This window comes from Algibacter amylolyticus (assembly GCF_014202225.1).
Taxonomy (GTDB): domain Bacteria; phylum Bacteroidota; class Bacteroidia; order Flavobacteriales; family Flavobacteriaceae; genus Algibacter_B; species Algibacter_B amylolyticus.
The window spans coordinates 335,121-392,791 of sequence record NZ_JACHGE010000003.1; the positions used below are offsets into that span (position 1 = coordinate 335,121).

48 protein-coding genes (1 of these 48 only partly in view) are annotated in these 57,671 nt (G+C 33.3%); 13 read left to right on the top strand and 35 right to left on the bottom strand.

Annotated elements, in window-relative coordinates; genetic code table 11:
- The 7 genes from HNQ90_RS09130 to HNQ90_RS09160 form a co-directional block, all read left to right on the top strand.
- A partial coding sequence (locus HNQ90_RS09130; protein ID WP_183822320.1) for a T9SS type B sorting domain-containing protein occupies positions 1 to 2,074 on the top strand: 2,074 nt, incomplete at its 5' end.
- Positions 2,075 to 2,261: 187 nt separating this feature from the next.
- Positions 2,262 to 2,846 (top strand): TetR/AcrR family transcriptional regulator, encoded by a 585-nt coding sequence (locus tag HNQ90_RS09135; RefSeq protein ID WP_144117956.1) that lies wholly within the window; start codon positions 2,262 to 2,264, stop codon positions 2,844 to 2,846.
- Between the two features lies 1 nt (position 2,847).
- Entirely contained in the window at positions 2,848 to 3,510 is a 663-nt protein-coding gene (locus HNQ90_RS09140; protein ID WP_144117957.1) for an NAD(P)H-binding protein, read from the top strand.
- Between the two features lie 19 nt (positions 3,511 to 3,529).
- Positions 3,530 to 4,162: an NAD(P)H-dependent oxidoreductase gene (locus HNQ90_RS09145; RefSeq protein ID WP_144117958.1), complete on the top strand. Its 633-nt coding sequence runs from the start codon at positions 3,530 to 3,532 to the stop codon at positions 4,160 to 4,162.
- A gap of 11 nt (positions 4,163 to 4,173) precedes the next feature.
- Positions 4,174 to 5,172, top strand: coding sequence for an NADP-dependent oxidoreductase (locus HNQ90_RS09150; protein ID WP_144117959.1), 999 nt, complete (start codon positions 4,174 to 4,176; stop codon positions 5,170 to 5,172).
- Between the two features lie 27 nt (positions 5,173 to 5,199).
- Positions 5,200 to 6,360 (top strand): iron-containing alcohol dehydrogenase, encoded by a 1,161-nt coding sequence (locus HNQ90_RS09155; protein ID WP_144117960.1) that lies wholly within the window; start codon positions 5,200 to 5,202, stop codon positions 6,358 to 6,360.
- Between the two features lie 8 nt (positions 6,361 to 6,368).
- Complete coding sequence (locus HNQ90_RS09160) at positions 6,369 to 7,175, top strand: type 1 glutamine amidotransferase domain-containing protein (RefSeq protein ID WP_172625924.1); 807 nt, start codon at positions 6,369 to 6,371, stop codon at positions 7,173 to 7,175.
- Between the two features lie 88 nt (positions 7,176 to 7,263).
- Here the strand turns inward: HNQ90_RS09160 and HNQ90_RS09165 are convergent, their stop codons facing one another.
- The 9 genes from HNQ90_RS09165 to HNQ90_RS09205 all read right to left on the bottom strand — a co-directional run bounded on the left by HNQ90_RS09165 (position 7,264) and on the right by HNQ90_RS09205 (position 19,278).
- Positions 7,264 to 8,607 (bottom strand): sensor histidine kinase, encoded by a 1,344-nt coding sequence (locus HNQ90_RS09165; protein WP_144117961.1) that lies wholly within the window; start codon positions 8,605 to 8,607, stop codon positions 7,264 to 7,266.
- A 238-nt stretch (positions 8,608 to 8,845) separates the two neighbouring features.
- Positions 8,846 to 9,520, bottom strand: coding sequence for an NAD(P)H-dependent oxidoreductase (locus HNQ90_RS09170; protein WP_144117962.1), 675 nt, complete (start codon positions 9,518 to 9,520; stop codon positions 8,846 to 8,848).
- Between the two features lie 324 nt (positions 9,521 to 9,844).
- A complete protein-coding gene (locus HNQ90_RS09175; protein WP_144117963.1) occupies positions 9,845 to 11,140 on the bottom strand; it encodes a hypothetical protein in 1,296 nt (431 codons plus the stop codon).
- Between the two features lie 248 nt (positions 11,141 to 11,388).
- Positions 11,389 to 13,764 carry a hypothetical protein gene (locus tag HNQ90_RS09180; protein WP_144117964.1) on the bottom strand — a complete coding sequence of 792 codons (2,376 nt, stop codon included), beginning with the start codon at positions 13,762 to 13,764 and terminating at the stop codon, positions 11,389 to 11,391.
- Positions 13,765 to 13,768: 4 nt separating this feature from the next.
- On the bottom strand, positions 13,769 to 15,784 hold the full coding sequence (locus HNQ90_RS09185) for a hypothetical protein (RefSeq protein ID WP_144117965.1): 2,016 nt from the start codon (positions 15,782 to 15,784) through the stop codon (positions 13,769 to 13,771).
- Between the two features lie 213 nt (positions 15,785 to 15,997).
- Complete coding sequence (locus HNQ90_RS09190; protein WP_144117966.1) at positions 15,998 to 17,524, bottom strand: phage tail sheath family protein; 1,527 nt, start codon at positions 17,522 to 17,524, stop codon at positions 15,998 to 16,000.
- A gap of 38 nt (positions 17,525 to 17,562) precedes the next feature.
- On the bottom strand, positions 17,563 to 18,051 hold the full coding sequence (locus HNQ90_RS09195) for a phage tail protein (RefSeq protein WP_144117967.1): 489 nt from the start codon (positions 18,049 to 18,051) through the stop codon (positions 17,563 to 17,565).
- 2 nt (positions 18,052 to 18,053) lie between these two features.
- Positions 18,054 to 18,488, bottom strand: a complete 435-nt coding sequence (locus HNQ90_RS09200; protein ID WP_144117968.1) for a phage tail protein — start codon at positions 18,486 to 18,488, stop codon at positions 18,054 to 18,056.
- 169 nt (positions 18,489 to 18,657) lie between these two features.
- The gene (locus HNQ90_RS09205; protein ID WP_144117969.1) at positions 18,658 to 19,278 is read right to left on the bottom strand and encodes a MarC family protein; all 621 of its coding nucleotides are present in this window, start codon (positions 19,276 to 19,278) and stop codon (positions 18,658 to 18,660) included.
- 320 nt (positions 19,279 to 19,598) lie between these two features.
- On the opposite strand from HNQ90_RS09205, the gene HNQ90_RS09210 reads away from it, so the two are divergent.
- Positions 19,599 to 20,294: a hypothetical protein gene (locus HNQ90_RS09210; protein WP_144117970.1), complete on the top strand. Its 696-nt coding sequence runs from the start codon at positions 19,599 to 19,601 to the stop codon at positions 20,292 to 20,294.
- Positions 20,295 to 20,384: 90 nt separating this feature from the next.
- Here the strand turns inward: HNQ90_RS09210 and HNQ90_RS09215 are convergent, their stop codons facing one another.
- From HNQ90_RS09215 to HNQ90_RS09255, 9 genes are all read right to left on the bottom strand, one after another.
- On the bottom strand, positions 20,385 to 21,008 hold the full coding sequence (locus tag HNQ90_RS09215) for a DUF6515 family protein (RefSeq protein ID WP_144117971.1): 624 nt from the start codon (positions 21,006 to 21,008) through the stop codon (positions 20,385 to 20,387).
- A gap of 201 nt (positions 21,009 to 21,209) precedes the next feature.
- Positions 21,210 to 21,953: a hypothetical protein gene (locus tag HNQ90_RS09220; protein ID WP_144117972.1), complete on the bottom strand. Its 744-nt coding sequence runs from the start codon at positions 21,951 to 21,953 to the stop codon at positions 21,210 to 21,212.
- 54 nt (positions 21,954 to 22,007) lie between these two features.
- A complete protein-coding gene (locus tag HNQ90_RS09225) occupies positions 22,008 to 22,742 on the bottom strand; it encodes a LytR/AlgR family response regulator transcription factor (RefSeq protein ID WP_144118046.1) in 735 nt (244 codons plus the stop codon).
- A gap of 3 nt (positions 22,743 to 22,745) precedes the next feature.
- The gene (locus tag HNQ90_RS09230; RefSeq protein ID WP_144117973.1) at positions 22,746 to 23,783 is read right to left on the bottom strand and encodes a sensor histidine kinase; all 1,038 of its coding nucleotides are present in this window, start codon (positions 23,781 to 23,783) and stop codon (positions 22,746 to 22,748) included.
- Positions 23,784 to 23,789: 6 nt separating this feature from the next.
- Positions 23,790 to 25,010, bottom strand: coding sequence for an ABC transporter permease (locus HNQ90_RS09235; protein ID WP_144117974.1), 1,221 nt, complete (start codon positions 25,008 to 25,010; stop codon positions 23,790 to 23,792).
- A 2-nt stretch (positions 25,011 to 25,012) separates the two neighbouring features.
- Positions 25,013 to 25,756: an ABC transporter ATP-binding protein gene (locus tag HNQ90_RS09240; RefSeq protein WP_144117975.1), complete on the bottom strand. Its 744-nt coding sequence runs from the start codon at positions 25,754 to 25,756 to the stop codon at positions 25,013 to 25,015.
- A gap of 6 nt (positions 25,757 to 25,762) precedes the next feature.
- The gene (locus HNQ90_RS09245; RefSeq protein ID WP_144117976.1) at positions 25,763 to 26,968 is read right to left on the bottom strand and encodes an efflux RND transporter periplasmic adaptor subunit; all 1,206 of its coding nucleotides are present in this window, start codon (positions 26,966 to 26,968) and stop codon (positions 25,763 to 25,765) included.
- Between the two features lie 11 nt (positions 26,969 to 26,979).
- Positions 26,980 to 28,299 carry a TolC family protein gene (locus tag HNQ90_RS09250; RefSeq protein WP_144117977.1) on the bottom strand — a complete coding sequence of 440 codons (1,320 nt, stop codon included), beginning with the start codon at positions 28,297 to 28,299 and terminating at the stop codon, positions 26,980 to 26,982.
- A 241-nt stretch (positions 28,300 to 28,540) separates the two neighbouring features.
- Positions 28,541 to 29,095, bottom strand: a complete 555-nt coding sequence (locus HNQ90_RS09255; protein ID WP_144117978.1) for a porin family protein — start codon at positions 29,093 to 29,095, stop codon at positions 28,541 to 28,543.
- A 331-nt stretch (positions 29,096 to 29,426) separates the two neighbouring features.
- Here HNQ90_RS09255 and HNQ90_RS09260 point away from each other — a divergent pair, with 331 nt between their 5' ends.
- Complete coding sequence (locus tag HNQ90_RS09260; protein WP_144117979.1) at positions 29,427 to 30,326, top strand: DMT family transporter; 900 nt, start codon at positions 29,427 to 29,429, stop codon at positions 30,324 to 30,326.
- Positions 30,327 to 30,469: 143 nt separating this feature from the next.
- Here the strand turns inward: HNQ90_RS09260 and HNQ90_RS09265 are convergent, their stop codons facing one another.
- The 6 genes from HNQ90_RS09265 to HNQ90_RS09290 all read right to left on the bottom strand — a co-directional run bounded on the left by HNQ90_RS09265 (position 30,470) and on the right by HNQ90_RS09290 (position 36,788).
- The gene (locus tag HNQ90_RS09265) at positions 30,470 to 32,005 is read right to left on the bottom strand and encodes an SDR family NAD(P)-dependent oxidoreductase (RefSeq protein ID WP_144117980.1); all 1,536 of its coding nucleotides are present in this window, start codon (positions 32,003 to 32,005) and stop codon (positions 30,470 to 30,472) included.
- A 3-nt stretch (positions 32,006 to 32,008) separates the two neighbouring features.
- On the bottom strand, positions 32,009 to 33,322 hold the full coding sequence (locus HNQ90_RS09270; RefSeq protein ID WP_144117981.1) for a DEAD/DEAH box helicase: 1,314 nt from the start codon (positions 33,320 to 33,322) through the stop codon (positions 32,009 to 32,011).
- A gap of 194 nt (positions 33,323 to 33,516) precedes the next feature.
- Positions 33,517 to 34,857 carry a DEAD/DEAH box helicase gene (locus HNQ90_RS09275; protein ID WP_144117982.1) on the bottom strand — a complete coding sequence of 447 codons (1,341 nt, stop codon included), beginning with the start codon at positions 34,855 to 34,857 and terminating at the stop codon, positions 33,517 to 33,519.
- 371 nt (positions 34,858 to 35,228) lie between these two features.
- Complete coding sequence (locus tag HNQ90_RS09280) at positions 35,229 to 35,489, bottom strand: YodC family protein (RefSeq protein WP_144117983.1); 261 nt, start codon at positions 35,487 to 35,489, stop codon at positions 35,229 to 35,231.
- Between the two features lie 102 nt (positions 35,490 to 35,591).
- Positions 35,592 to 36,068 (bottom strand): Hsp20/alpha crystallin family protein, encoded by a 477-nt coding sequence (locus HNQ90_RS09285; RefSeq protein ID WP_144117984.1) that lies wholly within the window; start codon positions 36,066 to 36,068, stop codon positions 35,592 to 35,594.
- A 474-nt stretch (positions 36,069 to 36,542) separates the two neighbouring features.
- Complete coding sequence (locus HNQ90_RS09290) at positions 36,543 to 36,788, bottom strand: cold-shock protein (RefSeq protein WP_144117985.1); 246 nt, start codon at positions 36,786 to 36,788, stop codon at positions 36,543 to 36,545.
- Between the two features lie 181 nt (positions 36,789 to 36,969).
- On the opposite strand from HNQ90_RS09290, the gene HNQ90_RS09295 reads away from it, so the two are divergent.
- Positions 36,970 to 37,539, top strand: coding sequence for a Crp/Fnr family transcriptional regulator (locus HNQ90_RS09295; RefSeq protein ID WP_144117986.1), 570 nt, complete (start codon positions 36,970 to 36,972; stop codon positions 37,537 to 37,539).
- 67 nt (positions 37,540 to 37,606) lie between these two features.
- Complete coding sequence (locus tag HNQ90_RS09300) at positions 37,607 to 38,347, top strand: acyl-CoA desaturase (protein WP_144117987.1); 741 nt, start codon at positions 37,607 to 37,609, stop codon at positions 38,345 to 38,347.
- 99 nt (positions 38,348 to 38,446) lie between these two features.
- Here the strand turns inward: HNQ90_RS09300 and HNQ90_RS09305 are convergent, their stop codons facing one another.
- The 8 genes from HNQ90_RS09305 to HNQ90_RS09340 all read right to left on the bottom strand — a co-directional run bounded on the left by HNQ90_RS09305 (position 38,447) and on the right by HNQ90_RS09340 (position 52,857).
- Complete coding sequence (locus HNQ90_RS09305; protein WP_144117988.1) at positions 38,447 to 39,001, bottom strand: DUF4251 domain-containing protein; 555 nt, start codon at positions 38,999 to 39,001, stop codon at positions 38,447 to 38,449.
- Positions 39,002 to 39,061: 60 nt separating this feature from the next.
- Positions 39,062 to 40,066, bottom strand: a complete 1,005-nt coding sequence (locus HNQ90_RS09310; RefSeq protein WP_241678402.1) for a glycosyltransferase family 9 protein — start codon at positions 40,064 to 40,066, stop codon at positions 39,062 to 39,064.
- Positions 40,067 to 40,167: 101 nt separating this feature from the next.
- Complete coding sequence (locus HNQ90_RS09315; RefSeq protein ID WP_144118047.1) at positions 40,168 to 40,992, bottom strand: DMT family transporter; 825 nt, start codon at positions 40,990 to 40,992, stop codon at positions 40,168 to 40,170.
- Between the two features lie 16 nt (positions 40,993 to 41,008).
- Positions 41,009 to 41,923 (bottom strand): EamA family transporter, encoded by a 915-nt coding sequence (locus tag HNQ90_RS09320; RefSeq protein ID WP_144117990.1) that lies wholly within the window; start codon positions 41,921 to 41,923, stop codon positions 41,009 to 41,011.
- Positions 41,924 to 41,977: 54 nt separating this feature from the next.
- Complete coding sequence (locus HNQ90_RS09325) at positions 41,978 to 42,430, bottom strand: cold-shock protein (protein WP_144117991.1); 453 nt, start codon at positions 42,428 to 42,430, stop codon at positions 41,978 to 41,980.
- 295 nt (positions 42,431 to 42,725) lie between these two features.
- Positions 42,726 to 49,637, bottom strand: a complete 6,912-nt coding sequence (locus tag HNQ90_RS09330; protein WP_172625925.1) for a T9SS type B sorting domain-containing protein — start codon at positions 49,635 to 49,637, stop codon at positions 42,726 to 42,728.
- A gap of 265 nt (positions 49,638 to 49,902) precedes the next feature.
- A complete protein-coding gene (locus HNQ90_RS09335; RefSeq protein ID WP_144117993.1) occupies positions 49,903 to 51,183 on the bottom strand; it encodes a sensor histidine kinase in 1,281 nt (426 codons plus the stop codon).
- 114 nt (positions 51,184 to 51,297) lie between these two features.
- Complete coding sequence (locus tag HNQ90_RS09340) at positions 51,298 to 52,857, bottom strand: DEAD/DEAH box helicase (RefSeq protein ID WP_144117994.1); 1,560 nt, start codon at positions 52,855 to 52,857, stop codon at positions 51,298 to 51,300.
- Positions 52,858 to 53,115: 258 nt separating this feature from the next.
- Between HNQ90_RS09340 and mgrA the strand changes: the two genes are divergently transcribed.
- Entirely contained in the window at positions 53,116 to 54,129 is a 1,014-nt protein-coding gene (mgrA, locus tag HNQ90_RS09345) for an L-glyceraldehyde 3-phosphate reductase (protein ID WP_144117995.1), read from the top strand.
- 8 nt (positions 54,130 to 54,137) lie between these two features.
- On the opposite strand, the gene HNQ90_RS09350 is transcribed toward mgrA, so the two are convergent.
- Entirely contained in the window at positions 54,138 to 54,809 is a 672-nt protein-coding gene (locus tag HNQ90_RS09350; RefSeq protein WP_172625926.1) for a hypothetical protein, read from the bottom strand.
- 253 nt (positions 54,810 to 55,062) lie between these two features.
- Here HNQ90_RS09350 and HNQ90_RS09355 point away from each other — a divergent pair, with 253 nt between their 5' ends.
- Positions 55,063 to 55,617, top strand: a complete 555-nt coding sequence (locus HNQ90_RS09355; RefSeq protein ID WP_144117997.1) for an ExbD/TolR family protein — start codon at positions 55,063 to 55,065, stop codon at positions 55,615 to 55,617.
- A 61-nt stretch (positions 55,618 to 55,678) separates the two neighbouring features.
- On the opposite strand, the gene HNQ90_RS09360 is transcribed toward HNQ90_RS09355, so the two are convergent.
- Positions 55,679 to 56,098 (bottom strand): 3D domain-containing protein, encoded by a 420-nt coding sequence (locus HNQ90_RS09360; protein ID WP_221279814.1) that lies wholly within the window; start codon positions 56,096 to 56,098, stop codon positions 55,679 to 55,681.
- A 14-nt stretch (positions 56,099 to 56,112) separates the two neighbouring features.
- Positions 56,113 to 57,671: the 3' portion of an alpha-ketoacid dehydrogenase subunit alpha/beta gene (locus HNQ90_RS09365; protein WP_144117998.1), read on the bottom strand. The gene runs 445 nt beyond the window's last position; 1,559 of the gene's 2,004 nt are visible here — the last part of the coding sequence; its start codon lies beyond the right edge, outside the window; its stop codon occupies positions 56,113 to 56,115.

The window sequence follows — 57,671 nt, forward strand, 5'->3', positions numbered from 1 at the left end:
TCAACCTGCTCAACCCACAACGGCATGTTGGCAAACTGCAATTTTCAATAATACTACCTGTACTTGGGATGTAACAGGAACGCAACCTACTCAACCCTCAACTGCGTGTGGGGAAACTGCAACCTTTAACAACACAACCTGTACTTGGGATGTAACAGGAACACAACCTGCTCAACCCACAACGGCATGTTGGCAAACTGCAATTTTCAATAATACTACCTGTACTTGGGATGTAACAGGAACGCAACCTACTCAACCCACAAAGGCATGTTGGGAAACTGCAACTTTCAATAACACTACCTGTAATTGGGACATATCAGGAACGCAGCCTACTGAACCAACAACACAATGTTGGGAAACCGCAACTTTCAATAGCACCACATGTACTTGGGATGTAACAGGAACGCAACCTACTAAACCCTCAACTGCGTGTGGGGAAACGGCAACTTTTAACAATACAACCTGTGCTTGGGACACAGTTGGAACGCAACCTACTGAACCAACAACACAATGTTGGGAAACCGCAACCTTCAATAACACAACCTGTACTTGGGATGTAACAGGAACACAACCTACTAAACCAACAACTGCGTGTTGGGAAACCGCAACTTTCAATAGCACATCATGTACTTGGGATGTCACAGGAACACAACCTTCTCAACCCACAACAGAATGCTGGGAAACAGTAACTTTCAATAATACAACCTGTACTTGGGATGTAACAGGAACGCAACCGACTCAACCCTCAACGGCATGTTGGGAAATAGCAATTTTTAATAACACAACCTGTACTTGGGATATAACAGGAACACAACCTTCTCAACCCACAACAGAATGCTGGGAAACAGTAACTTTCAATAATACAACCTGTACTTGGGATGTAACAGGAACGCAACCGACTCAACCCTCAACGGCATGTTGGGAAATAGCAATTTTTAATAACACAACCTGTACTTGGGATATAACAGGAACCCAACCTACTCAACCCACAACGGCATGTTGGGAAACAGCAACTTTCAATAACTCTACCTGTATTTGGGATATAATAGGAATACAACCTACTCAACCAATAACAGCATGTTGGGAAACCGCAACTTTTAACAACACAACCTGTATTTGGGAAGTATTAGGAATACAAGATCCAATGCCAACTGATTTAGAGTGTTGGGAGACAGCAACCTTCAATAATACAACCTGTTCTTGGGATATAACAGGAACGCAACCTACTCAACCAACAACACAATGTTGGGAAACCGCAACTTTCAACAACACAACTTGTACTTGGGATATAACGGGAACGCAACCTACTCAGCCATCAACAGCATGCTGGGAAACCGCAACTTTCAATAACACTACCTGTAATTGGAACATAACAGGAATACAACCTGCTCCTGTAGATATACTAGAAAGTGCAACAGTTTGCGATGGTTATATACTACCAACACTAACCATTGGTAATTACTTTTCTTCAACTCAAGGAACAGGTAAAAAGCTTAACGCAGGCGATAGCATTACGACGTCTCAAACTATTTTTATTTACACGGAAAACGGAACCTGTTTTGATGAATCTTCATTTAAAATAACTATTAATGAAACTGTAGACTTTTCTCTATCGGAAAATAATTTAGAAATTGAAAAACAAGATCTCACGGTTAATATGGTTAATCAATCGATAGTTTACGAATATTCAATTGATGGTTATAATTATCAAACCAGTAACCACTTTTCAGATATACCTGAAGGATTTTATAGCCTTTATGTTCATGATGTTAATGGTTGTCTAGAAAAAACTCTTCCGTTTCAAATCAAATTAATTCAATTTAGTATACCTAAATATTTCACACCTAATAACGATGGTTACCATGATACTTGGAAGGTTACCGATACTTCAAAGCGTATAAAATATATTCAAATTTTTGATAGATACGGTAAACTAATCAATCAATCTAACACAAATTCTCGGGGTTGGGACGGTTTATTTAAAGGCCACGAAATGCCTGTTAATGATTATTGGTTTGTAATAGTATTGCAATCTGGAAAGCAAATTCGTGGGCACTTTTCATTAAAGCGTTAATTAATAGGGTCCACTGCTCTATTCGATTCTAGTTGTTTTTAGTAAGGTATGTAAAGTACTAAAATCATTTCTATTTATGGAATGAGATAATTATATCTATCACCAAATTTATGCTTTTTATAAATCTTTGTTAAAAAAAAGAATGAACGTTCACTTTTTTATATCTTTGTATGAGATTTAGAACGAAATGGCAAAACTTCAAAAAAGTATAGATAAACGTAATGCATTGGTTAAAGCAACCATAGAGCTAGTAAACAACAATGGTTTCCATGCTACGCCTATGAGTAAAATTGCTAAAATGGCCAATGTATCGCCAGCAACTATATACTTATATTTTGAGAACAAACAAGATTTGGTAAATCAAACTTATATTGATGTAAAAGCAGAATACACCAAATATGCTTTTAACGATTTTGATACCACATTATCTGTTGAAGCTGGTTTTGAACACATCTGGAAACGTATTGCAGATTTTAAACTAAAAGAATCTGAGCACGCTATGTTTTTAGCCCAATGTGATAATACACCAATGATTGATGAACCTAGTAGACAAGAAGGCATAAAACACTTACAACCTCTACTCGAACTTTGGGAACGTGGAAAAAAAGAGGGTATTATTAAACCTTTGTCTAATTATCTATTATACGCCTATTCCATAAACCCGTTATCATTTTTAATGATTAATCAAAAACGTGGTGCTTTTCAATTAGACGAAACCCATTTAGAAGAGGCCTTTCAATCTGCTTGGAGCAGTATAAAAGTTTGTAAATAACATGAATAAAACAGCAATTATTTTAGGCGCAACTGGATTAACGGGAGGCATTTTATTGGAAAAATTAATAGCGGATAATAAGTACCAAAGTATCAAATTATTTTCTCGATCTAAAATAGAGGGTTTACCAAATAAAGTGACACAGTTTATAGGTAATCTATTAAATCTAGAGCAATTTAGAGCCGTTTTTACTGCAGATGAAGTATACTGCTGCATTGGAACAACTAAAGCAAAAACACCCGATAAAGACCATTATAAAGAAATAGATTATGGCATTCCTGTTACAGCTGCTAAGCTTTCAAAGGAAAATAATATTCAATCGTTTTTAGTGGTTTCTGCCTTAGGAGCAAACCCAAATAGCTCCGTGTTTTATAATAAAATAAAAGGCGAAATGGAACGAGATGTTCAAAAACAAAATATTAGAAACACGTTTATTTTAAGACCATCATTAATTGGTGGAGAGCGCAATGAAAGGCGAACACTAGAGAAAATAGGATTAACCATTTTTAAAGTGATTCAGCCTTTATTTAAAGGTAAATTAGAGCAATATAAAATCACAGAACCAAACGATATTGCTCAAGCCATGATAAATTTGGCTAACAGTACAAGTCATGCCGAAGTCATTATTACTTCAACCGATATTAAAAGAATTACAAAAAACTAAAATAGAAAAATTGAAAACTATGAATTTATTAGATCAGTTAAATTGGAGATACGCTACAAAAGCAATGAATGGTGAAAAAGTAGCCGAAGATAAAGTACAACGTATTTTGGAAGCGGCGCGTTTAGCGCCAACTTCAAGTGGTTTACAACCTTTCGAAATTATTGTTATTAAAAATCAAGATATTAAAGAAAAAATTAAACCGGTAGCTTGGAACCAATCTGTAATTACAGACTGCTCTCACCTACTCGTTTTTGCTGCTTGGGATACTTATACGGCAGATAGAATTAATTATATGTTCGATTTAACTAACAAAATTCGTGGATTTGAAAACGAAGGTTGGGAAAACTACAGACAACAACTACTTAATTCGTATCCGCAAAAGGACGCCGAAGAAAACTTTAACCATGCTGCAAAACAGGCTTACATAGCATTAGGAACAGCAATGGTTGCTGCAGCAGAATTAAAAGTAGATAGTACGCCTATGGAAGGCTTTAGTGCAGATGCTGTAGACGAAATTTTAGGATTACGCGAAAAAGGATTACGTAGCACCATGTTTCTAACATTAGGTTATAGAAATGAAGATGAAGATTGGTTATCAAGTCTTGTAAAGGTTAGAAAACCTATGGAAGATTTTATAACTGTAATAGAGTAAAAATAACAACTATGAGAAAGACCATTTTATTAAATAATAGACCACAAGGAAAACCTACAGTATCAAATTTTGAATTTGTTACTGAAGATTCTGAGCTTACAATTTCTGAAGGCGAAATACTTTTAGAGGCCGCTTACGTTTCTGTCGATCCTTATTTAAGAGGTCGAATGAGCGATGCTAAATCATACATACCTCCTTTCGAGCTTAATAAACCAGTACATTCTGGTGTTGTAGCAAAAGTAATCGCTTCAAAAAACAAAAATTTTAAGGAAGGCGATTATGTTTCTGGTATGCTAAATTGGAGCACGCAACAAATCTCGAATGGTGAAGGTTTAAATAAAGTAGACGGTTCTAAAGCGCCTTTAAGCACATACTTAGGTGTTTTAGGAATGACAGGATTAACCGCTTATTTAGGCTTAAACGAAATAGGAAAGCCACAAGCAGGAGAAACTATTGTAGTTTCCGGAGCTGCTGGAGCAGTTGGTAGTGTTGTTGGGCAAATAGCAAAAATATTAGGGCTTAACGTTATTGGAATTGCTGGAACAGATGAGAAAATTGACATGCTAAAAGACAAATTTGGGTTTGATGCAGGTATCAATTATAACACTAGTAAAGACATTAATGCTGACCTTGAAAAATTAGCACCAAATGGCGTTGATATTTATTTCGATAATGTTGGCGGACCTATTTCTGATGCTGTACTATTTAATATTAACCGTTTTGCGCGTATTATAATTTGCGGTGCTATTTCGGTTTATAATGAAACCGAATTACCTACCAGCTTAAGTGTACAGCCGTTTTTAGTTAAAAACAGCGCCTTAATGCAAGGGTTTATAGTCTCTAATTATGCTGAAAAATTTCCAGAAGCTATTCAGAAATTAGCGGGTTGGTTATCAGAAGGAAAACTAAAATACACCGAAACTATTGTTGAAGGTTTTGATAATATTCCAAGTGCTTTTATCGATTTATTTGAAGGTAAAAACAAAGGAAAAATGATAGTTAAAATTTAGATTTTAATAATTAAAAAGAAAAAGAAGATGAACAATTTTGAATTAAAAAACCCTACCAAAATTATTTTTGGAAAGGATACTATAGAAAAAGTAAAAGAAGAAATCCCTCAAGATGCTAAAGTATTACTGCTTTATGGTGGCGGAAGTATTAAGAAAAACGGTATCTACGAGCAAGTTAAAACAGCTTTAGCAAAGGTAGATGTTACCGAGTTTGGAGGTATTCCTGCAAACCCAGAATATGCGACTTTAATGGAAGCGTTACAGGTTATAAAAGATAAAAACATTACGTATTTATTAGCTGTTGGTGGTGGTTCTGTAATTGATGGAACTAAATTTTTATCTGCAGCAGCAGTTTACGACGGCGACACACCATGGGACATTTTAACTAAAAATATTAGAACAGAAAAAGGTATGCCTTTTGGTACGGTTTTAACTTTACCAGCAACAGGATCTGAAATGAATTCTGGAGCCGTTATTACAAGGGCAGAAACTAAAGAAAAGTTGGCTATGGGTGGACCTGGTTTATTTCCTGAGTTTTCTATTTTAGATCCTCAAGTAATTACCTCTATACCACAACGCCAATTGGCAAATGGCATAACAGATGCTTTTACACATGTTTTAGAGCAATACATGACGTATCCAATTGGTGCATTGTTACAAGATCGTTTTGCAGAAAGTATTTTACAAACTTTAGTGGAAATAGCGCCAACGGTTATTAAGGATCCAACGGACTACAAAGCGGCATCAAACTTTATGTGGAGTTGTACTATGGCTTTAAACGGATTAATCCAAAAAGGAGTTCCTGGAGATTGGGCGGTTCATGCTATGGGTCACGAATTAACAGCTTTATTTGGTATCGATCATGCACGTACGTTAGCTGTAATTGCTCCTAGCCATTACAAGTTTAATTTTGAAGCTAAAAAAGAAAAATTAGCACAATATGGTGAACGTGTTTGGAATATTACCGAAGGTAGCACAGACGATAAAGCCTATGCTGCTATTGAAAAAACAGTAGATTTTTTCCATGAATTAGGAATCGATACAAAACTATCGGATTACACTAAAGACTATGAAGGAACTGCTGAAGAAATTTCAAAACGATTTACAGATCGCGGGTGGACAGGTTTAGGAGAACACCAATCTTTATCGCCAGACAAAGTTGAAAAAATAGTAAAAATGGCATACTAGTTAAAAAAATGAACATTTTAAAAACAATAGCTTTAACGCTTACAATCATTACAGCTTCTAGTTGTAAAGACACAAAAAGCACAACACCTTCTGAAAACGTTTCAGAAGAAAAAACAGAATTAAAAAAAGAAAAAGATATGAAAGTATTATTTGTATTAACATCTCACGATAAACTAGGAGATACAGGAAAAAAAACAGGTTTTTGGGTTGAAGAATTTGCAAACCCGTATTACACATTATTAGATAAAGGTGTGGATATTACAATTGCTACACCTAACGGAGGTGCTGCTCCAATAGATCCAAGTAGTGACTCGCCAGATGCTGCAACGGAAGCTACAGAACGTTTTGATAAAGACGATGCTGCTAAAGCTAAAATTGCTAACACAAACAAATTATCTGATATGAATGTTGATGATTTTGATGCTGTATTTTATCCTGGAGGTCATGGACCGCTATGGGATTTAGCTAACGATGTAACTTCAATTGCTTTAATTGAAAAATTTAACGCTCAAGAAAAGCCAGTAGCATTTGTATGTCACGCACCCGCAGCTTTAAAAGGCGTAAAAAATAGCGATGGAACACCTTTAGTAAAAGGTAAAAAAGTAACAGGATTTACAAACAGCGAAGAGGCTGCCGTAGGTTTAACAGATGTAGTTCCATTTTTAGTAGAAGATATGCTTCAAGAAAATGGAGGTATTTACTCTAAAAAGGAAGATTGGTCGGCTTACGCTATTCAAGACGGTAATTTAATTACTGGACAAAATCCAGCATCATCAGAGTTAGTTGCAGAAAAATTACTTGAAGCTCTAAAATAAGCTAAGTATATGATGTAATTAAAAAGGTTATCCAATTTGGATAACCTTTTTAATTTTCTGCGCCTTAATCTTATTTAAAAAAGTATAATTAATCGTTTTTAAAAATGGTAAAGTAAAACGTAGAACCCACACCCTCTTTACTTTCAACCCAAATAGTACCCTTGTAATAACTTACTATCTTTTTAACAATGGATAGTCCAATTCCGGAAGAAGACCCTGTACTTTCCAATTTCGTAAAGACTTTAAAAATTTTATCAAAATAATCGGTATTAATTCCCATACCATTGTCTTTCACAAAAAACTCGTAGTTTTCATCCTTTTCAACGAAACCTAATTCTACCAAGCCACTATCTTTATCGCAATATTTTACAGCATTCTGAATTAAGTTTTGAAATACTTGCTTAAATCTCCAAGTATTTCCAAATACACTTGGTAAATCCTCTTGAATACTAATTTTAATATGTTCTGGTATTAACATGGTTTGTAATACCTCATTTATAATTAAGTTAAAATCTACTAGTTTATCCTCCTGTTCTAGTTTATCAATGGTAGAATAGTCTAAAATGCCTTTTATTAAAAAATCCATTTTTTCCACATTAAACAACACTTGTTCCAAAGGTTTAAAGGCCGTTTTATCTAAAACGTCTTTATTATCACTCATAAACCAACTCACTAATGTGTGAATATTAATTAATGGCGCTTTTAAATCATGCGATACAACATGTGCATATTCATTAAGTTCTTCGTTTTGAATAGACAAGCTATTTAATAATTCTTCCTTTTTCTTTTCTTGTGCTTTTATACGAGCTTCATATTCCTTCTTCTGAATAACATTAACAAGCATATTCGCGTAAACAAAAAGGATGTCCTGCTCGTTTTCAGAATAACTATTTAGTTTTTTAACCGAATCGAAACCAATAAAACCAATTAATTCGTTGTTTTTAATTTTAGGAATGGTAATTAAGCTTTTTATGCCTTGAGGTTCTAAAATAGCTCGTAAACCAAACTCGCCATCTTCCTCTAAAAGGCTTACATCTTCTACGTAAAAGGCTTCCCCTTTTTTATGAGACTCTAGCCAATGTGTTATATAATCTAGAGGTATATTCTGTAAGTTATCTATTTCAGGTTCTATATCACTAGCACACCATTCGTAAGTATTAGAACATGTATTGTTTACAAAATCATAAGAAAAGATATAACTTCTATCAGATTGGACAAACTCCCCTATTTGTTGTAATGATTCGCTAATTAATTTATCAATATCTGATAAATCTGAATTAATATACTTTGTAGAAATACTAATTAATAAGTCTTGAAAACGTAAATGCCTTTCTATAATTTTATCTTTCTCTAATTGCTTTGAATCTAAATTAATAGCGTTTTGGGTTGGTTCTGAACTTTTACTGTCTGTGTTTAGATTATCTTTTTGCATTCGACTATTTACATTTTAATAAAAGGAGCTTATTTGCTGCTAACGAATATAATATTTACATTTTTAATAGGAAAATGAAATGGTTTTATTTCATCGTAATATATTAGCCAAATAGCTTATTCTAATATTTTAGTTTTTATTAAAGTTAAAGCTGTGCTGGTTTGATTATATGTTTAATGAAAAAAGCCACTTAGTAGTGGCTTCTTAATTTTATAAATGCATGTTAATAGGTTAATCCTTATTTCCATGTTACAATATCTTCAAAATTTCTTCTAGATTTTCCGTGTGGTGGATCTTCTTTTCGGTAACCAAAAGCCACCATAAAAGATAATCCATATTTATCGGTATCCACACCAAATTTTTCTTTTAATAACGCTTCTGCTTTTTCTTGATGAAACCCTTCAATAGGACAACTATCAATACCTACTAATGCGGCCGACGTCATCATATTACCCAAAGCAATATAAGTTTGCTTTGAAGACCAATCGAATAATTTTTTATCGGTATCTAAATCGAAATCATTCTCTTGAAATTCTCTATAAAATTTTGAATACATTTCAATAACATCTTCCTGTAATTGTTTTACATCTTTCATCATGTGCATAATGTATTCAGAATCATGCTTTACCATAGGTGCCTTCATACTTAAGCCTAATACAAAATGACTTGCCGTATCCAACTTTAAAGGTGCTCCCCAAGCTACAGGTTTTAATAATTCGCGTAATTCTTGATCTTGAACTACTATAAAATGCCAAGGCTCGAAACCAAAACTACTTGGCGATAAATTAGCTGTTTTTAATATGAAATTAATGTCTTTGTCTGAAACCTTTTTAGTAGGATCAAATTCTTTTGTTGCATGTCTAAATTCAAATGCATTTAAAATGTCTTCTGTTTGGATATTTGGTGTACTCATTATTCTATTACTTTTTAATTGAGTTTTTTTTATACTATAACTTTTATAGTGACAAAAGTATATATAGTATTTAAATCTTGCAATAACGGTCAAAAATGATAGTATAAAATGATTTATAAAAACACTGATTCTCAATTAATTAAAAATAAAAAAATAAACTATAAAAAGTATAGCTTTATACATTTAGGATACATTACTAATTTAACAAATAGTAGATTGGGGGCTTTTATAAGTGATTATAAAAGGAATTTTAAATAAATGCTTTAAAAAATGACATACCTATTTATAAAATAGATATGCCATTTTGTTATTTAATTGATGATTCTAGTCTTCATCATCTAATTCCTCATCAACAGGGCAACAACGGTATTCCTGAGATTTTTCTAGTAGTTCTACTTGTTTCTCCAACAATTTATTTCGAAGTTTTTTATGTTCAAGATCTAACTTTATTTCTTCCATTAAGCCCTCTTCACAAACATTACAACTATCCAAACAGCCTTTTACTACAACACCTGCCGTAGGAATAGAAGTTTTATACTCAAAGGAAAATTCGGCAATGGTTTGTTCTGTAGTTCCACCGTCTTTGGTTAATATATTTGCTGCTATCAAATTATTTTTAACGTTTTCTAATGCTTTTACACGAACGTTTTCTGATAGCGGTTGAATAACACTATATCTTGAGTTAGATGCTACATATGCAGCCGAATAGCGTAAGTTATTATCGTTATTAATGGCTTTTATTTCTTTAATTTTTTCAGGTAGTTTACTTGAAGTCGCTAAAACTGCTGTTGGCACTACAGAGAGTTTTGCATTTGTTAAAATTGGCTTATTTACCACGCTACTAGGTGTTGCCTGATCAATAACACGAGTTTTAATAGTTTTGATACTTACTTTTGTAGTTTGCTGTTTATCTACTTGATAAAACAAGTAACTTACCGAATGGCATCTATTTTCATTATGGAAGGTTCTACTACTGCTTTCTACATGACTTTCACTTTCTCCTTCGGCATGGGTTTTAGTAGATACTTCTCCTACCTGAATAGCGCTCGATTCTCGAGTCATTTGTATGGATTTATTATGGCTCGCCTCGGCATGAATGCTTAATTCGCGCATAAAATCTTTAGTTGAAGAGGCATCAAAACTACCAGAAATTGTTGCAGATGGACCATTTACTATAGTTCCTAGAAGTCCGCTTGTAGAGGCATCAGTACTAGCGCTTCCACTATTGGATGTACTGGAATTAATATCTTCTCGACTATCCAAATCGGACATAAATTTCTCGTATGAGTCTAAATAATACTGTTCTTCTGCAGATTGCTCATGTCTGTAGGATAATTGAGTTTCGCTATCAAAAGAAAATCTGGAGCGACGATCTTGTGTGTATAAGCGCACTTTTTCTCCTGGTAATAAAGTGGTACTGTACACTAAATTACCTAACTGTAAAGGGCCCGAACATCTTTCAACCCTTACATGTAGTGCTACTTCAACAGGTACTCTTTGCGATTGGTTGTCCAACTTTACATCGGTGTAATGGGTTAAGCGGTACACAAAATCTAAGTAATCACATGTTTTGCCGTCTGGTAATTCCGGACAACACCCATTCTTGTTTTCAACTTTCATAATAAATGATTTAAAAATTAGGCTGCATTAACTGGTTGGTTAATGATTCATAGTTCGCGGCAGCTTTTTAGCGCGATATGTTTTTAGCTAATAATCATGTGAGGAAACAAATGTAGTGGCTAGGACACGCACTATCAAGAGGAAATTCATCCTTTTAATAAGGGAAATACCTTTTGATTTTTCAGGGTTTTTCCTGATAATATAAAAGTGTAGATAATAGCCTTTTTTGGAAAACAAGAAATGTGTTATTACTCAAATTTTAAAAGGTTATCTAGTTTTTTTACAACCTCTGAAGGATCTTTTAGGCGTTCTTCAAGCGATCTTACTGCATCGATGCTTAAATATCTACCTAACGGTATTAAAGGTTTGAATAATGTATCACTTCCAGGATTTGGTAAGGATGTTCGTTTGGATTCTATACGATAACAGTCTGGATGAGAATTAATAAACTCATCGGCGTGAGCAAATATAGCATTAACAGCCATTTGAGCTGGTGAAGTAAGCTGGCTGTAATAATCTATCGCTTCGTTTTTGCTTTCTGCTTCGCTATTATTAGTAATTATAAGATGTTTAATTTTGTATTTCCCTTGTAAAAGCGAATCCTTAGTTAAACCTTTTATTAGTGCCGCTTCAAGGTAATTGGTAACGGTTCCTCCAATATTGTCGTAATAACCGCCATCGCCAAATTGTCCAATGCCAGAAACCCGACCATTTGGGCTTAAATAAGGAAATCTAGCGGTTAACAACATGGCAGCCGATCGTTTTATCATTTTTGAGCTTTCATTCTTTTTTGCATATTCTGAGAGCAGATCGTTAAATCCCGACTCGCGAGGTTTAGTGGTATTAAACTTAACCGGACTCATTAGATATAACTGCCCTGTTTGCACATGGGTGGTTGTAGTTACCATTATAGGTGGAGTAAATGTACCCCCTTTTTTAGGCATAATGTCTAAATACGGTCTTTTTAGTAAACCCACATTAAACAAGGAATCGAAAGTGGCTTCCCATTCGGTTTCTGTTATTTTTCCTCGGTCTAGATAAAAGTTTAAATGAAGAATACTTGCCACAATATCTCTACCTAAAAGTCCTGCAACAGACGAAGAAATATAGTCTTTTTGATAAAATACGCTAGCCTTATAATAAAAATCGTTTTCGTTTAAAATACTATCGCTTTCTTGTGCTAAAAATAGATTGTTCTGGTAGTTGTCTTTATTAGCATACGCCTGAATATAAAACATATTACTACCCACGCTACCTCCCGAAGCTCCTGTTATAGAAAAAAGGTGTTTCTTAAAATAATTTTCATTTTTGCCATATAAATAACTGTGTACTAAAAAAGTCCAAAGACCTGCTCTTGAACCTCCGCCTTCTGCCGAAACTAAAACAATAGGAAATGGCGCTTTATTAGTAGCATTTAAAATGTCTTGTCTTCGCTCTAAAATGTATTGATCTACGTAAGTTTCAAGGTTTAAACGACTGTCTGGATGAATGTTTTCTGAATCTACAGTACTAACTTCATAATGTGTAAAACAATTACTTTTTGCCACAAAAACGGTCATTAAAATAGAACCAAAAAATACGATTGTTAAAATGGGCCATTTCTTTCTTTTGCCATATAAATTTAGTCCTAAAAAAATGGTGTACTGCCCAATAATACACACCATAATTATAACCATTGGTGTTAAGTATTTTAAATAATGTAATTCCGGATCAATAAGCATTACAATATACATAAGCACCATACTAAATGTAAAAAGATAGGCCAATGGAATGCCATAGTTTTCCTTAAACCAGAGAATTTTTTCGTTATACGAAATACTAAAAACAAAAAACAATACACTTAAACAGGCCATAGACCAGAACAAATTTTTAATATCTTGTTCGGTGCCTCCAATGTTTACAAAACCTAGTATTAAAATTATAGCCAAGGAAATGGCCACTATAATTATGGGTAACCACTTTCTGTTCGATTTCCATTTTAAAACCCCCTTTAGGAACATGCCGAGTCTTGGGTTTGTTATTGCTACTAAAAAAAGGGTTAACAATAAAAAGAAATACTTAAAGGTTATATACTCGCCAAACAAGTGGTAGTAGGTGTTTTCTACTGAAAAGGTAATACTTAAAATCATAAAAATACCTAGTATTTTGGTATACATCCTTTCCACATAAATTTTAGGATCTTCGGTCAACTCATCAATGATTTTATTGTGAATTTGACTATTGGGATTTGGTGAAACATTACTTTTTTCAATGCTTATTTCTTTAGAATCCTTAGGGTTAATGGCTTTAACAACTTTTCTGCGTAGCCTAATGTCTTTAGATGCTATGCTGCCATCAGCTTCAGCTTTAAAACTCTTTTTAACTGATTCAATTTTAATTAAATTACCGTAACTAATAAGTAAGCCCATTACTAAAATGGACGTATAAAAAATAGGCATTACTATAAAATCGTTATGGTCTTGTAGCTGTATGATTACAACTGTAAGATCACTTAGGTGAGGCATTCTGAAAATAACAAATAGAACAAAAACAAATACTAAAGGAAATGCATGTTTTATAATGGCGTGTATTAAGTATTTAAGCCATTGAGAAAAACTTGTTTTATTTTTATGGTTAGTTTCCATATATCTATTTCTTTTTGGTTTCCTCCTCCTCTGCAGGTATGGGCTTTTTTGATTGAAACTTATCTACAAATGAAGTTAAATTAGTGGCGTATCCTACCATGAATTGAGGGTATATACTATTTGTATCGGTATGGAAATAAGAACCTAATTTTGCATATACACCACCAACAGAAGTTTTTGGATTAGTAAGCCAATAGAAGTTAGCTTCTAGGTTAATTATATTATATGGCATAGATAAAAAATGGTCTTTACCTGTATTTGATAGTAAAGTTTTTGAAAAAGAAAGTTCATTAATGGTATCATCTCCAGCATAATTTAAATCTTCTAGACTAAATGTAATATCTGCACCAAAATTAGATTGTGGTCTTATTTCAAAATTTAAATAAGGGCCGTGAGCAACAGAAAATAGTTGTTTGGTAAAGATTTTATCTTCTTCATTATCTACAATATTAGTTAATTTAAAACCAGTTCTATAAAAGCCAGCGCTATAACCAAGTCCTATGTTTGTAAAAAAACCTTTGGCTTCATGCGTTAGTACTTCTAAAGATAGTTTACCATATAAATTGTTTTTTCGCAATAAATCGAAATTATTAAATTGCTCTTCATCTTTAATATTTATAAACCGGTTTTCGTCATCGAAGCTATTTTGCATTGAAAAATTTGTAACCGCTGTAAACTGCCTTATGGGAGTAAGTTTCGATATATTTCTTAAATTTAATGGCATTAATATTCTCGCTTGAGCATTAACTAAAGAATTTGGAGATTCGGTATTAAACCCCATAAGATCTGAATAAATTATAGCCGTAAAAAAATCGAAAAAGCGTCTTTCTTCTATTTTGACTTTATGTGTACTTTTGCCTTCTGTTTTAAATAAAACCTTTTTATCGTTGGCGACTGAGTAACTATATGAATCTTTATAATTTAGAAAATCGAAAATATCATTGTAATCTATCTCTATTTTTGTTCTTTGACCAAAAACATCTTTTTCTGGCATAAATGTAGAAACTCTACTTCCGTAAATATTAAAATATCTAATAGGTACAGAAAACTCTGAATTAATAAAAATTAAATCTATGCTTTCATTTAGCTCTGCTCTAATTTTTATTGTTGCAGCCTTGTTATTAAAAAATTGGACCGTTGCAGACGTTACTTTTAAATTTCCCGTTCCGTTCGATGTTTCACTTTTGAAATCCTTACAGCAATACTTGCTGCTTTCGGTACGTTGCGATAGTACTTGATAATACACCAAAGTGGTATTTTTAAATATTTCCTTTATAGTTTCATCTTCAATAAAAGCTTTTTTTCCTTCTTCAGCTTTAATGATTAAATATTGGTACATGGTCGATTCCCTATCTAAAGCCATAAAAGCGGCTTCATCTTTTGTGCTTAAATTTTGAATGTTATTATTTATTAAAGATTCCTCATTTAGCTGTTCTTTTAACTTCTTTAACTTTAGTTTATAATGCGTTATTTGATAAGGTATATTCTTATCGATATTCAGAATTAATTGGCCCGAGTAATTATCTTCAGCTGTATCAATACTTCTTAAAATATTTTTAGCTTCTGAAAGTTCTTTACGAATTTCCTTTTCATCATGAGTCTTTACTTTTTCAAGAATTTTTTGAATAGAATCATTGTATTGTGTTCCTACAGGTGAAGATTCTGATATTAAATCTATTCCAAATTCGTTTTTTAAATTCAATTTTACCGCAAAAACAAAAGTTTCGGGATCCATATCTTTTAGATATTCAACAGACTTTTTACAATCATCCGATTTACAAATTTGCATGTCGAATGTAGCGTCTTTAGAGTCTATTCTAAATTCAAATATGGAATCTTCAATTTTAAGTGTCTTTATTAACGTTAACTTGGTTTGAGCCTTAGGCTTTTCTGCTTCGGCAATTGGTTCCTTTTGTGACTCTGATTTTTGCTCTTCTGCAACTGTTGTATCATTGCTGCCTTGACTAAAAAGAATATTACATAAAGAAAAAAGGATAAAAGTGAATAGCTTGGTTTTCATAATAAGTTGGTTTGGTTATACAATAGTTTATATATTGACATTGTTTTAAATCAAAATACCCCATACAGGGAAAAACATAAACTGTGCTATTGTAATTGCTATTAGGAAAACTAACCACTAAAATGGTTGTAATAAATATAGGGAAAATAATTTAATGGCGTGTTTTAAAACTCGTTTCTAGGCTATTGCTTGTCAAAATATAAAGATTTCATATTAAGATTCTTCCATATCTTGTTCTATCCTAAAAATTATAAACTCTGCTGGCCTGATAATTGAAACGCCTACCAAAATTATCATTTTACCTTCTAAAATATCTCGAGCAGTCATTGTTTGTCCTAAACCTACTTGAACAAAATATGCTTTCTCTGGCTGAGAACCAACAAAAGCACCATCACGCCATAGCGCTTTTAAATAATTCGAAATCATGTTTTTAACAGCACCCCATGTAGTAGTATCATTCGGTTCAAAAACAAACGGCTTTAAACCTGTTTTAATAGATTTTTTTACATGAAGAATGGTACGATGGACGCTTACATAACGATATTCATTACTATTACCAGCTAAAGTTCGCGCACCCCAAACAAGAGTGCCTCTACCTGTATAATAATTTATCGCATTTATAGATTTTCCTGAAACAGCATCGACATTTAAAAGCTCTTGTTCTACCCTAGATAATTGTACCGTTGGTTTTATAACAGAATTTACAGATACGCCGGCAGGAGCTTTCCAAATACCTTTGTTATTATCTGTGGCAACATAAATTCCTGCTATGGCGCCACATGGAGGAATACGGTTTTTTAAAACCTTAACAGCTTTAATAATGGATTTATATGTTAAGCAAACGGATAACAACGCTATATGCAGGTTATGCTTAATATCTGCTGTAATATCATTTATTTTAAGATGTTCATCAATTATATCGTTGGCTCTATTTTCTGGTAATAATTGTTTTAACTCATCTAATTGAAGATTAATATCTAGGAAAGTGGGGTCACTCCTATCAATATTCGCTTCTAACCATGGATAATATACAGCGCCGAATTTTAAATTTTGAGTCCCAATTTGCCCTCTAAAATGTGTAATAACATCAGTAGTTGCTTGTCCTACTATTTGTTTTTGAAAACCATTATGAATATCCAAAACAGCAAAACGGTTACCCATTTCGAAACAGTGGCTTAGCATCTCTTGATAAACTTGATAGCATTGCACCGAAGGCAGATTTACAGCATCTGGAATAACTATAATGGTAGGCTCAATATAGTTTTTGAGTGCATTTAAGCCACCTTCTAAAATATTGCCATTTACGATTTTGGTACCTAATAAATCATCAGCATCAGCAGTAACAGATGAGGTATCACCATAAGTTCCTACCGAAACAATATAGCAGTCCTTACCTCCATTATCGTAAAAAAGCTTTATACTTGGAAACATATACGCTTTGTGATTAGGCACATAATCCACTACTTTTTTACCACTTTTAACTTTAATAGGTATACCAGAACCATTTGGTAGCGGATCTAAAATATCAAATTTAGAATTAAAACCTACTCCAAATACGCTAACATACTCAGCAAAAGATCTGATTTTTGTAGGTATATTTAATACGGATTCCTCGTTTATTGAAGCCTTTTCAGTGTAGCCAATAAAAGCCGGAACAGCAGTTGGTAAATCTGAAATTGAGTGAAGCAAAGAGTTTTGCTCCTGAATGTATACTCCTGGGTATCGTAAAATTGCAGCCATTATTTACATATTTACTTTAATTTAAATAGTATTTTGTGCTATAATTTAGGCTTCTTTAAAATAGGGATAAATGGTAATTTTATTGGCGATAATTTAAAAGGTGCAATAACTTCTCCTTTATTATTTAGAACCTTAAAACGTTGATATTCTAGCTCTACGGTTTCTATTAATATTTTAGTGTCTTGGGCATGAAGTTCTTCAACACCCCAAGCTACAGGTAAGGCTTTTTCTATTTGCCAGCCACTTATAATCTCATGGTCGGCATTAAGCAAATTAACGGTTAAGTTTGTGGCTTGTTTGATATTGTTATTAATAGCATCCATACACCAAGCCACTAAATTAGAATCCGGTTGATAAGCACGTTTTAAAACAAGATTATCATATTTAACCTGCTTTTTGCCTTCGTTTTCAATAATTCGAGCTTGAAGTCCTTGAACCGATTGAAAACTAACATCGTTACTAAGTGTCTTACTGTGAAAATGAACAGCAAAGTGCATATTTAATGGAGGATAGTTAATTTTTGCCATAACTAATTACCTAAACGTTCCATTATAAAACCTTCATGCGCCAACTCCAAAGTTTCAATAAGAATCTCGCTTTTTAGCGCATTGAGTTCGGAGAAATTAATTTCTATAGGCCATGCATTTTTAACTTTCCAAACAATACTTGGTTCGTGTTGATGATTTAATAGCTTTATTGTTATATCGCGTTTCTCAACAATTAATCCAATATTATTAAACCAACTAAAACTTGTGTTATCGTCTTTTAATGCACCTCGTTTTAATACAATGTTCGAATACTTTTTTAGTCCTGGTATTTTAATTGGACTATAAGTCGGATCTGCACCACTTCTATATTCTAAAATTTCATGTTTGGCTTTAAGACCACTTATTTCAGAAAAACCACCAATCATATCACTAAAATCAACACTAAAATGAAAATTTACTACGGGTTCATTACTCATAACAATCGAATTTAAAATTTATAACCTCCTGTTTATAAAGGTAATAAAAATTAACACGAGTATTAGAATACTATCTAACAAATAATTAAATCGGTAATAAATTAAGTGAAGTACAAAAAGATCATTCCAATTAAAGATGTGGCATTTTTTTTAAAAAATCTGCTTGATACTAAGCCATTAAATTAAATGAAATTTTAATACCTTGAATAATCATACCTGTTCCGATAATGGCAATAATAAGTCCCATAATTTTTCCTATTACAGAAATGACATTGTTACCAACCATTTTAACAATCCAGTCGCTTAAACGAAAGGTGAAATAGGTTAACAAGCTCATAGAACCAAAAATAGCAATCACTAAAAAAATATGAATAGTTTCAACATTAGCCACGAAGTTCATAGCTGTTACAATAGTGCCAGGACCTGCTAAAATTGGAATTGCTAATGGCGACACAGCAATATTCTCGTCTATATTTACATTATCAATGGTTTTAACATTGGATGTTTTAGACTGTAACATATCAAACCCAATAAAAAATATTAAGATACCACCTGTAATTTTAAAGGCAGGAATACTAATATTAAATAACTCGAAAATATATTTACCTAAAAGCACAAAAACTGCAACAATAATAAAGGCTATTAAATTTGACCTCTTATTTATATCATGCTTTGTTTTCGCATCGGCACCTTGAGTTAACGAAACAAAAACCGTCATATTAGAAATCGGGTTCGTAATAGCAAAAAAAGCTGTAAATACGGTTATTGAGAATGTAACTAAGTTATCCATGTTATGCAAAAATTTATTGTAAAGTAATAATACGTTTTAAAGTTTCTTTCATATACGTTATAATAAAATGTTTTTTAAGTCTTTAAAACTAATTTATTTCAAATTAAAAAATAAGAGCGCAAAAGTAGATGTATTTTATGTATTGATAGTATTAAAGTTTTGATAAAATTTTAATACTATCTCTGTTTACTTATAATTATCGTTTATCTGTAATATTTTGCTAAACAACTTCAATTTTAAATATAAAAAGAACTTAACTAGTAACTATAACAAGTAAATTAATTATATTTGAATAAGTAGGAATTTTAAACTAAATTAGATTGAAAATAAAACCTAATATTTATGATTTGTTGTTTTACATAGCTTTTGCAGTATGCCTTATAATTAGCATAACCTTGGATCGTAAAGCTTTGTTATATGCATCTCCATTAGTTGTGGTTACCATACTTTTAAAATACATTAATGCCACCAAAAAAAACGCAGACCCTCTATTTATACTTGCGCTTATAGCCATAATTGGTGTTAATTTCTTTTCATTTTATGGTTTTAATAATTACTTTAAAATACTAACATTACTCACGTCTTCTTATTTAATATTTTACTGCTTAATCCTTAAAAAGTACATTATAAAAGCCAAATATTCAATTTCAATATCTGTATCCATTGGCGCTTTATTGGTTGTTTATACCATCTATTCGGTGGTTGCTTTACTTATTGATTATATGCCAAAAAGCAACCTGTTTTATATGATTTTATGCGCCTGCTGTTTACTTATTTATGCTGCAGTAGTTGCCAAAATTTATTTGAAAAATAACTACCAACATGGTACTGTGTTATTAGGCTCCGGAATTTCATCCATTTTTCATATTGGCTTATCACCTATAAATGAATATTTTTATTACAACAAAACCTTTACAGTTATAATTATTATTTCACACTTCATTTCCATTTATCTTTTCATGATTTTCATTACTAAAACTAAACCTAAAAAGCCACAAGATTATTATAACCAATAATAATTAATAGTCGAATAAGTCTAAAAAAAGGCAATAAAAAAGAGGATAACCCTTAAGTCATCCTCCTTTTAACTAAAAAACCAAATCAAACTAATTTATTTCAATGATGCCTACTACTTCGTAAGCTCTAGCACCATTAACTTGTACTTTTTCATATAGTACATTTGCGTATTCATAATATGTTAATCCATCAATTACAACCTTTTCATAATCGTTTGGCAACTCATAAACTACCGTTCCTACCTCTGGTTCCACCACTTCATATTGATTGTTTGTTTGTATATAAAATATACCTCCAGCATTAAAGTAATTGCGGTTATTAAAGTATACCCTTTTATGGTTTGAAGGCAGTACATTTATCCTAAAACCTACTTTTGGAGGAATTACTACATAGTGCCCTCTAGATTGTGTATAGTATTTATTATTCGAGTAATAATAATTTTGCCCTTTATGATTTATAACTGTTCTGTTGGGAACACTTCTTACCGAAACAACTTTCTTTTTCGGGGTTTTGTAAGTAACCTTAGTACTTGAAACCCTTCTACCTGTTGATCTAGGCGCTGTTGTTGTTTTAGTTGTTGTAACTCTTGTGGTAGTAGTCACTTTTTTGTTAGCATTAGTAGTAGAACTTCTGCGGGTTTGCCCTGAAACTTGAGTAGAAATAGCTACTATAAATAATGAAGGTAATACGAATGTTTTTATAAATGTTTTCATAATGTTTGTTTTTAAATAATTAACTTACTTTTCATGTATTATCTAAGACGTTTCTTAGTATTAATAGTTTAAAGATATTCGGATTATTTTTGCTTAGAAACCAAACTAGACCAGAACTGGAATTGTATCTACCAATTGGAAGGTTTTATAGAAGAGGTACTTTAAAAACAATTGATCCAGAGCATATAGAGTAGCGAAACACTATTTTAATTCTTGATTTAAATGACTTATTAAGGTTTTCGTTTTACTACGAATTGTTCTAGCGAGAGCTAAGCGGTTTTGGGTACGTAATAAACGATCGATAACACTATTTTGATATTCCTTATTAGATAGTAATGCTGTATAATTAGACCCAACAGCATGTACTTTTACGTGATTGTATTTTATGTTATCTGGTAGTAAATCAACCAACGAAATATGTTTTTCTAAAATAGGTTTTATCTTATTGGAAACAATAGTTTTAACTTGAGCGTCCTCACTTTTAAATAGTTCTATTTTAGCTAAGTAAGAAGCTATTAAGTCTTTTAACTTAGTACTTTCAATGGTTTCTAATTTACTTGTACTAACTATGGAATTGATTGAACTATCTTGTAAGTCAAACGTTGGATCTGCTATATTAATTATACTGTCTTTAGCTGATTTGGATAGTTCTGTACCACGCTTACCAATATAGTTTAAGGTGTTTTCTAAATAGATTATTTTTTGGCTGTCTTCTTCAATAATACGTTTAACTAATCGTAAATTAGTTTCCAACTCTTCATTTAAATTAATGTAGATTTTATCCTCCTCTAAGTTGTTTATTCTAATATCATTTAAATCGTTTATTTTCCAAGCTATAGAAACAGCAAAAACTATAAGTACAATTTCTCCTAGTGCATAAAGTGCATAGGATTTAAACTTACGAGCATCCATAAGTTTCCTGCGTAATTTCCGTAATAATTTCATGTAAAGACTAAAAAAAAGAATGATTCTTGTAAACTATACTACAAAATTTAGACTTTATGAGTTAAGCGAATTGCTATTAATAAACTCTAAAAACTTAGGTTTATATTGTTCCGAAACCGTAATGCGTTGCTTGTTAATTATAATTTGGCTACGCTCAATAACATCTATGTTTTTTAAGGCTACTATAAACGATCTATGTACACGCATAAATTGCGTTTCTGGTAATTCAGCTTCTAACGATTTTAAACTCATAAGCGTTAAGATAGGCTTCGGGTTGTCTTTTAACCAGATTTTAATGTAATCCTTTAAACCTTCAAAATACAGGACATCTGCGAGTTTAATGCGCAGTTGTTTATATTCCGATTTTACAAAAAGAAATTCTTTTGCTTCAGAAACTACATTTTGTTGTTTTCCTTTTTTAAGTTCAAACCAAGTGTTTGCTTTATTGGCTGCTGCTAAAAACTCAGCATAGTCAAAGGGCTTCAATAAATAGTCTAAAGCTTCAACTTTAAAGCCTTCCAAAGCATATTGGTCAAACGCAGTTGTAAAAACAACACGGGTTTCTTTTGGTAACATTTTAGAAAACTCCAGCCCTGTTAAATCTGGCATTTGTATGTCTAAAAACAATAAATCTACAGGGGCGTTTTTTAAAAACTCCATAGCTTCAATAGCGCTACTACACTTTTGTTTTAGTTCTAGAAAAGGTGTTTTTTGCACATAATTTTCAACTAAATTTAGTGCCATTGGCTCATCATCTACAATTACACATGTTATTTTTGTATTGCTCATCATTTAATTGGTTTCAATTTTTAGAGTGACCAAAAAGCGATCATCTTTTAAAATACTTTTAAAGTTGAATTTATCTGAATACAATAACTCTAAACGCTTCTCTAAATTCTGAAGACCTATGCCAGAGCCACTTTTATCGTCTGTTTTCTTCGGGAAATTATGGTTTTCAATTGAAAACAAAACGGTATTATCATCACAAGTCATATTAATATCAATAGTACTTGATTTAGTTGCCGAAACACCATGTTTAAAAGCATTTTCAATTAACGAAATAAACAATAAAGGTGCAATTTGAATACCAGATTCATCTGAAGGAAAACTGTAATTAACCACAGTTTTATCAGAAACTCGTAACTTCATTAAATCGATATACTTTTTAAGAAAATCGATTTCTTTACTAAGTGGTACAACTTCTAAATTCGTTTCGTACAACATATAACGCATCAACTTACTTAAACTATGAATAGAAGATTTTGCTTGATCTGGTGAAATATCGACTAACGAATAAATATTGTTTAACGAATTAAAAAAGAAATGGGGTTGCAGTTGGTAATGCAAATGCTGTAACTCAGATTTTAATTTAAAATTAATAGCCTCCTTACGTTCGGCTTCCGTTTTAACCCAACGTTTTGTAGATTTTAAAGCCACCGAAAAGAACAAAGGTGCTAAATACGATAACAATTGTATGTAAATCGCCATTTTAAATGGCGGTCCAGTTCTTTCCGTACTTTCAAGTCGTTTTTTTGAAATATCTTGAAAAAAATTATCTTCAATGTATTCTTTTAAAAACAAGAAGAATACAATAAACACTGCATTAATTAGTATAAACTGAACCGTTTTTTTGGGAAACAAAAAACGATCTACTAATACAAAAAAGTTGAAATAAAAGATGATTGCCGAAAAGAATAAAGGAATCCAAAAATGCGCAATTACTCTATTAATTTCTTGTTCTTGTCCATAAGACAACAAGTAAGGCAAACAAAATAATGTTAACCAAACCAAAACATGTGATACTACCGTTATTGTTTTATTCTTGTACATAATTTATTATTCGTAACGTAAAGCAGTTATTGGGTCTAAAGCCGATGCTTTTCTCGCAGGATACCATCCAAAAAAGATACCGGTTACAGCACAAACCGCAAAAGAAATCACAATGGAATACATAGCCACACTTGTAGGCCAATTTAAGAATTTTTCGATAAATACAGTAGCTCCAAGTCCTAAGATTACACCTAAAATTCCTCCCGTGATACTTATTAAAATAGCCTCAATTAGAAACTGCATTAAAATATCTGAACCCTTTCCTCCTACAGCCATACGTAACCCAATTTCTTTGGTACGTTCTTTAACAGAAACATACATGATGTTCATAATTCCAATACCACCAATTAATAGCGAAATACTTGCCACAGCAACTAGTAATATGGTTAGCATTTCGCTCGTAGAACTAAAGGTAGAAATTAGCTCTTCCATAGAACGTACGTGAAAATCATCATCTTCACTATCTGTTAATTTATGTTGCTCTCGTAAAATACTAGAGAGTTCTATTACCGCATTTGGTGCTTCTTCTTCACTAACTGCAGAGGCCATAATTTGATTTAAATGATCGATTGCCAAAATACGTTTTTGTACAGTGGTGTAAGGCGCAAAAACCACATCGTCTTGATCTTGACCAAAGGTGTTTTCGCCTTTTTCTTCCAAAACACCAATCACTTTAAACGGAATATTATTAAAACGAATCATTTGTCCCACCGGTTCTTGTCCGTTAGGAAATATGTTATCTACCACAGTTTGTCCAATTATAGCCACTTTAGCAGCAGTTTGTACTTCGGCTTCGGTAAACATACTTCCGCTTTGTAAATCGACTACTTTAATGCTTAAGTATTCCGGATTTACACCATAAATTGAGGATGGCCAGTTGTTAGAACCATTAATTACCTGCCCTTTGCCTTCTACTACAGGTGTACTGTAACTAAGTAAATTAGATTGCGCTTTAATCGCTTTATAATCACTTAAAGTAAGCGATTCCATAACACTAGCTTCTTGTCTCACGCCTCCTCTTGTGTCTGCTCCTGCTTTTATAGTAATCATGTTGGAACCCATGGCAGAAATAGTAGTACGAATACTTTCTTTTGAACCTTCTCCAATGGCTAGCATAGCAATTACAGATGCTACACCAATAATAATTCCAAGCATGGTTAGCAAGGTTCTTGTTTTATTAAGAACGATGGCTTTTGTTGCGATTTTAAATAAATTTAATAGTCTCATAATTAATGGTCTTGTTTAGGTAATTTGGCTAATTCATTTGCCGCAGATTGCACATTATTATTCAAATAATCTTGCATAATTTCTCCATCTTTTAATACAATGGTTCTACTGCTAAACGTGGCTATATCTGGTTCGTGCGTTACAAATGTAATGGTAATACCTTGTTTGTTTAATTCTTGAAATAAGGACATAATCTCATAAGACGTACGTGTATCTAAGTTCCCGGTAGCTTCATCAGCCAATATCATAACCGGATTATTAACCAACGATCTTGCAATAGCCACACGTTGTTGTTGCCCTCCGGAAAGTTGTGATTGTGTATGATGTAAACGTTCACCAAGCCCTACTTTTTCTAGAGCTTCAATAGCCCGTTTTCTGCGTTCTTCGGAAGAAACCTTGCTATTATACAATAATGGTAATTCTACATTCTCAATAGCCGATGTTCTTGCTAATAGATTATACGATTGAAAAATGAAACCAATCTTTTCGTTTCTAATGGTTGCTAATTCATTTCGAGATAAATCTTTTACACGTACACCATCAATTTGATAAGTTCCAGATGTTGGTTGATCTAAACATCCTAAAATGTTTAACATCGTACTTTTTCCAGAACCACTAGATCCCATTATAGTGACAAATTCCCCTTCTTTAATATCAAACGAAATACCTCTCAATGCATGAACCGTTTCGGTTCCCATGGTAAACTCTCGTTTTAAATCTTCTATTTTAATGATTGCTTTACTCATGGTTTTCTATTTTTTCTTGTTACCTCCTGGACGTTGGGGCATAAATGGACTTTCGCTTTTTGCGGAAGCATTAGCTTCCGATTTTGAAACCCCTTTTAAGCTATACACTAGTTTGTCGCCCTCAGAAACTCCATTTAACACTTGTACATTTACACCATCGCTTGCTCCTAGCGTTACGGTTTTAGGCGTAATTTCTCCGTTGTTTCCTAATACCCAAAGAGTTGTTTCTTCTTTAGTTCTTTCAGTGTTATTAGCTTCCAATTGATGTTGTAAATTATAACTTGCTAAGACTTCTCTTTCCGGTTTAAAGTTGATGGCTTTTGCTTCCGCAGTTAACACATCATTCAATTCTAAAGTATAAATTGAAATGGTTGCTGTTAATCCTGGTTTTAGTTTTAAATCTGGGTTATCTGCTTTAATTACAACTGTATACGTTACTACATTTGAAGTAACAGTTGGGTCTAAACGAACTTGTGTTACCACACCTTCAAAGGTTTCTCCTAAATAAGCATCTACAGTAAATGTTACACGTTGTCCATATTTTACTTGTCCAATATCTGCTTCATCCACATCGGCTTCTACTTGCATTTCTTTTAAATCTTGTGCAATGGTAAATAGCGTTGGTGTACTTAAACTTGCCGCAACGGTTTGCCCTTCGTCAATCGCTCTGGACAGAACCACACCATCGATTGGCGAATAAATATTAGCATAACCTAAATTGGTTCTGGCTTGTTGTAAGTCAGAATAACGTTGCGTTACTATTCCTTTTGCCGTTTCGTAATTATAAGCAGCATCATCAAAATCAGATTTACTTATCACTTGATTATCGAACAATGTTTTTTGTCTGTCGTAAATCGATTTTGTGTAATTTCTTTGGCTTACAGCATTATCGTAAGCAGCTTGCGCTTGTGTTTTTGAAGCATTTAGATTGGTTTTATCCAACTCAGCAATTAACTGACCCTCACTAACCACGCTGTTATAATCCACATATATTTTTTCTACAACTCCAGACACTTGTGTACCAACTTCCACTTGTGTAATGGGTTCCATGGTTCCTGTTGCAGTAACCATTGTAATTACATTTGCCTTTTTAACTGCCACCGTTTTTGCTTCTATAACAATAGCATCCTCACTATTTATAAAAGAGTAGCCTACAAAAGCGAGTACTAAAATTACTATACTGCTTACGATGATGTTTTTTTTAGTTTTCATATGAATTAATATTAAAGTTTGATATCGTTTCCTTGATAAAATTGTAATAACTGATTGTATAAAATATTTAAGTATTTAGCTTGCAAATAATTTTGTTGTGCATTAGTATATGTGTTTTGACTTATCACTAAATCGGTTGTGCTTAAGTCGCCTAATTCATATTTCTTTTGAGCTAGCTTATACGATTGCTCTGCTGCTGTTTTTGATGCTTCTGATGCAATGACTTGCTCCTGCGCAGATACCGCATTTTGATACGCCGTTTCTACTTTTCTATACACTTCCTTTTCAGTGGATTGTTTTTGTATTTCTGCTTTTTCAATATTTATAGTTGCTGTTTTTACAGCAGCTTTGGTTTGGTTTCTATTAAAAATTGGGATAGTTAACGACAACCCTAACTTCTGATTAAAGTTGACATCAAATTGATCGGAAAACGTATTGTCGCTAATACTCGTGTATCCAGAACCAATACTGCCTATTAAGGATAAGGTTGGTAAATAACCACCTTTAGCAATATCTAACGCCTTTTCGTTGGCAGCAATGTTTAGCATACTACTTTGAATTTCTGGTAAAAAGTCTAGTGCGTTATTATAAACTTCAGCTTTATCTAATTGAAGGTTTACTAGGTCTAGATTATCATCAAAAGTTTCTATTTCTATATCGTCCATTGGAGATAATTCCAATAACTGTTTTAATGCTATTATGTATTGTTGATAGTCGTTTTTAGCAGCAATAACATTGTATTTGTTTGTGGCAGCTTGACTTTGTGCTTCGCTGTAATCGCTTAACGCTATGGTTCCTGCATCTAAACGTGCTTTTGCTCTAAGCACTTCTTTTTCAGATGCTTCTAAGTTGTTTTCCGCAATAGCAATATTTTCTTTACTATAAAGGGTTTGTAAATACGTTTCTAGTATATTTAGAACAATATTGTTTTTTTCGACTTCCTCTTGAAAAATACTCTGATCTAAAAGAATTTTATTTTGCTTAATTTGATTGCTAATTTGGTTCCCTTGAAATAAAGTAACCGAACTATTTATCCCAACATTAGTACTGTGTATTTGATCGGTTACATAATCGCTTGTAATAGGATCGATGGTGCTACCACTAGAAAAACTTTGGGATGCATTACCAAATAAATCTGGTAATCTTGAAGACTTTGCTTTACTGTAATCTACTTCGGCACTATTTTTATTTAATATGGCATCTTTAACCGAAATATTATGTTCTAAAGCATAATCTATACAGTCTTGAAGCGACCATACTTTAGGCTGAGTTTCCTGTGCAAAAGCAATTTGCATAAAAAAGAAACTTAATATGAATGTGAATATTTTCATTATAATGAGTGTTTTGGTTTAACACTTCAAAAATGAAACTTAATAGGCTCTATATAAAGTCTAATCTACGTTTGGCGTTATTGACTATACCAAATCTGTTATTTTATCGATGGGATTTTTACACAAATAGCTTTAAATGAGAAGTAAAACTACAAGCACAGAAATTATGCATAAAAAAATGGCTCTACAATTAGCCTTAGAAGCACTAATTATAAAGCCTAAAATGTAACTATTTAATGTACTAAAACATATAGCCTACAGTAACTTGAAATACTCCATTTCTAAAGGAATCTGAAGCGCCTTCTACATCATTAATATTAGATAAGCCCAAGTTGTAACGAGCTCCAAAATTAAGACCACTATCTAACTTATAACCAATACCTAAATTAGCACCAAAATCTACCGTTTTAAAGTTGTCTTTTACATCTATGTCTTCATCTTTAGCCGAAAGTAAAAAACCAATTTGTGGACCAGCCTCAACGCTAAACCCCTTTGAAATATAATATTTCCCCATTAATGGCAAGTTTAAATAGTTTAAGGCTACAACATCGTCGCCAACACTGAAGCCTTGAATAGAATACATAAGTTCTGGTAGAAAGGCAAATTTCTCATTAATTGGCATTTCCGCTACAACACCAAAATTAACAAGACTTGTAATGGGGTCTAAAGTACCGGTGTTATCGCCATTAATGGTGGCAAAGTTAATTCCTAATTTACCTCCAAATTGAATGTCTTGAGCATTAACATGTGAAATACCAAAGACTGTAACAAGTGCAATAAGTAATAATTTTTTCATGATTTTAATTTATTATTGTTTGGATCAAAGCAAAGGATTAAAAGAGATACAATTCCTACCTTTAATTAAAGTTTAACTTTTTTAACCTAATTTAACAAGTTGCTGAATTATTGGGTTTTATAAGCACATGAACATCTCGATTATACACAAAATATCAAAAAAAAGAGAAAGTAATTTAGCATTCTAACTAACCTATAAATAATTTGTTTTTCTAATTCCAAACTCTAATAAAACCACTCCCTGTTTATCCACTTTTAAAAGTGAATAAATACTTTAATTTTTTGTGCCATTTTTTAGTTGAAAAAAAAATGATAAAACCTATTTTCGCGCCATGTGGATGTATTTAGGTTTATTAGCAGCTCTTTTTTTAGGTTTACACAATCTGTGTAAAAAACATGCAGTACAAGGTAACGAAGTGTTTCCGGTACTATTAGGCACCATTACTGCTGGGTTTTTATTGATTCTGCCTTTCTACATAGGTTCTAAATTATACCCAGAACAAATGCTAAAAATGGAACTCTATATCACAGATATTCCATGGAAAACGCATGGTTTCATTATTATTAAATCGGCTATAATGGCTGCATCTTGGGTATTAGCTTACCAAGCACTAAAGTATTTACCTATAACCATTGTAACTCCTATACGATCGGCAGGTCCATTCTTTACGTTTATTGGAGCTATAACAATTTATCAAGAAAAGCCTAACTTCTGGCAGTGGATTGGTTTTTTCTTGATTATTTTTTCTGTGTTCCTCTACTCAAGAATTGGAAAAAAGGAAGGCATTATTTTTAAGAAAAATAAATGGATTTTCGCTATTATAGGCGCTACCTTTTTAGGCGCTTCTAGTGGTTTGTACGATAAATTCCTTATTCAGACTTTAGCTTTAAACCCGCAAACATTACAGTTTTGGTTTTGCTTTTACACCATTCTTATATTACTTATTATTCTATCTATAACATGGTTTCCGCATGCCGAAAAAAGAAAAGCTTTTAAGTGGCGTTGGACTATACCCATGGTTGGTGTATTATTACAAATAGCAGATTACTTCTATTTTAAAGCATTGCAAGACCCAGAAGCCTTAATTATGCTACTATCTGCCATAAAAAGAAGTCAAATTATTATTGCCGTAGTAGTAGGCGGACTTATTTTTAAAGAACAAAATAAACGGAAAAAATTAATTCCGTTAGTGGGCATTATGGCCGGTGTGTTTTTAATTCTTTACACCTAATACATTCCAAAATATCACACACTCTAGCTCTTAGATCTAAAAGTGTAGCTTAATTCCGTTTGGCTATTATTTTTAAGGTAAACCGTTCTACCTGTTATTACATCTAGAAATAAAGCGGTCTGTAGACTTTGAAAAAGAAAGACCTACCAATCAATAGGTAAGTAATCTTTTAAGAATTTGCCACACCAGTGCTTTCCTGTATTGATACCATCTATTAAAGGATCCATAACACGAGCTGCACCATCTACAATATCTAAAGGCGGCTGAAAATCGTGAACTTCAACTTTCTTTTTTGATAGTTCTATTGGGTCTTCATCAGTAACCCAACCCGTATCTACAGCATTCATGTAAATTCCAGACTTCGCAAACGTTGAGGCCGATGTATGAGTTAACATATTTAAAGCGGCTTTTGCCATATTGGTATGCGGATGACGATCTTGCTTTTTAAAACGATGAAATTTCCCTTCCATAGCAGTTACATTAATAATGTGCTTCTTACCTGTGTCTTCTTTCATCATTAAATTTGATAAACGATTGCATAATACAAAAGGTGCAACAACGTTTACCAACTGAACCTCTACCATTTTGGTAGTTTCGATTTCGCCTAGTTTTAAACGCCAACTGTTTGTTTTACGTAAATCCACTTGTTGTAAATCGACATCTAATTGCCCTTCCGGAAATGCTTCCGAAGCTTTTATAGCGTTATCAAAACTATATGGAATTTGAGATAATTCAGCAGATGAACGTAAACCTATTCCTGGTTCCGGACCATGCCATGTTACAGGCAGGACGTTATTTTTAGATGTTTTTGATGTTGACACACTTAAATCTGAAAGTTCTTTCAAACATTCGAAATGATTTTTTAAAAGAGGTTGTGCGTTTTTTGGTAATTCTATAACAGACTTTTTTTCATTTTCCATTAAATGGAAATAAAACCCTGAAGGACGTCTTACAGTTTGTGCGGCATTATTAATTAAAATATCTAAACGCGAATATTGCTGTTCTATATAATTACAAAATATTTCAACACTCGGAATATGACGTAGATCCAAACCATGAATATGCAAACGATCGCTCCATAATTTATAATCATCTTCTTTAGAAAAACGAATGGCAGAATCTGCAGGAAAGCGTGTAGTAGCTATAACTGTAGCTCCAGAGCGCAATAACATTAATGTAATATGATAACCAATTTTTAATCGAGAACCCGTAATTACAGCTACCTGGTTTGTTAAATCTGCGGTTTGAAAACGCTTTGCATAATTTAAATCGCCACAATCGGTACACATGGTATCATAAAAATGGTGCAATTTGGTAAATACAGTTTTACAGACGTAACAATTTCTTGGCGATTCTAATTCAGGTGTGTCTTTTTGAGTTTCGGCGGCCGCTAATAATTTTGGTGCTGTAAAAACACTCGCTTCTCTTGCAGATCGTATTCCTGTTTCTTTGCGCGCGTGTTTATCGCGTTCAATCATTTTACGTTTTATTGCTTTTTTAGCGTCTTTACCTCGACGCTTAAATTCATCGCGATTTGGTCTAGTCAACTTCCCAGCAACTGTTAAAAGTGCAATGCGTTGCGATTCTGGTAATTCAGATAGGCCATTAGAATTATCAAGCAATTTCTGAAGTGTTTCAATACAAGAGGCAATCTCTTTGTTTTGATTGATTTCTCTCATATATTAAAGGATGGTAACCCGAACCTTCTTCTTTTTTAAACGTGAATTGTTAAGTTTGTTTACTAAATCGTCCGCTTTAGCTAATGGAATTGCTACAAAAGCACAATCTTGCTTGAGTTCAATAGTCCCTAATTCGTCCTTATTGATACCGCCTTGTTTAAAAAACAAGCCAGCAATATCACCTTTAGATATTTTATCTTTTCGGCCGCCAGAAATAAATAAGGTTTCCCAGTATTGAGGTTTTACTGGGGCTTTCTTATTAATATTAATACCTTTAACATCTTGAATAAATTCAGGAAGACGTTGGTCTTGCCATTTTAAAATATAAGCTGTTCCCTTAGAAGTCATTCTTGCAGTTCTTCCATTTCTATGAATAAACTCTTCTTCATGACGTGGCAATTCATAATGAATAATATAGCTCAATTCCGGAATATCAATCCCTCGTGCTGCTAAATCTGTGGCTAACAACACTTGCGATGTTCCGTTTCTAAATGTAATTAGCGAACGTTCTCTTTCCTTTTGCTCCATGCCTCCAGAAAAACTACTATATCTAATTTTATTACGCTTTAAAAAGTTTGCAACAACATCAATACTATCTCTTAAATTACAGAAAATAATACCCTGTTCGTTACCAATATGCTGTAGCAAACCTAATAGCGTTTTAAGCTTGTTTTGGTCTGGTGAAATCACTGTTTTAATAGTTAGTTTTGAAGCTACCTTTTCTTTTAAATAGTTTATAGTGATAGGTTTATCCATTCTTACAAAACCAGGAATCTTAACACCTTGAGTAGCAGAAGTTAAAATACGCTTATTTAAACTAGGAATTTGACCAATTAAGGCTTTCATTTCATCTTCAAAACCATCCTCTAACGACTTATCGAACTCATCTAAAACAAGTGTTTTTATACTTGATTTATCAAAACGATTAGCATCAAAATGATCTAACAAACGGCCTGGTGTTCCTATTAAAATTGCAGGGTTATGTTTTATTTCTATTTTGTCTTTAGACATGGGTCTGCCACCATAAACAGCATTAACTTTGTATCCAGATCCCATTGAACGAATAACCTGTTCTATTTGAATGGCTAACTCTCTAGAAGGTACAATTATTAAAGCTTGAATTTCTTCAGATTCTGGATTTAAACTCTGTAATAATGGCAATGAAAAGGCTAAAGTTTTTCCTGTTCCGGTTGGCGACAATAAAATAGTGTTGGTGGCTTCTAAAATTATTGGAACCGCCTCTTCCTGCATAGGATTAAGCGCTTCTATATTTAATTTCTGCAAGATATCCTCTTGATTTTTAATACTATTTGCCATAATAATTTACGTGTGTTAATGCATTCTAATTTTTATAATACCTACCAATTCTAGTGAGTTTTACTCATTTTTATGAGAGAAATTTGTAACTAAAATTAGTTTTCAATTTTAATCTGTCTTGATATAATTTCGATAAAAATCGGAATCACTAGAACTGACGGACAAAACTATATTATTAATTAAAATACATAATTCTATTTCTTTTTACCCTTTTTAGGATCATCTGATTTTGGTAGCACAGAACCAGTTTCCGCTAAATAATTTGCTAATATCTTATCCACCAATTCCTCTTTTGTTAAATGATGAAAAATGGTTTTTATTTTAGATTTAAAATCTTCCGAAACTTCACGATTTGGCTTGGTTTTAAATATTTTTTTAGCCCAAATTAAGCCGTTATTCTCTTCGATGCTTTGTGCATCTGCTTTAACAAACTCATTAAATGTAATACCTAATTCGTTTTCAAATTCCGGTATATCTTCAATTTCATCTTGCTGAATAATACTTAAAGAAAGTCCTTTAGCACCTGCCCTAGCCGTTCGCCCGCTTCTATGCACATAGGCTTCATAGGTATCTGGTAAATGATAATTTACAACGTATTCCACATCTTTAACATCAATACCACGAGCAGCCAAATCTGTAGCTACTAAAATATCAATATAGCCTTCCCTAAATTGCCCCATTATACGATCGCGAATACCCTGGGTTAAACTACCGTGTATAGCACCAGATGAGAACTTGTTTATAGCTAGTTTTTTAGCCAACTTATTTACAGCAGCCTTAGTTTTACAAAATATAATACCACGCTGTCCTTCTTTTGAGTTTAAAAAATGAAGTAAAACCTCTAATTTCTCAATAGGTTCTACAACCACAAATTGATGATCGATTCCTTGATGCCCAAGCGTTGCCATATCTGCTTCTATTTGCACCACGTGTTTGGACATGTAATTTTGCACCAATTGCTTAATAGCTCCTGGCATAGTTGCAGTAAATAATAATGTTCTGCGTGTTTTAGGGATGTCTTTTATAATAACATCTACTTCCTTTTTTAAGGCACTTATCATTTCGTCGGCCTCATCTAATACTAAATAGTTTATACTTTTAATATTTATGGCGCCACGCTGCATTAAATCCACCAAACGCCCTGGCGTTGCCACGACAATATGAGTAGGTGTTTTTAATCGTTCTATTTGCGGTTTAATAGGAATACCACCGCAAACCGATGCTATTTCTAGTTCCGGACTATGCGCCGAAAACGCTAATAAGTTATTATATATTTGCTGCCCCAGCTCTCTTGTAGGCGCTAATATTAGCCCTTGTACGCTATTGTTTGTTGTATCGATAAGTTGTAATAATGGCAAACCAAAAGCTGCGGTTTTACCCGTTCCTGTTTTGGCTAAAACTACAACATCTTCTTTTTGATTTAGAACCGTAGGAATGGTTTTTACTTGGATGTCTGTTGGAACAGATATTTGTAAATCTGCTAGCCCTTCTTGTAACTGTGCGTTAATACCTAAATCGGAAAAGTTTTTTGACATAAAAATAATTTTGACAAAGGTAAGTATTAACCTTTAGTTGAAGTATTTATTAATGATCTATGATTTTAAATATTTATAGGCTAATTATAGATATCACAATAAATATCAAATACTGAGGACAAACTTCTATTAGCGAACGTAATAGACATGTTAATTGTATAAATTAAACAAAGAAAATATACTTGTAAATTATAAAAAAAGAATCAACAAATCGCGACGCTAGATAACCAAAAAAAAAATAGTCCGACGTAATAACTACGCGGACCTCAATGATTAGCTAATTTCTATTTTGTTTTTCTATTATTTTTTAAATTCTATTTACTAATTAGATGAGTATATATTAAAACAACATAAAAACTATTATAGCATAACTAGTTAAAACTTAATTTAGGCTGTGATAAAAAATTTTTGAACAAACCACCGGTTTCTATGGTTTTAATGAGTTTATTTTGATGGAACACTTCTGTGTTTCGTTCGCCATTTTTATACCAAACACATTCCAAATAACAATTATAATCTACCACACCTAATACAGCATCTCTTTTGGGTACATATTTTATGACTTGCATTTTTGGAGCTGTAAGCCTTCCTCTAATTTTTACCCAATCGCCAGATTTAAATTTTCTTTGCATACCATTAAATTTTAAAAATTAAACAATTAGTAATAGAGAGGAGACCGATTGCGGTCTCCTTCCATACACTTGTTACTTGAATCTAAAATTTTAGTGACTACATTACGAAATCTTAATGCTTCGGGCAGGTTTCTGTTTAGCTTCTTCTTTTTTAGGCAGAAGAATACTTAAAATACCTTCCTTGTAGGTTGCATTAATTTTTTCGTCGTTTACACTTTCTGGGAGTGTAAATGTTCTTTTAAAAGAAGAATAACCAAATTCTCTACGCGTATAATTTTCTCCTTTCTGTTCACTTTCCTTTTGGGTTTCTGTAGAAATTGATAATACCTTGTCATCTATATCAATTTGGAAATCTGATTTTTTAAGTCCCGGAACTGCCATTTCTACAGTGAAATCGTCGGCACTTTCTTTAATATTTACTTTTGGTAACGTGATACCAGTATTAAAGTTTGATGCAAATACCGATGGTAGATCTCGGTTAAAAATATCGTCTAACCAATTTGACAACGTAGGGAAGTTTTGATTTGAATTGCTGTTCGCTAAACTTCCGTTTTTAGGAACACTAACTAAATTGCTCATAATTACAAAATTTTAAATTAAACATTATTTCAAATTTGAAATCTTAATTGATTTCGATTTAAATAGAACAAAAAAAATACCAAAATGAAAAAACTGTAACTTAAGCTAAATAAGCTATTAAAATAGTGTGTTTTCCTGTCAATTTTTCAGAATATCAATCTCTAGGTTTTTAATTAAAAGTCAAATTGACATTTTGAAATTAGTAGAAACTAAAACGTAATAAAAAAAAGCCTAGGCAAATGCCAGCGCTAGGGATAGCAGTGGAAAGGCCACAGCCCGACGTTGGAGGTGCGAGAACTTGCAACCTTTCGGCTTTACTCAAGACAGCCTTCACGCCTAACCTCCTGTCCTGAGCAGACCCGAATGGTTTGGCAGACTGCCTACCGCCAGGTACGAGCACCAATAATTTAAAATTTTAGGCATAAAAAAAACCACCTATCACAGATGGTTTTGAAAGTTTTGGTAAGCTATATTTTATTTTATAACGCGCACATTGGTGGCTATTGGACCTTTAGGACTTTTCTCGATAGTGAAAGTTACTTTATTTTTTTCTCTAATCTTGTCTATAAGGTTTTTGGTATGCACAAAGATTTCGTCGCCAGAATCTTTTACGGTTATAAAGCCGTATCCTTTTTTATAATTGAAAAACTTAACCGTGCCTTCTTTTAAACTCGCTTCCTTTTTACTGCTAAATAACCTGCTTATTAAATCTTTAATCAACTTTTCTAATTTTTATTCGACTTACAATAGTCTACTTATTTTTAATTTACTAAGTCGCAAAAATAGGATAAAAAAAAGGGTTTAGAAAAAATACAGTGAATAATAGCTGTTAGTTTTTTAAATTAGAGGTAAAAGGTGTCTATATTCTTATATTTGTATACCAAATAAAGTAGATTTAAACTTGGAACAGATAAAAAAATATTTAGATCAAATTGCCACGATATCTCAAGCAGACTGGGATTTTTTTATGTCTAAATTAAAGCGTCGTGTTATCCTTAAAAAAAGCGTGTTTTTAAAACTTAACGAGGTTGAAAATCATATATCCTTTATAGAATCTGGTGTGGTACGTTTATTTATACCAAAGGAAAACCCCGAAAAAGAAATTACGTTTGGTTTTAGTTTTAAAGACCAGTTTGTAAGCGCTTACGATTCTTTTTTAACGCAAACTCCATCTGCATACCAACTACAAGCCCTTACCGAAACCACAATTGTAAGTATAACGTATAGCGATTTACAGGATGTTTATAAAACCACACAAATTGGTAATTTAATTGGCCGATTAACTGCCGAACGCCTGTTTTTACTAAAATCTAAACGCGAGCAGAACCTGTTAAACCTTACTGCCGAGGAGCGTTACATGAAGCTTTTTAAGGAGCGTCCAGAACTTTTAAAAGTAATACCTTTAAAATATATAAGCTCTTATATTGGGGTTACCGCACAGGCTTTAAGCCGAATTAGAAAACGATTATAACATGCATTTATTGATTTAGGTTCATTGTTTAAAAGACCACACGCTAGTATCTTTGTAAAAAAAAGTTATGTTAGTAGTCCTTTTTGTAATAGTACTTTGGTATGGCGGCCTATTTTTTCAGTCGTTCTTTTTGCATCGTTATGCAGCACACCAAGTATTTACCATGAGTAAAACCATGGAGCGTATCACTTTTGTATTAACCTGGATTTTTCAAGGTTCTAGCTACCTAAGCGCCTATGGATACGGTATTATGCACCGTATGCACCATGCCTATACAGATACCGATCAGGATCCACATTCGCCATCCCACGATCCTAATTTATTTGCTATGATGTGGCGTACAAAAACCATTTATCAAGACATAAATAAGGAGCGTATTGCTATAGACCAACGTTTTACCAAAAACGTACCACAATGGAAATCTTTCGATGCCTTTGCAAGTTCACGTTTTTCAAGATTACTGTGGATTGGGCTTTACATACTCTTTTTCGCCCTATTTGTAACCGCTTGGTGGCAATGGCTTTTACTACCTATTGCTTTTTTAATGGCACCAATACATGGCGTTATTATAAATTGGTTTGGGCATATTTACGGGTATGTAAATTTTAAAATGAAAAACACGAGTAAAAATCTATTCCGTTTCGATTTTTTAATGATGGGCGAAGGTTACCATAACAACCACCATAAACACGCCAACAGAGCAAATTTTGGAGTAAAATGGTACGAAATAGACATAACCTATCTTATTATTAGATTGCTAGATGCCGTTGGTTTAATACACCTTAAACCCATTCCTGTAAAAAATTAAACATTTGGGCGTTACCCTAAAAAGGGTCAGGCTTTACAGTACAAGTCCTCGCTCCTCCTACGTCGGGCTGTGGGCTTTTCCTTGCAATCCTTAACGCACTTACTTGCTATCTTTGGGGTCTGCAATAGCTTCTAGCGTGCCCGAATAAGAAATTGAATTTCTAGAGTTGCCCGATATTAGTATTTCTGCTTTTAAACTAGGGAATACAACTATTTGCGTTTTAAAATTTTCACCTTTACTTTTTGCATCAAACGTTATGCTATACGTGTTGTTTTTACCTTCAGTAACATTATAGTCTTTCATTAAGCCTACTAACTCGATCGAGCTATCGCCACCACCATAGTCTACACCCATTTGGCGCTCACCAAAATAAGGTAAATGCGACGAAATACTATCGCCTTTAATAGTCAAGAAATTATAATTACCAATTAAACTAATTACACCACCTGCATTATCTGGTCGCATAATACCTGAATTTAAAACCTGTTGCATGGCGTTGGTAATTAAAGGGTATGCCCTATCCGATTCTATTGTAAAGTTTTTACTAGCTATTAAATTATCAAAATTTTGAATATCAGCTTCCGAAAATTTAGCTGTTTTACAAGACAAAACTATTGCAAATAGTAATATTAGATATAGAAAATTTGTTTTCATTTGGAGTGTAATAAAGATACACACTAAAATTACAACAAATAAAATGAAACCAATTTTTAATTAATTTAGAATGGCATTTATGGCCGCTATCCAATCTTCCATACCCGTTTCATTAGTATGCAAAGCAACACTACCATTCCCGTAAGGTGCATAAATATTAGGGTTTGTAACCGAAAAGAAACCTACGCAAGGTGTTAGCGACGCGCTGGCCAAATGCATAACGCCATTATCGGCTGCTATAAAAATACTTGTATTATGGATAATAGCACCCATTTCTCTCAAATCTTTACTATAAAAGTGAGGTGCTTTAAAATTAATTTTAGAAATATTTTCGATAGGAAGCATTTCGATAATATTGTAATCTGGATACTCTTGTTTTAATCGTCTATAAAAGGTTTCCCACCAATCTTCCGAATAGCACTTGTCTCCCGTAGCATTAGTGTAAATACAAATGGTTTTTTTATCGTTTTTAATAATATCTTTTAAAATAGCATTACCGTTTTCTATTTCGGCATCATCAAGTTTAATGTTTAAAACAGGCATATCGGTATTTGCTTTATCCAAGCCTATTTTTGCTAAGTAATGCCTTAAATTGTAAATAGGATATTTCGAAATATGCTCGTGATCTGGATAGGTGGTTTTTATACTATCGTCAATATCGCCAAACACCTTAACTCTTGCCTTAGCCATTTGCGTTAGTAACCTTCCTGAAGATGAGTTTTTATCGGCGTTAATAACCAAATCGTATGTTTTCTTTTTAATAGAAATCCAACTTTTAGCGTATTGAAATAAGTTATTAAAAGGCTTCTTAGGTAGTTTTATAATCTTATTTATTTGGCTGTATTTTTCAAAAACAGGGTGCGCTACACCGCCTTTTACAAATAAATCTATTTCGCAGCCATCAAACGTATTTATAACCTCTTGCACAAGTGGTGTTAATAGTAATTGATTTCCTAAACGATGGTTAGGCCTTATTATTAAAACGGTTTTAATTTCAGAACTATTAATTTCACCCTTTTTAGGTTCGGTGTATGCGCTACCAATATTTTTGGTAATGCTGCGCATAATTTTTCTTCTGTAATTGTTAACTCGGGTTTTAAAACTCATGAAATAAAATGTTCAAAATAAATTGCAGTAAAATTACGAATTATAATTTCCTTGATAATTTAATGCTTCGCTATTTTTTTGCCTTTATAAATAATATTTAATACTAAACCAGCTATAATTAATGCGATACCTAATAAACTCCAAAACGTGTAAATTTCGCTAAAAAAGAATACGCCAAAAAGCAAAGTAAAAATAACCTCTAAATATTTTAGTGGTGCTACTTGAGTGGTAGTTGCTGCTTGTAGTGCTTTGGTCATATTTACTTGCCCAAAATACCCAAAAACACCTAAAGCTAATAATAAAGCCCACTCCTTTCCTACCGGCTGCACCCAATTGTTAATGGATAACAAACCACCCACAATCGTGGAAATAACTAAAAAGTAATTAACCACAACAACAGGATGATCGCCTTTACCTATTTTACTAATTATAATATAAACCAGACCAATAAAAATTGCCGAAATAAAAATTAGGGTTAAACCAAACCAATTCAATTCGGTATCGAATCCTTTTAAAATTATAACACCGGCAAATGCCATGGCAAAAAATAGCCATTGTAAGGCTTTTACTTTTTCTTTTAAAAGAAATACAGCAAAAATGGCGGCAAAAATTGGTCCCATATAGCGTAACGACACTGCGGTTCCTATAGGTAAGTATTTGGTAGACATAAAAAACAAGGTCATGGATACAACACCTACAAGGCCTCGTAAAACCAATAGTTTTCTATTGTTTCCTAAAATAGGAATTTTATTTTTTAAGAGAAAGCCAAATGTAAAAAACAAAGAGCCAATAGATCTGAAAAATACAATTTGGTAAGCACTAATGTGTGTTAAATATTTTACTGTTGCATTCATACAAGCAAAGGCCATAGTGCTTATAATCATGAATTTAATAGCTTGCTTAACGTCCAATACTTCTTAATTTAAAAAGGCGTTTCGTATTTATAAAATAAACACCAGTTAATAAAACTCCGGCTGCAATAATGGATTGTAAAGTTATTTGCTCGTCTAAAATCCACCAGCCTAAAACTAAGGCAATAATAGGATTCACATAAGTTGACGTTGCTACTTTTTCGGGAGATACTTCTTTTAAAAGATAATTGAAAGCTGTAAATGCAACAATACTTCCAAATAGAATAAGACCACCCATAGCCCATTGCACATCATTCTGCCAAACATTTGGCAACGACCAAGGTTCGTTTAAACATAAACTTACAATGCACAGCATAATACCACCAGTAAGCATTTGATATCCTGTATTTACAAAATGATTTTTTGGTAAATCAGCATTTCCAACAAAAATACTTGCATAGGCCCAACAGAGCATACATAAGAATATTAGAATCATGCCAAATATTTGCCCTTCCTTATTTATTATTTGATTTTGGCTAACTAATAAAAAGATACCTATAAAACCTAAAACAACACCAATGTAAGACATGGTTTTAATCTTTTTCCCGAGAAAAATCCGCATCATAATAAGGACAACCAAAGGCTGTGAAGAAATCTCTAAAGCAGCAAAACCACTATCTATATATTTTAAAGCCACAACCGCTAACCCGTTTCCTAGGGTTAAAAACAATAAACCTGCAATACAAGTGTTTATGAATTGCTTTTTGGTAATAGTTAAACTAATACCTAAGCTTTTTGCAATAATAAAAATGATAATACTTGCAACAAGAAACCTAACGGCTGCAAGAAAAAATGGAGGTAATTGTGAGACTGCTATTTTATTAAGCATATAGGTAGATCCCCAAATAACATATATAGCAAAAAAGGCTAAAATTATAAGAACCGTTTTACGCGATGCACTCATATTTTAGCCTTTTGTATAATGTATATTCCTAGCATTACACTAGAAAAAAAATTCTTAAATCTTTTTAACTCTAACGGCGTTCATTCCTTTTTGCCCACGTTCTAACTCGTAAGTTACCTTGTCGTTTTCCTCGATATCCTCGAGTAAACCACTAACATGCACAAAATATTTTTCTTGGTTTATACTATCTAAAATAAAACCAAAACCTTTAGAATGATCAAAGAAAGATACTTTCCCTTCTTTGTTTGCTGGCTCTTCTTCTTCTCTATCTTCTTTCTTAGGGATACCTAATTCAATACTTTCTGCTTCAACCTTTTCGCGCATTGCTGGGTCTGGCGGCGTATCTGTTAAATTTCCATTAAAATCTACATAAGCAAATTGAATTCCTTGTGGGTTTTCTTTAGCTTCAGCTTTTCTAGCGTCTTTCTTTTTTTGCTTTTCTTCTCTCTTCTTTAAGCGCTTTTTTTCTTTTTCAATTTTGTTAAATGTTACTTGCGATTTTGCCATAGTTTAAATACTCCTACTGGGTTTTAATATTAATATAGAACAAAGATACGCCTTATTTTCATGATGTTATAATATTCAGCCCATTATTAAGCTTTCACAATCGCAAATAACTTTATGACGTTAAAATAAGTCGTTAGGCGTTATAGTAAGCACTATTCCTTGGTTGAGAAATTAAAGAAAAGCATTAAAATGTAAGGTATTACATAAGGCAACTATCTATGTAAATTAGGCTGTTATCAAATGTTTTCCTTTTTAATTATTAATTATGTTCTGCCAAATTGAAAATTAATTGTCATTATCGTTTTAAAGTAAAATGTCCGTTAAATGCTCTATGTTTATCGCTAAATGTTTCTTTAAATTCTATGGTGAACCAATAATCTGAAGTTGGCATGACTTGGCCTTTAGCCTTTCCATCCCACCCTATTCCGTAAGGATTTAATTGATTTAAAAGCTTTCCGTAACGATCATAGATATAAATGTAGACATCGGTTTGAAATTCTCTTGAAATACCTTTAGGAAGCCATGTATCATTATAAGAGTCATCATTGGGTGTAAAGAATTTTGGAATACTAATTACCGAAATTCTCTCGTGTACAACACCACAGCCGTTTTTATCTCTAACATAAACAGTATGCAGTCCACCTTCTAATCTAGTAAACGCATTACTTTCTTGATATGGGCCATTTTCGCTATCTAAAGCATACTCATAGTCGCCTTCCCCTGAAACATAAACCGTTAGACTATTAATGTCTAAAGCATCTTGAATATCGATACTTTCTATTGTCGCAATATTGGAAGGTAAAACGGTTATAGCGCGGCTTTTTGAGCATCCATCTGTACTCGTAATATCGACATTATACACGCCTATTTCATTAATTTCTATAGTAGGCGTTTGCGCTCCCGTACTCCAATTGTAGATATAATTGCTAGGTGAATCGCCAATTATTCCGCTCTCTAAAGTCATAGTATCTGGATATGTATTTAAACAATAAATAACCGATTCATCGGCTTCAATATTTGGAAGATCGTTAACAATTAATAGAACCTCATCTATTCCAAAACAGCCATCTGAATTTTCTACCCGAGTATAAATAGTTTGCGAATATGGTTCTATGTTGGCATAAGTAGTGTTTAGCGGATTTTGTTGATTAAAAGCATCATTATAAGATTCGTAATACACCACTTGAGTATTTGAAGGCAATCCAAAAGTTACCTCGGTATCTGCTAGACTTAAATTAAAAGTATTAAAACCATCCTTGGAGTCTAATTCATCACAAAGCTCTAGAATAGCTGGATTAGGATCAATAAAACTGCCATTTAGGGTAAACGTAGCAGAATCAAAACATCCTGTATCTTTATCTACAACTTTTACATAAACCACTTGCGGATTTGTAGTGTTTGTAAATGGCGATGTTTGTTCTCTTACATCGTTGTCCAAATCATCTTGCGATAAGTAAAAATGCGTGGTTACGTTGTTGTTGCTATTGGTTAAATCGTCATCGTAATCGTGTAAATTAAACTGCATAATTCCATCGGCAGCGTTGTAATAATCGCATTCTGTAATTATTGTTGGTACAACTTCTGGTAAAGGCAATTCTTTAACCTCAACATTAAACGTGTCGGTACAACCCTTACTATCTATAAGCGTTACACTGTAAGTTCCCGCCGTATCTACTTCTATACTTTGAGTGGTTTCTGAAGTGCTCCATAGGTAATCATCGTAATCTGATCCAATATCTAAAACGACAGAAGTTCCGGCACAAAAAGTTGCTTCTGTAAGTGTTGGTGGTGTAATATTAATGGTTTTTATTCCGAAGGATGTAATATTATCACATTTATCTGGTGCTGAAACTCGAACATAAACTGTTTGAGCATCTGGAGTTGTGTTTTGATGCGCCGTTGGATTTGAAATCTCGTTCTGTTCTAGATTAGCATCACTTCTGGAGTTGTAATAGCGATACACTGCATTAGCTTCGGTAGATACTAAAGCTTCAAAACTTGTTAAGTCGAAAATGGTGTAGGTGTCTAAATCATCATCACAAACTTCAAGAACATCGGTAACCACATTTACTTGAGCATCTTCTCTATGGCTGACTTCAACTGAAGCTATGTAGGCACATTCTAAGCTATTTTCTACTCTAACAAACACATTATGGTTGTTATTTGGAATGGTATAGTTTCCAGAAATAGCGTCTGTTTGGGTTTCTGCATTGGTTAAAGAGGTATAATATTCGAAAGATAAACCTATAACGTTAGTAACTACCAAAGAATTTAATTCTGTTAAGTTGAAGCTATAATCACCATCAAAATCTGTGTCGCAAATTTCGTAGGTATTATTGGTAACAACTTCAAAACTACTATTAAGGGTTAATGTTGTAGAGTCAAAACATCCCGTATCGTTATCTACAACTTTTACATAAACCACTTGCGGATTTGTAGTGTTTGTAAATGGCGATGTTTGTTCTCTTACATCGTCATCCAAATCGTCCTGCGACAAGTAAAAATGCGTGGTTACGTTGTTGTTGCTATTGGTTAAATCGGCATCGTAATCGTGTAAATTAAACTGCATAATGCCATCGGCAGCGTTGTAATAATCGCATTCTGCAATAGTTGTTGGTACAACTTCTGGCAAAGGCAATTCTTTAACCTCAACATTAAAGGTGTCGGTACAACCGTTACTATCTACCAGAGTTATACTGTAGGTTCCAGCCGTATCTACCTCTATACTTTGAGTGGTTTCTGAAGTGCTCCATAGGTAATCGTCATAATCTGCACCAATATCTAAAACAACAGATGTTCCGGCACAAAAAGTAGCTTCTTTAAGTGTTGGTGGTGCAATGTGAATGGTTTTTATTCCGAAGGATGTAATATTATCGCATTTATCTGGTGCTGAAACTCGAACATAAACTGTTTGAGCATTTGGATTAATATTTTCGTGAACCGTAGGATTTAATATTTCGTTTTGCTCTAAATTAGCATCGGTTTGATTGTTATAATATCTAAACGTCGTTCCAGTTTCCGTAGTAAACAAGGTCGTAAAATCTGTTAAATCGAAAAACGCATAATTATTTAAATCATTATCACATACTTCCATGATTTCGGTAACAACTTCAACAGAAACAGACGTTTTAATACTTATAGTTACCGTGGTTATAGATTTACAACCAAACTGATTTTTTACGTGAATGTAAATGATATGATTATTACTAGGAATAGCATAATTAGAAATATTAGTAATCCCATCATCTTCCGCTTCGGCAACCGCCATACTAGTGTAGTATGTAAACTCTAAATTGGTTTGATCTTGAATAATTAAAGGATTTAAAACTGTTAAATCTAGTGTGTAAAACCCATCAAAATCGGTGTCGCAAATTTCATAAGAACTTTCAACTAGTTTAGGCGTAGCTAAAGCTTTTAGTACCACTTTACCAATGGAAAAACAGCCTGTAGCTAAATCATCAAATCTAACAAATATGTTATCAGACTCCGATGCTGTGTTGTGATTTTCGGGTGTTAAAATCAGGAAACTAGCATTTTCTGTTTCTGCACCAACTTCATCAGAATAATAACTTATGGTTAGTCCTGTGGTATCTGCCAACATATCTGGAATTGCGGTGGTTAAATCGAATTCTTCAGATAGGTTATAATCATCATCACAAGCTGTTAACTCGGTATCTTGAACCGCTACAGGAAATGTAAAATCCAATGCCATTTCAGCTATTGAGAAACAACTAGTAAACCTATTAGTAACGCGAACAAAAACACTTTGTGGTACCGATGTAATTAAGTAGTTAGATGATATGGCTCCCGAATTATTTATCGCATTACTTTCAGACCTAAAATATCTGAACGTATGATTTTCAGGGTCTGCTACAATATCACTATTACTTAAGGTTAAGTTATAGCGTTCTTCCCCATTGGTAAAATTATCGCACACGGTAACGCTAATATCTGAAACCACGGGAGCCGATTGCAAAGTAAAGTTAATGGCTCCTACGGTATTACAATCATCTGGTGCTGCTAGATTTACAAAAAGCTCTGTTGTATCTGTTATTGTAGATTCTGTAATAGGATCACTTAAAGCATTGGCATTACTTAAAGAATTATAATACGTAATAGTAACTCCGGGTTGAGACCCTAAAATTTGAGAATTAAATTGCGATAAACTCACGTTGGTTTCGATACCGTTATTTTCAAAATCGCAATACGTTATTTCATCATTTCTTATTTCGGGAACAGGCACAATAGATAAACGAATTCGAGATGTTGTATAACAGGTAGTTGCAGTGTCGTACAACCGAACATAAACTGTTGTGTTGGTAGATACCGGATGTGATGTTGGATTTGCAATTTCGTTGGCAGTGTCGCCTTGTTGTGCTTCAGCTAATGTTGGATAATAGGTAGCCGTATAGTTTAAATAATCGGGTGTAATATCGGGTAAAGCATCGTTTAAATCGAATAGCTCTTTACTATTATTATCCGTATCGCAGGCTTGAAGAGTAGCATTACTGGTGGCTACTCTTGGATGAAATGATAGAGTAATTGTCGTTTCTGTGGTACAACCATCTGGCGTTGTTACAAAAACATTAATTATGCGTGTTGGTCCTACAACGGTAAACGTAGTTGGATTATTTATGGCTGAACCATAGGTATACTCATAAGCAAATGTTGCACCAGGCTCTGTAGTAATATCGGTCTCGTATTGGGTTAAATCATGGACTTCTCTATTGTTGTAAAATTCATCGCAAATAGTATCTGTAACCGCGTTTAAAAGTATGGTAGATTGAAAATCTAATGTCACTTCTACTACGGTATAATCTTCTTCATCACCTTCAAAAACCAAAGCAATTCTTGCATAAATTACGGTTGCTGTTGTAATATTAATTTGCGTTATAGGATTAATAACAGTAGCACTATTAGCATCAGATTCTAAAACATGATAAGTAACTTCCATGTATTGTGCATCATCATAACCGGCTATTAAATCATCATCAAAATCACTTAAGGTAACCAGTTCTTCCGAATCGTTAGCGCTATCACAAACTTGAAAATCACCATTTCCGGAACCAACAAAACCAACAAACTCTAAAAGGATATCGCCTATTGTAATACAACCCGAAGCCGTATTAGTAAATACTACAAAAACTTCAGTTTCTGGATTTGTTACCGCAAAATTAGCTGGGTCTGAAACTAAACTACTTGGATCTTGAGTTTGGGCACCTGCAAGTGTATCGTAAAATTGATAAGTTATCCCTGTTAAATCGGCAACCATATCATTTACAGAATTGGTTAAATCGAAAATAGTACCCGAACTTACCTGTGTATCATTCTGCACGGTAACCCCTTCTATATAGGTGAAGTTTATTGGATAAACCTCCACACAGCCTGCACTTGTGTATGTTCGCACCCAAATACTGCTTACACTATTTAAAACATAGGTTGCAGGATCTATTGGGTTTGATGGATGCGCGGGATCGAAAGGATACAGGTTTCTATCGGCCCACGATTCATATAAATGATAACTGAAGTTAATGACTTCGGTGTTGTTAGCTTGCACATCGCTTTCATGTTGGGTTAAATCATAGATAGCTATGTTAGAACATAATGTAACTGGAATAGGTTCTACAACAGGAACTGGAAAAAGAACAATAGGAATTTCTTCTAGGTTAGGACAGGTAGCATCTGGTTGCAAAGTGAATCTAACAAAAACAGAATCGCCATTGGCCGCTGTTAAGCTTGTAATTGGAAATGCATTACTATCCGCATTATCGCGAGTAGCATGATAGGAGATATTAACTCCCGTTTGCCCTCCTATTATCTGGCTCGTGTAATTTGCAAGGTTTATAAACTCAGAATTATCATTAGCTACATCGCAAAGGGCTATTCTAGATAATTGGCTAGTTCCTAATTCTTCTAAACTTATACTTAAAGTCCCAACATCAAAACAGCCCACACCACGTTGAAGTCTTACATATATAGTTTCATCCGGATTTGTAAGTGCATAGGCATTAGGATTTAATATCGGATTATTTTCTAATCGAGCATCGGCTAAATTATTATAATAACTTAATACTAATCCGGTTTGCGTGCCTACCATTAAAGCATCGTAACTTGTTAAATCAATAATTTCGGTACCTATAACATCTACATCGCAAACTACAGTATTATTATCAATAGCAATAGGAAACAAAAGGTCAATTTCAACATCAATCGTGTCTTGTAAAACAATATCTGGACCAATACACATATCGTATGTAACGGTAGCTGTATACGTTGTTGTTTCTTCTGGACAAATAGTAATTTGATCGCCTGTTCCAATAAGCACATTACTTGCGTTTCGCCACTGTACATTTGTTACTGGCGTACCATTGGGCGAGAACCTCCAAGCTTCGTTAGTGGTGCTCCAAACACTGGTGTTCCTATCTACAGGAGTTGTAGCTACAGTTCCATCTATATTCTGAATACCAATAAGTGCGTTTTTTCGATAATCAGCCGAGGCACTAGTTTCGCAGTTTAATGGCTTTTCTGTTATGTAAACTTCTATAATATTTGAACCCTCGTATAAAACAATTTGTGAAGTCGATCGACTAACTTCGCAATTAAAATGATTTAAATTTTCGTAACTAATAACAAATGCTCTTGAAGGCGCCGTACCTATTGTGTACGTTTTTATCTCTCCACATTCATTTTCTGGTGTTCCCGGATCATCTGTACAACCAAATACATTATTATCGTTAGTTAAATCGTGGTAAGCACCAAAAATAGCGTTTGTTGGCATAGAAGCATTTGGTATACTACCAGCAAAAAATGGACTATCGGCAAGTGCTAAAGCAGTATTAAAGCTAATTATTCCATTGTCTCCTATTAACAGTTGGTTATAGCCCTCGGTGTAAAAACAAAAATCGAAAGGCATGGATAAAACGGCACTCCATTTATCATCGCCAGAAATACTAACTAAAGTTTCGTTTGTTAAGCCTGTTAAATTAGTAAAAGGAATAGCGTTTACCTCATAAGATGTAGTTTCGCTAATTACGGTGTAATTGGCTTCTAACTCGAAACACCTATCGGCATTTACAGGATAATCGCAATCTACAAAAACAGCATCTCCACCTTGGCTATCGGTAACCTCGATATAAGGCGAGTTATCTTGAGAAAATGAAAAAAAGGGAATAAAGAGCAGTACTAAAAGGGGAAATCTTAACAGCATTAAAAATTCTTTATGAGGGATAAACAATTTAATATGATAAACTACCGAAAAAACACCCATAAGTTTTACCCCTGTAAATCCTTTTCCGTTAATTGATTTTAAAATTATATAAAAAAGCACCCATGTGCAATATTACCCGTTGTAACGCATAAAAAACAAGTCACTACGTTTAGCCTTAAACCTGCCGATTCTGGATATTTTCTAAAATAAAATGAGCTAGAAAATATATAAGTACTAAAACTAGCAGATCAGTAAATGCTTTAAACTATTTACCTATTACTTTTAAAGGCCATGTAAACCAAAAACAACTACCCGACCCGTAAGTACTTTCTATACCTATTTCGCCATGGTTTAAGCTCACTATTTTTTTTACAATCGATAAACCTAAACCAGAACTATCTAATCTGCTCTCTTCATTAGCAGTCCCAAACATTTCGAAAATAACATCATGAAATTCAGGTTTTATTCCCGGACCATCATCTATAACTCCAAACTTTAAAAAATCAGCATTTAAAGAAGCTACCGTAATTTTTATTGTACCTTGATCCTTATCATGATACTTAACAGCGTTATTAACCAAGTTAATTAAAACTTGCTCCAACTGACTGTAAGAACCTGTTATAGTATGTGTAACGCTAGGATACTTAAACTGGATGTTTTCCGGAATATTGATTAATAACGGAATGTCTTTAAAAATATCTGCAGTGTTAAAAGTGGTAACACGAATGTTTCCTTCTCCAGCTCTAGAGTATTCTAAAATAGAAGTAACAAGTGCGTTCATCCTAATAGAACTTTCTTTAATCATAGAGAATATATGGCGTCCATCTTCATTAAAATCTTTAAAATAATCATCTTCAATAATTGAAATTAAGGAATCTATATTAGTTAATGGCGCTTTTAAATCATGAGAAACGATATAAGAAAACTGTTCTAACTTAGCATTAGATTCTGTTAGTTTTAAGGTTTTATCTTCCAACTCTTTTAAATGTGTATTACTCTCTTTTGTAAACACATAAAACATACAAAAGACAACAACAAACATTAAAAAATCATTTATTACTCTAATTAAATAATTGTAATGTTCCGGTAAATAAAAAACAGGTTCGAACTTAGTAAAATGAAACTCTAAATAAATCCATAACACAATGGGTAGCAAGGATAAAATAGTTCTTAAGTTTTTATTATCTCCTTTTATAAAAATAAGAGGTAAGCCAATTAATGATACTAAAAAATATTGATAATGTAATTTTGAACCCAGCAGTATTGCAGTAGTAAAAACCATTATAAAGTTAGAAGCTATATAGTTTATTATAGCAATTTTAAATAGTCTTTTAAAATTTAAAATTAAAGTTGTGCTCGATGTTATAAATGGTATAACTACAACTAAAATTATTAAATTTGGCCAGCTGAAAAGAACTCCATATATTATAAAAGATATAGAGATTGAAAACGTTATTAAGGACATCATATTTACTATCCTAACCCTTTTAATCCAATCTGGATTTAAGGTAGAATTGATGCCTATATTTAATATATTACTTAACAATTTTTAAGTTTTAAGCCAACATTTTATCCTGAATAAATGCATATTTAAACGGACTACGAAGATAGAAGAAATTTCAGGTATGTTAATAGAAATATTCCTATAAAAACTAAAGTTTTAATCTTCAGGTGGAAACCCGTGAATTTGCTCGAAAACTTCATCGAAATTTGAACGCAAATAGGAATTTAATTTCTTACGATAATCTCCTTTTAACCAATCTACAAAGTTATATGTACTTTTACTAATACACTTTGTATAGCGTTGAATTCTAAAATCGATATCATCACCAAGTTGTTTCGCAAGCGCCAAAGCATCGTAAACATCTTCGCTGTTTTCAATACAAATTTTAGCATGTTGTTCTATGGATCGCTCTAAAACAACTTTTGATGACTCTCCGTTTCTAATAGAATCTACATACGTTTTCTGGATATCGAAATGTACGTCTTCAGATTTAGCAAACTCTGCACGTAAAGCATCTGGCATTTCATATCTAAAATTGCTTTCTAACTCGTCATCCGTTAAAATAGAATCTAAATAATAGGTTGGCGATTTAAAAATACGTTGCCAATCTAAACCATCGCCCCAAGGACCAAAACGGTGGAAGTTGTTACCTAAATCGATAACAGAAAAGGTCTTCTTATCCTTTAAAATACGAGATCCACGACCAATCATTTGGTAGTAAAGTGTTAAAGATTTTGTTGCTCTATTTAAAATAATACTTTCTACTGTTGGCTCATCAAAACCGGTAGTTAAAATACTAACTGAAGTTAAAACGGCACCTGGAGTATTTTTAAACCATTTTAATATCATGGAACGCTCCTTTTTAGTATTCGTATTATCCAAATGCGCTACTGGGTATCCCGCCCTTCTAAACGTGTCGTAAACATGTAAAGATGTTGTAATACCATTATTAAAGATAAGCGTTTTCTTTCCTTTAGCACGCTCCTCATAAGCTTGTAATAACTTGGATAACATGTCGTTATCCGTATATAAATCCTCAGAAGATTTAACTGTATAATCACCATTCGCTCCTACCACTAAAGATGTTAATCCAACATTATAGGTAAACATTTCAGCTCGTGCTAAAAAGCCATTCTCGATAAGCGATTCAATACTTTCTCCAACAATAAGTTCATCGTAATTATCGGTCATTGGTAATTCAATACTAGAACTTAAAGGTGTTGCAGTAACGCCTAAAATAAACGATTTACTAAAAAACTTAAATAGTTTTGTAAATGAGTTATAATGTGCCTCATCAATAATTACTAGACCTATATCGGAAATATCTAGTTTGTCGTCATTTAATCTATTATTTAAGGTTTCAACCATAGCAACAAAACAGCTAAAATCTGCTTGATCACTTAAATCGGCCTTACTATCTACCACTTTATTATGCACACCAAACTCGGTAAGCATATTAGAAGTCTGCTTACACAACTCAATTCGGTGTGTAAGTACTAACACTTTCTTTTTGTGGTGCTTTAAATATTGTCTAACTATTTCAGAAAATATAACCGTTTTACCTCCACCTGTTGGCAATTGGTAAAGCAAGTGATAATCCTCTGGAGATTCCTCAAAAGCAGTAAAAATCTTATCTATCGCACCTTTCTGATAACTGTATAAACTTTTACCTTCTGCTCTTTCTTCTAATTCTAATTCTGCTTTTGTAACCGACATATTTTAAATTTTGAAACGTGCAAAAATAACATCTTTAAAGGGGTTATCAAGCATTTTTGCTGTGAAATTATTAAACTAATATCAACAGCTTTAAAATCAGACCAAATTATAAGATTATAAATAACCTCTAACCCTCTGAAATACAATATTTTTAACTAAAAAATCCTCACATTTAATAATCTTGTAAAATGTTAAATTTAATATTTATCTTATATTTTTAAAAGGTTTTGATACTTTTGATTTTCTTAATAGACCATTATGAAAGCAAACGATAAATCTGGAGTAAAAGAATATTTAGCTACCGAAAACAGGTATGAAAACATGACCTACAAACGATCGGGAAAAAGCGGCGTTTTGCTGCCCGCTATTTCTATTGGCTTATGGCATAATTTTGGGTTTATTGATCCTATACAAAATGGCCGAGAAATTTTAAGAACGGCGTTCGATTTAGGAATTACCCATTTCGATTTAGCCAATAATTATGGACCACCTTACGGATCTGCCGAAGAGAATTTTGGCACCATTTTTAAAAAGGATTTTAAATCGTACCGCGACGAATTATTTATTGCGACCAAGGCAGGTTACGATATGTGGCCAGGGCCTTATGGCGATTTTGGGTCTCGAAAATATTTAATATCAAGCTTAGATCAAAGTTTAAAACGTATGGGCTTAGATTATGTCGATATTTTTTATCATCATAGACCAGATCCAGACACGCCTTTAGAAGAAACCATGGGGGCATTGGCAGATATTGTGCGCCAAGGCAAAGCCTTATATGTTGGTATTTCTAATTATAATCCAGAAGATACTCAAAAGGCCGCAGAACTTTTAAAGGATTCAAAAGTGCCCTTTATTCTGCACCAAGCTAGATACTCAATGTTCGATCGCTGGGTTGAAGATAGTCTTCTTGATACTTTAGAAAACAACGGTGTGGGCTGTATTGCCTTTTCTCCTTTAGCGCAAGGTATGCTTACCGATAAATATTTAAACGGTGTCCCGGAAGGGTCTCGTGCTGCCAAAGAATTAACGTATTTAAATAAAGAATCGGTTACAGATAATTTAGATAAGATTAGAAAGTTGGATGCTATTGCAAAAGAACGCGGACAAAAACTATCTCAAATGGCTATTGCTTGGATATTAAGACAACCGCAGGTAGCATCGGTATTAGTGGGTGCTAGTTCTTCAAATCAATTGAAAGAAAATGTAAAAGGTTTAGATTTATTGAAATTTTCAGATGAAGAATTGAAGTTGATTGAAAGCATAATAGCATAAAAAAACAACTACTCTTTAATAATAATAATAGTCACTTTTACCCCTTTGGAAAGCGCCCATACCTTTCCAGAGATTACCTTATTCCATTCATCTAAAATTCTATATTCTGCGGTATTAGGTCCCGACGAACCTTCGTTAACAGCATAAAAATCAATTTTATTAAGGCCGTCTTTTAGCTTTAACTTAAAGCCGCCAAACCCTTCGGTTAAATATGCACCCGATTTTATCACGTCATCATCCACTAAAACTCTTAGTACATCGCCATCAATAGCGCTATAATCCCTGTATTTGATATATATAAATTTAGATTTTGTTCTATAATCGCCCCAATACGCATCTTCTTTTAATCCGGCGTTTTCACCATGACCTTCAGGCAACAACTCTTTTTCTACCTGCCCTAACCTTTTACTATATAATTCTCCCGGATTCCCAAACTCTTCTTCCGGAAACATAGAAAAATCTTTTTTAGGCATTTCTAGATTTGGTGCTACTTTAGGTCTGTTTAAACCAATTGAGTTAGCGCTTTCAATAGGTTTTGAAGGTGTTAATGGTGCTATATCTGCTGTATCTTTTTTACTTTCTACGGCAGGTATAGAAAAAGATTTATTTTTACTATCTATTTGCGCTTCAATAGACAGCGAAAAGCATATTAAAATAAGTAAAAAAGCATAAGGTTTCATCAATCTATTATCAATTTATAGTTTATGGATTGAGGGCTATTAATTTATCAAAGATATTTCTTTCTTAGAAAATCACCCCGTTTAATCCCAATATTTAGTAATGGTTTAACAAATACCATACCTAAACCAATCAAAATTTAACAAAAACCCATATCTATTTTCAATGTTTTACTTCATTTTAATATAAATACCGTATTATTTCGATACTGTTTTTGTGACTTCTAGGAAATATTAACATTTTAAAATCTATTTTATGAGACACTCAAAATTAGTACCAGAAGTAAATGCGGGATCTATGGCAGATATTGCATTTTTATTACTCATCTTTTTTCTAGTAACCGCTACGATATCTTCCGATGAAGGTATAAACCGAGTCCTTCCAAAAGACTGTCCTACCAACGATTGTGGTGGTATTATTGCCGAACGAAATATTTTAAGAATTGCCATTAATAGTACTGATGATATTCTAATTGAAGATGAACTCGTAACCTTATCTGAAATTAAAGAGATTGTTAAAAACTTTGCGGATAATAATGGTGATGCGAGTTGTAATTATTGCCATGGTAATAAAGCATCGACTGCTTCAGATAACCCTAACAAAGCCGTTATATCCTTACAAAACAGCAAGCAAACAACTTACAAAACCTTTGTTGCTGTGCAAAATGAATTAACAAAAGCCTATTATGAACTAAGACAAGGATACAGCTTAAATGTGTTAGGAAAACCTGCTGTAAATTTAACAACAGCTGAAGAAAACCAAGTGAAAAAGGCTTATCCTTTTATTATTTCGGAAGCTGAAACGAAATAAATTACAATTTTTAAGATTGAGTTATTTTGGCGGCAAACTTAATAACTCAATTTTTTATGCTTTAAAGCTTAAGAATACCATATTCAATTTTCACTTTTTTTCTTCCCCAGGTTTTAGCGGCTTTAACATCTTCGCCCATATAAACATCAATTCTATTTCTCCATTTAGAGTGCATTTTATCCTTAACCCAATATACACCTTTAAGTCCTTCAATTTTTACTGGAGTATCCTGCTTTAATCCTAGTTTTAGTAAATCTCTAGAAACCGCAATATACTTTAGCCCTGGTTTTAAGCTATCTCCAAACGCCGTTATATGCGGATTCGAATTGGTTTGGTAAGCCAAAGAGTTATAAGCGGTAGCTGTAACTTGTAAAGGCTTCCAAACATAGTTGTCTTCAATGGTTGGTTTAGACTTGCCACAGCTTAAAACTATAAAAACACAAATACAAATAAAGGTTTTTAAAATTATAGTTTTATTCATCCTAAAGGTAATACTTAATACGCTAATAACGTTTTTAAAGCCGTTTCAAACCTGTTTTTAGGCAAATATTGCTGCTCTAACTGAGCGGCAAAAGGAATTGGAGTTTCTAAGCTAGCAACCCGCATTACGGGCGCATCTAAATATTTAAAACATTGCTCCATAATATTGGCCGAAATATCACTCGCAATACCACCAAAAAGTGAGTCTTCTTGCAAAATAATAGCTTTTCCAGTTTTTTTAACCGATGCATAAATACACTCTAAATCTAAGGGGTGAAGGGTTCTTAAATCTATAACATCTGCCGAAATATCGGGGTTGTTATCTAAAGTTTCTAATACCCAATGCACTGCAGCTCCGTAGGACACTATAGTAACATCGTTTCCAGCTTTTATAACCGAAGCCTTACCAAAAGGCAAAGTATAATAATCCGTAGGTACCTCTTGACGAATACTACGATATAACGCTTTATGCTCAAAAAACAATACAGGATTTGGGTCGTTAATAGCTTGATTTAATAAGCCTTTAGCATCATAAGGAAATGCTGGATAAACCACTTTTAAACCTGGCGTTTTGGTAAACCAAGCCTCATTGGTTTGCGAGTGAAACGGTCCTGCAGCCACACCTCCACCACAAGGCATTCTAATTACTACATCGGCATTTTGTTTCCATCTGTAATACGAATTCGCCAAATAATTAACAACAGGGTTAAAGCCAGAGCTTGCAAAATCGGCAAACTGCATTTCTACCACACTCTTAATTCCGGCAATAGATAAGCCCATAGCAGTTTCAATTATAGCCGATTCGCAAATAGGTGTATTGCGCACGCGCTCCTTTCCAAATTGATCTATAAATCCTTCGGTAATTTTAAAAGCCCCTCCATATTCTGCAATATCCTGCCCCATAATCACTAGGTCTTCATGCTGTATCATGCTTTCCTTTAAACTACTTGAAATGGCATCAATAAACCGAATCTCTTCAGGTTTCGATTTACTATTAACACCTTCATTTTTAAATAATTGAAAAACACCACTTAACTCTTCACTTTCATTAGGTTTTATATCTTCTTCTTCATTAGCGACCTTTAAATGCTCATTAATTTCTTTGTTAATTTCAGCTTTAAAATCTGCTTCAAGTTCTTCTGTTAAAATAGTTTCTGCTTTTAAAAACGCTTCAAAATTTAAAAGCGGATCTTTAGTTGTCCACGACGTAATAAGTTCCTCCGGTACGTATTTAGTGCCACTGGCTTCTTCATGTCCGCGTATTCTAAAAGTTTTAAATTCTACCAAAATAGGTCTAGGGTTTCTTCTTATATCTTCGGCAAGAGCATTTACCTTGGTATAAACTTCAATAATATTATTACCATCTATAATATGCGATTCTATACCATAGCCTAAGCCTCTATCTGCCAGATCCCTACAATTATATTGCTCATGTGTTGGCGTAGATAAACCATAACCATTGTTTTCTATACAGAATAAAACAGGTAATTGCCAAACAGATGCCACGTTTAAAGCTTCATGAAAATCACCTTCACTTGTACCACCTTCACCGGTAAAAACAGCTGTAACCTGAT

Coding starts and splice junctions, on each gene's coding strand:
- HNQ90_RS09160 (WP_172625924.1), top strand. CDS start 6,369: ATGAACATTTTAAAAACAATAGCTTTAACGCTTACAATCATTACAGCT.
- HNQ90_RS09300 (WP_144117987.1), top strand. CDS start 37,607: ATGTTAGTAGTCCTTTTTGTAATAGTACTTTGGTATGGCGGCCTATTT.
- HNQ90_RS09240 (WP_144117975.1), bottom strand. CDS start 25,756: ATGAGTAAAGCAATCATTAAAATAGAAGATTTAAAACGAGAGTTTACC.
- HNQ90_RS09215 (WP_144117971.1), bottom strand. CDS start 21,008: ATGAAAACATTTATAAAAACATTCGTATTACCTTCATTATTTATAGTA.
- HNQ90_RS09190 (WP_144117966.1), bottom strand. CDS start 17,524: ATGGCTGCAATTTTACGATACCCAGGAGTATACATTCAGGAGCAAAAC.
- HNQ90_RS09275 (WP_144117982.1), bottom strand. CDS start 34,857: ATGTCAAAAAACTTTTCCGATTTAGGTATTAACGCACAGTTACAAGAA.
- HNQ90_RS09265 (WP_144117980.1), bottom strand. CDS start 32,005: ATGAGAGAAATCAATCAAAACAAAGAGATTGCCTCTTGTATTGAAACA.
- HNQ90_RS09255 (WP_144117978.1), bottom strand. CDS start 29,095: ATGAAAAAATTATTACTTATTGCACTTGTTACAGTCTTTGGTATTTCA.
- HNQ90_RS09145 (WP_144117958.1), top strand. CDS start 3,530: ATGAATTTATTAGATCAGTTAAATTGGAGATACGCTACAAAAGCAATG.
- HNQ90_RS09135 (WP_144117956.1), top strand. CDS start 2,262: ATGGCAAAACTTCAAAAAAGTATAGATAAACGTAATGCATTGGTTAAA.
- HNQ90_RS09220 (WP_144117972.1), bottom strand. CDS start 21,953: ATGAAATTATTACGGAAATTACGCAGGAAACTTATGGATGCTCGTAAG.
- HNQ90_RS09180 (WP_144117964.1), bottom strand. CDS start 13,764: ATGGAAACTAACCATAAAAATAAAACAAGTTTTTCTCAATGGCTTAAA.
- HNQ90_RS09320 (WP_144117990.1), bottom strand. CDS start 41,923: ATGAGTGCATCGCGTAAAACGGTTCTTATAATTTTAGCCTTTTTTGCT.
- HNQ90_RS09225 (WP_144118046.1), bottom strand. CDS start 22,742: ATGAGCAATACAAAAATAACATGTGTAATTGTAGATGATGAGCCAATG.
- HNQ90_RS09150 (WP_144117959.1), top strand. CDS start 4,174: ATGAGAAAGACCATTTTATTAAATAATAGACCACAAGGAAAACCTACA.
- HNQ90_RS09260 (WP_144117979.1), top strand. CDS start 29,427: ATGTGGATGTATTTAGGTTTATTAGCAGCTCTTTTTTTAGGTTTACAC.
- HNQ90_RS09140 (WP_144117957.1), top strand. CDS start 2,848: ATGAATAAAACAGCAATTATTTTAGGCGCAACTGGATTAACGGGAGGC.
- HNQ90_RS09205 (WP_144117969.1), bottom strand. CDS start 19,278: ATGGATAACTTAGTTACATTCTCAATAACCGTATTTACAGCTTTTTTT.
- HNQ90_RS09280 (WP_144117983.1), bottom strand. CDS start 35,489: ATGCAAAGAAAATTTAAATCTGGCGATTGGGTAAAAATTAGAGGAAGG.
- HNQ90_RS09315 (WP_144118047.1), bottom strand. CDS start 40,992: ATGATTATAAGCACTATGGCCTTTGCTTGTATGAATGCAACAGTAAAA.
- HNQ90_RS09175 (WP_144117963.1), bottom strand. CDS start 11,140: ATGAAAGTTGAAAACAAGAATGGGTGTTGTCCGGAATTACCAGACGGC.
- mgrA (WP_144117995.1), top strand. CDS start 53,116: ATGAAAGCAAACGATAAATCTGGAGTAAAAGAATATTTAGCTACCGAA.
- HNQ90_RS09360 (WP_221279814.1), bottom strand. CDS start 56,098: ATGAATAAAACTATAATTTTAAAAACCTTTATTTGTATTTGTGTTTTT.
- HNQ90_RS09310 (WP_241678402.1), bottom strand. CDS start 40,066: ATGCGCAGCATTACCAAAAATATTGGTAGCGCATACACCGAACCTAAA.
- HNQ90_RS09195 (WP_144117967.1), bottom strand. CDS start 18,051: ATGGCAAAAATTAACTATCCTCCATTAAATATGCACTTTGCTGTTCAT.
- HNQ90_RS09305 (WP_144117988.1), bottom strand. CDS start 39,001: ATGAAAACAAATTTTCTATATCTAATATTACTATTTGCAATAGTTTTG.
- HNQ90_RS09185 (WP_144117965.1), bottom strand. CDS start 15,784: ATGAAAACCAAGCTATTCACTTTTATCCTTTTTTCTTTATGTAATATT.
- HNQ90_RS09165 (WP_144117961.1), bottom strand. CDS start 8,607: ATGCAAAAAGATAATCTAAACACAGACAGTAAAAGTTCAGAACCAACC.
- HNQ90_RS09170 (WP_144117962.1), bottom strand. CDS start 9,520: ATGAGTACACCAAATATCCAAACAGAAGACATTTTAAATGCATTTGAA.
- HNQ90_RS09230 (WP_144117973.1), bottom strand. CDS start 23,783: ATGTACAAGAATAAAACAATAACGGTAGTATCACATGTTTTGGTTTGG.
- HNQ90_RS09355 (WP_144117997.1), top strand. CDS start 55,063: ATGAGACACTCAAAATTAGTACCAGAAGTAAATGCGGGATCTATGGCA.
- HNQ90_RS09285 (WP_144117984.1), bottom strand. CDS start 36,068: ATGAGCAATTTAGTTAGTGTTCCTAAAAACGGAAGTTTAGCGAACAGC.
- HNQ90_RS09350 (WP_172625926.1), bottom strand. CDS start 54,809: ATGAAACCTTATGCTTTTTTACTTATTTTAATATGCTTTTCGCTGTCT.
- HNQ90_RS09250 (WP_144117977.1), bottom strand. CDS start 28,299: ATGAAAATATTCACATTCATATTAAGTTTCTTTTTTATGCAAATTGCT.
- HNQ90_RS09325 (WP_144117991.1), bottom strand. CDS start 42,430: ATGGCAAAATCGCAAGTAACATTTAACAAAATTGAAAAAGAAAAAAAG.
- HNQ90_RS09155 (WP_144117960.1), top strand. CDS start 5,200: ATGAACAATTTTGAATTAAAAAACCCTACCAAAATTATTTTTGGAAAG.
- HNQ90_RS09235 (WP_144117974.1), bottom strand. CDS start 25,010: ATGAGACTATTAAATTTATTTAAAATCGCAACAAAAGCCATCGTTCTT.
- HNQ90_RS09270 (WP_144117981.1), bottom strand. CDS start 33,322: ATGGCAAATAGTATTAAAAATCAAGAGGATATCTTGCAGAAATTAAAT.
- HNQ90_RS09245 (WP_144117976.1), bottom strand. CDS start 26,968: ATGAAAACTAAAAAAAACATCATCGTAAGCAGTATAGTAATTTTAGTA.
- HNQ90_RS09200 (WP_144117968.1), bottom strand. CDS start 18,488: ATGAGTAATGAACCCGTAGTAAATTTTCATTTTAGTGTTGATTTTAGT.
- HNQ90_RS09340 (WP_144117994.1), bottom strand. CDS start 52,857: ATGTCGGTTACAAAAGCAGAATTAGAATTAGAAGAAAGAGCAGAAGGT.
- HNQ90_RS09330 (WP_172625925.1), bottom strand. CDS start 49,637: ATGCTGTTAAGATTTCCCCTTTTAGTACTGCTCTTTATTCCCTTTTTT.